Source organism: Oceanobacillus luteolus, from assembly GCF_023715655.1.
In the GTDB taxonomy this organism is placed as follows: Bacteria; Bacillota; Bacilli; order Bacillales; family Amphibacillaceae; genus Oceanobacillus; species Oceanobacillus luteolus.
The window spans coordinates 1-57,671 of sequence record NZ_JAMBON010000017.1 but is presented as its reverse complement, the minus strand read 5'-3'; the positions used below and the strand labels follow the sequence as shown (position 1 = coordinate 57,671).

Annotated in this window: 52 protein-coding genes and 1 pseudogene (1 of these 53 running past the window's edge); 14 read left to right on the top strand and 39 right to left on the bottom strand. The window is 37.6% G+C overall.

The window, feature by feature from the left end; translation table 11 throughout:
• From M3210_RS11465 to M3210_RS11440, 6 genes and pseudogenes are all read right to left on the bottom strand, one after another.
• Positions 1–290, bottom strand: partial view of an amidohydrolase gene (locus M3210_RS11465; RefSeq protein ID WP_251514469.1) — the 5' portion only. It extends 901 nt beyond the left edge of the window; 290 of the gene's 1,191 nt are visible here — the first part of the coding sequence; the start codon lies at positions 288–290; the stop codon falls past the left edge of the window.
• 22 nt (positions 291–312) lie between these two features.
• Positions 313–1,691 (bottom strand): annotated as a pseudogene (locus M3210_RS11460) (MFS transporter).
• 326 nt (positions 1,692–2,017) lie between these two features.
• Entirely contained in the window at positions 2,018–2,932 is a 915-nt protein-coding gene (locus M3210_RS11455; RefSeq protein ID WP_285853730.1) for a chemotaxis protein, read from the bottom strand.
• 178 nt (positions 2,933–3,110) lie between these two features.
• Complete coding sequence (locus M3210_RS11450; protein WP_251514467.1) at positions 3,111–4,049, bottom strand: ring-cleaving dioxygenase; 939 nt, start codon at positions 4,047–4,049, stop codon at positions 3,111–3,113.
• A 207-nt stretch (positions 4,050–4,256) separates the two neighbouring features.
• On the bottom strand, positions 4,257–4,538 hold the full coding sequence (locus tag M3210_RS11445) for a GNAT family N-acetyltransferase (protein WP_251514466.1): 282 nt from the start codon (positions 4,536–4,538) through the stop codon (positions 4,257–4,259).
• A gap of 261 nt (positions 4,539–4,799) precedes the next feature.
• On the bottom strand, positions 4,800–5,768 hold the full coding sequence (locus M3210_RS11440) for a DMT family transporter (protein ID WP_251514465.1): 969 nt from the start codon (positions 5,766–5,768) through the stop codon (positions 4,800–4,802).
• 135 nt (positions 5,769–5,903) lie between these two features.
• Here M3210_RS11440 and M3210_RS11435 point away from each other — a divergent pair, with 135 nt between their 5' ends.
• Positions 5,904–6,782, top strand: coding sequence for a LysR family transcriptional regulator (locus tag M3210_RS11435; RefSeq protein ID WP_251514464.1), 879 nt, complete (start codon positions 5,904–5,906; stop codon positions 6,780–6,782).
• 30 nt (positions 6,783–6,812) lie between these two features.
• Here M3210_RS11435 and M3210_RS11430 read toward each other — a convergent pair whose 3' ends face one another.
• Positions 6,813–7,862 (bottom strand): C45 family autoproteolytic acyltransferase/hydrolase, encoded by a 1,050-nt coding sequence (locus M3210_RS11430; protein WP_251514463.1) that lies wholly within the window; start codon positions 7,860–7,862, stop codon positions 6,813–6,815.
• A gap of 386 nt (positions 7,863–8,248) precedes the next feature.
• Between M3210_RS11430 and ggt the strand changes: the two genes are divergently transcribed.
• Positions 8,249–9,964, top strand: a complete 1,716-nt coding sequence (ggt, locus tag M3210_RS11425; RefSeq protein WP_432806984.1) for a gamma-glutamyltransferase — start codon at positions 8,249–8,251, stop codon at positions 9,962–9,964.
• A gap of 64 nt (positions 9,965–10,028) precedes the next feature.
• Here the strand turns inward: ggt and pdxS are convergent, their stop codons facing one another.
• Positions 10,029–10,913 (bottom strand): pyridoxal 5'-phosphate synthase lyase subunit PdxS, encoded by an 885-nt coding sequence (pdxS, locus tag M3210_RS11420; RefSeq protein WP_285853729.1) that lies wholly within the window; start codon positions 10,911–10,913, stop codon positions 10,029–10,031.
• A gap of 112 nt (positions 10,914–11,025) precedes the next feature.
• On the opposite strand from pdxS, the gene pdxR reads away from it, so the two are divergent.
• Together pdxR and M3210_RS11410 are read left to right on the top strand one after the other, a co-directional pair.
• Complete coding sequence (pdxR, locus tag M3210_RS11415) at positions 11,026–12,420, top strand: MocR-like pyridoxine biosynthesis transcription factor PdxR (RefSeq protein WP_251514462.1); 1,395 nt, start codon at positions 11,026–11,028, stop codon at positions 12,418–12,420.
• A 136-nt stretch (positions 12,421–12,556) separates the two neighbouring features.
• Complete coding sequence (locus M3210_RS11410; protein ID WP_251514461.1) at positions 12,557–12,871, top strand: BREX-1 system adenine-specific DNA-methyltransferase PglX; 315 nt, start codon at positions 12,557–12,559, stop codon at positions 12,869–12,871.
• A gap of 110 nt (positions 12,872–12,981) precedes the next feature.
• Here M3210_RS11410 and M3210_RS11405 read toward each other — a convergent pair whose 3' ends face one another.
• The 9 genes from M3210_RS11405 to M3210_RS11365 form a co-directional block, all read right to left on the bottom strand.
• A complete protein-coding gene (locus tag M3210_RS11405; RefSeq protein ID WP_251514460.1) occupies positions 12,982–14,025 on the bottom strand; it encodes a GntG family PLP-dependent aldolase in 1,044 nt (347 codons plus the stop codon).
• Positions 14,018–14,929 carry a methylisocitrate lyase gene (gene prpB, locus M3210_RS11400; RefSeq protein WP_251514459.1) on the bottom strand — a complete coding sequence of 304 codons (912 nt, stop codon included), beginning with the start codon at positions 14,927–14,929 and terminating at the stop codon, positions 14,018–14,020. Before prpB ends, M3210_RS11405 begins: the two co-directional genes overlap by 8 nt.
• Positions 14,930–14,941: 12 nt before the next feature.
• Complete coding sequence (locus M3210_RS11395) at positions 14,942–16,363, bottom strand: bifunctional 2-methylcitrate dehydratase/aconitate hydratase (protein ID WP_251514458.1); 1,422 nt, start codon at positions 16,361–16,363, stop codon at positions 14,942–14,944.
• A 12-nt stretch (positions 16,364–16,375) separates the two neighbouring features.
• Positions 16,376–17,785 carry an SLC13 family permease gene (locus M3210_RS11390; RefSeq protein WP_251514457.1) on the bottom strand — a complete coding sequence of 470 codons (1,410 nt, stop codon included), beginning with the start codon at positions 17,783–17,785 and terminating at the stop codon, positions 16,376–16,378.
• 2 nt (positions 17,786–17,787) lie between these two features.
• A complete protein-coding gene (locus tag M3210_RS11385) occupies positions 17,788–19,278 on the bottom strand; it encodes a tripartite tricarboxylate transporter permease (protein WP_251514456.1) in 1,491 nt (496 codons plus the stop codon).
• 12 nt (positions 19,279–19,290) lie between these two features.
• Entirely contained in the window at positions 19,291–19,749 is a 459-nt protein-coding gene (locus M3210_RS11380) for a tripartite tricarboxylate transporter TctB family protein (protein WP_251514455.1), read from the bottom strand.
• Between the two features lie 66 nt (positions 19,750–19,815).
• Entirely contained in the window at positions 19,816–20,865 is a 1,050-nt protein-coding gene (locus tag M3210_RS11375) for a tripartite tricarboxylate transporter substrate binding protein (protein WP_251514454.1), read from the bottom strand.
• A 201-nt stretch (positions 20,866–21,066) separates the two neighbouring features.
• Positions 21,067–21,750 (bottom strand): response regulator, encoded by a 684-nt coding sequence (locus M3210_RS11370; RefSeq protein ID WP_251514453.1) that lies wholly within the window; start codon positions 21,748–21,750, stop codon positions 21,067–21,069.
• A complete protein-coding gene (locus M3210_RS11365) occupies positions 21,743–23,347 on the bottom strand; it encodes an ATP-binding protein (protein ID WP_251514452.1) in 1,605 nt (534 codons plus the stop codon). Before M3210_RS11365 ends, M3210_RS11370 begins: the two co-directional genes overlap by 8 nt.
• Before the next feature lie 205 nt (positions 23,348–23,552).
• Here M3210_RS11365 and M3210_RS11360 point away from each other — a divergent pair, with 205 nt between their 5' ends.
• The 6 genes from M3210_RS11360 (at position 23,553) to M3210_RS11335 (ending at position 29,191) form a co-directional block, all read left to right on the top strand.
• On the top strand, positions 23,553–24,785 hold the full coding sequence (locus M3210_RS11360) for an ABC transporter permease subunit (RefSeq protein WP_251514451.1): 1,233 nt from the start codon (positions 23,553–23,555) through the stop codon (positions 24,783–24,785).
• An 18-nt stretch (positions 24,786–24,803) separates the two neighbouring features.
• A complete protein-coding gene (locus tag M3210_RS11355) occupies positions 24,804–25,964 on the top strand; it encodes a hypothetical protein (RefSeq protein WP_251514450.1) in 1,161 nt (386 codons plus the stop codon).
• A 31-nt stretch (positions 25,965–25,995) separates the two neighbouring features.
• A complete protein-coding gene (locus M3210_RS11350) occupies positions 25,996–26,916 on the top strand; it encodes an ATP-binding cassette domain-containing protein (RefSeq protein ID WP_251514449.1) in 921 nt (306 codons plus the stop codon).
• A gap of 1 nt (position 26,917) precedes the next feature.
• Positions 26,918–27,595 carry a hypothetical protein gene (locus tag M3210_RS11345; RefSeq protein ID WP_251514448.1) on the top strand — a complete coding sequence of 226 codons (678 nt, stop codon included), beginning with the start codon at positions 26,918–26,920 and terminating at the stop codon, positions 27,593–27,595.
• Positions 27,596–27,656: 61 nt separating this feature from the next.
• Positions 27,657–27,824, top strand: coding sequence for a hypothetical protein (locus M3210_RS11340; protein ID WP_251514447.1), 168 nt, complete (start codon positions 27,657–27,659; stop codon positions 27,822–27,824).
• Positions 27,825–27,925: 101 nt separating this feature from the next.
• Positions 27,926–29,191 carry a glycosyltransferase family 2 protein gene (locus tag M3210_RS11335; RefSeq protein ID WP_251514446.1) on the top strand — a complete coding sequence of 422 codons (1,266 nt, stop codon included), beginning with the start codon at positions 27,926–27,928 and terminating at the stop codon, positions 29,189–29,191.
• 84 nt (positions 29,192–29,275) lie between these two features.
• On the opposite strand, the gene cysQ is transcribed toward M3210_RS11335, so the two are convergent.
• From cysQ to M3210_RS11310, 5 genes are all read right to left on the bottom strand, one after another.
• Positions 29,276–30,073 carry a 3'(2'),5'-bisphosphate nucleotidase CysQ gene (gene cysQ / locus M3210_RS11330; protein ID WP_251514445.1) on the bottom strand — a complete coding sequence of 266 codons (798 nt, stop codon included), beginning with the start codon at positions 30,071–30,073 and terminating at the stop codon, positions 29,276–29,278.
• Positions 30,074–30,093: 20 nt separating this feature from the next.
• Positions 30,094–31,872, bottom strand: a complete 1,779-nt coding sequence (locus tag M3210_RS11325; RefSeq protein ID WP_251514444.1) for an SLC13 family permease — start codon at positions 31,870–31,872, stop codon at positions 30,094–30,096.
• Between the two features lie 58 nt (positions 31,873–31,930).
• Positions 31,931–33,757, bottom strand: a complete 1,827-nt coding sequence (gene cysC / locus M3210_RS11320) for an adenylyl-sulfate kinase (RefSeq protein WP_251514443.1) — start codon at positions 33,755–33,757, stop codon at positions 31,931–31,933.
• Position 33,758: 1 nt separating this feature from the next.
• The gene (cysD, locus tag M3210_RS11315; RefSeq protein WP_251514441.1) at positions 33,759–34,658 is read right to left on the bottom strand and encodes a sulfate adenylyltransferase subunit CysD; all 900 of its coding nucleotides are present in this window, start codon (positions 34,656–34,658) and stop codon (positions 33,759–33,761) included.
• A gap of 402 nt (positions 34,659–35,060) precedes the next feature.
• The gene (locus M3210_RS11310; RefSeq protein WP_251514439.1) at positions 35,061–36,161 is read right to left on the bottom strand and encodes a glycosyltransferase family 61 protein; all 1,101 of its coding nucleotides are present in this window, start codon (positions 36,159–36,161) and stop codon (positions 35,061–35,063) included.
• Positions 36,162–36,297: 136 nt separating this feature from the next.
• Here M3210_RS11310 and M3210_RS11305 point away from each other — a divergent pair, with 136 nt between their 5' ends.
• From M3210_RS11305 to M3210_RS11295, 3 genes are all read left to right on the top strand, one after another.
• Positions 36,298–37,428, top strand: a complete 1,131-nt coding sequence (locus M3210_RS11305; RefSeq protein WP_251514437.1) for a polysaccharide biosynthesis C-terminal domain-containing protein — start codon at positions 36,298–36,300, stop codon at positions 37,426–37,428.
• A gap of 17 nt (positions 37,429–37,445) precedes the next feature.
• Complete coding sequence (locus M3210_RS11300) at positions 37,446–38,186, top strand: sulfotransferase domain-containing protein (RefSeq protein WP_251514435.1); 741 nt, start codon at positions 37,446–37,448, stop codon at positions 38,184–38,186.
• 68 nt (positions 38,187–38,254) lie between these two features.
• Positions 38,255–39,181, top strand: a complete 927-nt coding sequence (locus M3210_RS11295) for a glycosyltransferase (protein WP_251514433.1) — start codon at positions 38,255–38,257, stop codon at positions 39,179–39,181.
• Positions 39,182–39,276: 95 nt separating this feature from the next.
• Here M3210_RS11295 and M3210_RS11290 read toward each other — a convergent pair whose 3' ends face one another.
• From M3210_RS11290 to M3210_RS11235, 12 genes are all read right to left on the bottom strand, one after another.
• A complete protein-coding gene (locus M3210_RS11290) occupies positions 39,277–40,305 on the bottom strand; it encodes a polysaccharide biosynthesis protein (protein WP_251514430.1) in 1,029 nt (342 codons plus the stop codon).
• A gap of 1,344 nt (positions 40,306–41,649) precedes the next feature.
• Positions 41,650–41,862: a hypothetical protein gene (locus M3210_RS11285; protein ID WP_251514428.1), complete on the bottom strand. Its 213-nt coding sequence runs from the start codon at positions 41,860–41,862 to the stop codon at positions 41,650–41,652.
• A gap of 16 nt (positions 41,863–41,878) precedes the next feature.
• Complete coding sequence (locus M3210_RS11280; RefSeq protein WP_251514426.1) at positions 41,879–42,268, bottom strand: DUF2642 domain-containing protein; 390 nt, start codon at positions 42,266–42,268, stop codon at positions 41,879–41,881.
• Between the two features lie 99 nt (positions 42,269–42,367).
• Positions 42,368–42,802, bottom strand: a complete 435-nt coding sequence (locus M3210_RS11275) for a spore coat protein (RefSeq protein WP_251514423.1) — start codon at positions 42,800–42,802, stop codon at positions 42,368–42,370.
• Between the two features lie 18 nt (positions 42,803–42,820).
• The gene (locus tag M3210_RS11270) at positions 42,821–43,381 is read right to left on the bottom strand and encodes a spore coat protein (protein WP_251514420.1); all 561 of its coding nucleotides are present in this window, start codon (positions 43,379–43,381) and stop codon (positions 42,821–42,823) included.
• 121 nt (positions 43,382–43,502) lie between these two features.
• Positions 43,503–43,703, bottom strand: coding sequence for a spore coat protein (locus M3210_RS11265; RefSeq protein WP_251514418.1), 201 nt, complete (start codon positions 43,701–43,703; stop codon positions 43,503–43,505).
• 780 nt (positions 43,704–44,483) lie between these two features.
• Entirely contained in the window at positions 44,484–44,762 is a 279-nt protein-coding gene (locus M3210_RS11260) for a CD3324 family protein (protein WP_251514417.1), read from the bottom strand.
• Between the two features lie 355 nt (positions 44,763–45,117).
• Complete coding sequence (locus M3210_RS11255; RefSeq protein WP_251514416.1) at positions 45,118–46,578, bottom strand: CoA-acylating methylmalonate-semialdehyde dehydrogenase; 1,461 nt, start codon at positions 46,576–46,578, stop codon at positions 45,118–45,120.
• Between the two features lie 201 nt (positions 46,579–46,779).
• Positions 46,780–46,995, bottom strand: a complete 216-nt coding sequence (locus tag M3210_RS11250; protein WP_251514415.1) for a WYL domain-containing protein — start codon at positions 46,993–46,995, stop codon at positions 46,780–46,782.
• A gap of 199 nt (positions 46,996–47,194) precedes the next feature.
• Positions 47,195–47,392: a twin-arginine translocase TatA/TatE family subunit gene (gene tatA, locus M3210_RS11245; protein ID WP_251514414.1), complete on the bottom strand. Its 198-nt coding sequence runs from the start codon at positions 47,390–47,392 to the stop codon at positions 47,195–47,197.
• A 199-nt stretch (positions 47,393–47,591) separates the two neighbouring features.
• Positions 47,592–49,304: a GMC family oxidoreductase gene (locus M3210_RS11240; protein ID WP_251514413.1), complete on the bottom strand. Its 1,713-nt coding sequence runs from the start codon at positions 49,302–49,304 to the stop codon at positions 47,592–47,594.
• Positions 49,305–49,398: 94 nt separating this feature from the next.
• Positions 49,399–50,172, bottom strand: coding sequence for a gluconate 2-dehydrogenase subunit 3 family protein (locus M3210_RS11235; RefSeq protein WP_251514412.1), 774 nt, complete (start codon positions 50,170–50,172; stop codon positions 49,399–49,401).
• A gap of 731 nt (positions 50,173–50,903) precedes the next feature.
• On the opposite strand from M3210_RS11235, the gene M3210_RS11230 reads away from it, so the two are divergent.
• Positions 50,904–52,463, top strand: coding sequence for an FAD-dependent oxidoreductase (locus tag M3210_RS11230; protein WP_251514411.1), 1,560 nt, complete (start codon positions 50,904–50,906; stop codon positions 52,461–52,463).
• A gap of 64 nt (positions 52,464–52,527) precedes the next feature.
• Here M3210_RS11230 and M3210_RS11225 read toward each other — a convergent pair whose 3' ends face one another.
• From M3210_RS11225 to M3210_RS11205, 5 genes are all read right to left on the bottom strand, one after another.
• A complete protein-coding gene (locus tag M3210_RS11225; protein WP_251514410.1) occupies positions 52,528–54,144 on the bottom strand; it encodes a M20/M25/M40 family metallo-hydrolase in 1,617 nt (538 codons plus the stop codon).
• Positions 54,145–54,198: 54 nt separating this feature from the next.
• Positions 54,199–54,921, bottom strand: coding sequence for an amino acid ABC transporter ATP-binding protein (locus tag M3210_RS11220; RefSeq protein ID WP_251514409.1), 723 nt, complete (start codon positions 54,919–54,921; stop codon positions 54,199–54,201).
• Positions 54,908–55,576 carry an amino acid ABC transporter permease gene (locus M3210_RS11215; RefSeq protein ID WP_251514407.1) on the bottom strand — a complete coding sequence of 223 codons (669 nt, stop codon included), beginning with the start codon at positions 55,574–55,576 and terminating at the stop codon, positions 54,908–54,910. Before M3210_RS11215 ends, M3210_RS11220 begins: the two co-directional genes overlap by 14 nt.
• A 102-nt stretch (positions 55,577–55,678) precedes the next feature.
• A complete protein-coding gene (locus M3210_RS11210) occupies positions 55,679–56,509 on the bottom strand; it encodes a basic amino acid ABC transporter substrate-binding protein (RefSeq protein ID WP_251514406.1) in 831 nt (276 codons plus the stop codon).
• A gap of 355 nt (positions 56,510–56,864) precedes the next feature.
• Positions 56,865–57,281 (bottom strand): YugN family protein, encoded by a 417-nt coding sequence (locus M3210_RS11205; RefSeq protein WP_251514405.1) that lies wholly within the window; start codon positions 57,279–57,281, stop codon positions 56,865–56,867.
• Positions 57,282–57,671: the final 390 nt, after the last annotated feature.

Here is a 57,671-nt window from a genome sequence, read left to right as displayed (position 1 = left end):
TTTTTCGACTTGAATGGTACATCTGCCTCTTCTTGTATCGGCAGCGCATCAAAGTCTGCCCGCAGTCCGATCTTTTTGCCTGATTTTCCACCGGTAATGGTCACGATAATACCGTAACCATTACCGACATTTGTTTCTATTTCAACATCTTTACCTTTATAAAAATCTGCTATATACTGCGCTGTTTTTTCTTCCTCAAAGGATATTTCTGGATATTCATGAAGATGGCGTCTGATTTCAATCATTTCTTCTTTACGCGCTTCTAACATTTCCATTAATTGGCTTCTCATTTGAACCGACTCCCTTTTAAAATTAGCCTTGTTTTGCAGGCTTGATTTTGACAGCTGGCTGAGAAAGATTTTCTGCCCCTGTATCATTTGGTACAAATACCACAATGGAGACGAGGGCTAGAAGAGCAAAAATGACGTTTGTAATAATCCCAGCTGTTGCGGCCACATCTACACTAGCAAAAGCCGTTACTGCACCGTACACAGTGGCTGAAATAGCTACTCCAAATGCATTACCTAAAGAACTTGCCATTTTGTACACTCCTGATGCTTCCCCAACTTTATTTTCAGGTGCATATGATACTGCTGTATCAGTTGAAGGAGTTGCGTAAAAACCAAGTCCTAATCCAAAGAGGATGAATCCCACAAATACGACGATTGTATAAATTAAATCTGGCAGGAAGGTAAGTCCCATAACACCAACACCGATTAACGTAAGGGTCGTACCCCAAACCATTGGTTTTTTCGCTCCTGTACGTTGCATAATTTTCTCACCATCCCTGATTGGAATGAACTGAACCCACGTCCCACTTGCACATACGTATTTGCAACAATTAACGTACCAGCTACTGCATTCAATAAGAAGTTAGAAATGGTAGCCCCAGTATACGGTTTGATTGAGAACATTTTAAAGTCAATCAATGCATTTTCACGTTTACCTTCGTATTTGATGAATGCATAGATACCAACCACAGTAACTACCGCAAGTCCAATCGTTAATGGGTTTGTCCAACCTAATTCAGCACCTTGAGTAATGAATACGTTTAGAGCTAACATTGTTATAATGAATATCCCTAGTCCACCAAAGTCAAACTTGAATTTACCTTGAGATACTGCTTTACTTTCAGGAACTTCTTTAATCAACCACATAGCCAATAAAGAGAAGATGATGGAGAAGATAAAGATCCATTTCCATCCCATAGATGTTGCAACTACACCACCGAAGAAGGAACAGAGACCAGAACCACCCCAAGAACCTATGGACCAATAACTAAGTGCACGTTGGCGTTCAGGACCTTCGAAGTATTCCTTCACTAAAGCAATTGTCGCTGGCATAATCGCAGCTGCAGATAAACCTTGAAGGATACGGCCTATAACCAAAAGGAATGCTCCGTTCGCTAATACAAGACACAGTGAACCAATAACACTTAGAATTAGACCGACATAGGTAACTTTCTTACGTCCCAACCTGTCAGCTAAACCACCTGCAACTACAATGAACATACCTGAGAATAAGGCTGAAAGGCTGATCGCTACGTTTAACGTACCTAACGAAACACCTAAATCAGATTGAACCGCCGGAACTATATTTACCATTGATTGAGCAAATAACCAGAATGAAATTACACCAAAGACGATACCTGTAATCAATTTATTCGTACCTTTGTACGTTGTTTCCATCAAAAACGCCTCCTTTTGATTTGGTGGGCTTGTGTTTTTTATTATTGCCCGATGAGTGAATAAAACAATTGGTTAATAATACTGTTAATAGAGCTTCTCCCGTGGAATGAATATCCACTTTGTTAGGAATAATATTTAATATTTCTGAGCTCAACTTTATTATAAGAGACCACCGTTCATCCAATAAGTCTTTATTCATCCTGGATCAATTGATATTATGTGCATTTTTTCACATAAACTTAAACAAGTAAAAAAATGACCGTCTTAAATTGACTCAATTAAAAAACCGACTCGATTTTGACAAATTACCTAATCGAGTCGATTTTTATTTATAAGATGTACGTATCAATTTCTTGTACTAAGTTGACTAGTTGCGGCTTACTCACTTGAGCACTTGCACCAACTTTTTCACCTTTATGGTAAAGGTCATCTGTGATAAGAGAAGAAAAGATGATAACTGGTATTCCGCTCAAACGATGATGATGTTTAATTCGATGAGTCAAATGATGACCATCCATTTGAGGCATTTCGATATCCGTGAGAATGAGTTGGACAGATTCCTCGGGATGCACGGACAAATCCTCAGCCAACTTCTCCAAATAATCCCAAGCTTCTTTCCCATTATGGAAGAACGTAACGTTACTATAGCCTGATTTCTTTAGCGTATCCTTTAATAACTCCCGCAAAACTGCAGAGTCTTCCGCAATTACAATTTTCTTATCCGAACGCTTTCGTTCACCTAACGTTTGGATGCTATCTACGTTTCCTGCAAGCTCCGGATTAATTTCGGAGATAATCTTCTCTATATCTAAAAATACCGCAAGGGTTTCATCCGTTAATTTGATTATTCCTGTAGCATATGGTTGATTACCTGTTGCCAGGTCACTTGGTTTTTCAATTTGTTCCCAAGAAATTCGATTGATCCGATTCACTTTATGAACCCGGAATGCAATCTTAACTTGGTTCATTTCTGCAATGATAAACCGATCAGAATCTGGATTTACAGACGGTTGCTTACTTACAATTTCCGCCAAGTTAATGACTGGAATAATTTCTCCTCTTAGATGAATAACACCTTCAACAAAATTAGGAGCCATGGGTATACTTGTTATCGCTACCGGGGTGATAATTTCTCTCGTTTTGAGTACATTAATAGCATAATATTCATTTCCAAGCTCAAAGAGGATAATTTCTAATTCATTTGTTCCGCTCTCTAATAAAATTCCGTTATTATGATTTTCCATTCCCATTCTCCTACAAACACTATTATTGTTCCTTCCCCAGTTTACATTTCTCCGTTCTTTTTTTCAATTACTTCTGTAGCATGTCATAAATAATTCGGTTATATATTTTTTTCAAACCTCCTGGAATTGGATGGAGTCCATAATGACATTTGTAGGTTTATCCCAAGGAATACGATTCTTACTTGTCGAGATTTCTGACTTCAAGTGGAATCAACGATTGGTTTAACGATTCACGATACATCTCGTAACGTTCTGGAAGCTTTAGTTCCTGCCCCATCGTTTCATAGGATTCATCGTGTGCAAATCCTGGTGGATCAGTCGCAATTTCAAATAGAGTCTCCCCATGCTCTCTAAAATATATTGCATTGAAATAGTTTCTGTCCTGAACAGGAGTCACAAGGAAGCCATTTGTACCAACATGTTGTTTCCAATCAAGCTGGTCATCATCATCTTTTGCTCTCCACGCGATATGATGCACCGTTCCTACACCCATTTGCCCCCGTTCAACTGAAGTCTTTTTCACATCAATAATATTTCCAATTTCACCATTGGATTTAAAACGTAATAAATCATTCTCTTCACCTATAAACTCCAAGCCCATAACTTTCTCTAGCGTATCCCTTGTGCTCTGTGGATTTGTCGATAATAATATTGCTCCTCCAAACCCTTTTATCGCCACTTCTGGCGTGACATCTCCATGCGTCCAATTGTTCCGATCTCCTTCTTCTCTTTCCACCAATTCCAAATGTAAGCCATGGACGTCTTCAAATTCCAAGTACACTTCGCCAAATCTTTCTGTTTTTCTAAATTGGATGTTGAATTTTTCTAGCCGTTTTTCCCAGAATGGCAGAGCCCCAACAGGAACAACATAGGTTGTCACGCCGACTTGACCGCCACCAATTTTCCCTTGATATGCATTCACCCACGGAAAAAATGTAATGATTGTACCAGGATTTCCTCCATCGTCTCCAAAATAAAGATGATATGTCCCCGGATCGTCAAAGTTTACTGTCTTCTTGACTAATCGTAAACCTAAAATCCCGGCATAAAAATCAGTATTTTCCTGTGGATGACCAACAATAGCTGTAATATGATGAATTCCTTCAGTTTTTTTCATATAGTAATGACTCCTTATGATTTCAATTATTCTTAATTACATATTTATTAATTAAGTTTATTTTATCTAACTACATTCCAAATGTCAACTAGCTCCTTTAGGAGGAATGTAATATAAAAACAGCATCCCACTACAGCCAATGAATAAAAGATTCCTCGACAAAATTCAGAACTTGTCAAAGAATCTTTACATCACATCATTGTTCATTTACTTATATTGCACAGCCTGATAGTCCTCGTTTTTTTCAAATTGTTTTTTAGCATAAGGACAAGTCGGTGAAATTTTAAGATCTTCACTTTTCGCTTTATCCACTACTTGACGGACGAGCTGACCAGCCAAACCTTGACCACGATGGTTTTCTTCTACTCCTGTATGGTCAAGAACCAATACATTGTCACCCTGTCTTGTAAATGTCACTTCCCCTGCTTGGTTTCCTTGTTCATCCATTGCAACAAAACGACCTGCTTCTTCTTTAAATTCGTAGCTCATCTATTTTCCTCCTTATTTTTCAATGGATATCTCACCAATACCCACGTCAAGCTTTTTTATTACACTTTTGTTATTAGATTTCCACCTCGAATGGTGATTAAAACATAAGCATCCTCTGATCTAAGTAATTAAAATAGGTTTATCTCATTGTTCTGGTGATAATATAACCAAAAAATCCATTTAAATACTTGATGAATATAAGGAAATAAAAAAGAGGCCCCCATTCCACTATGGAAACGGGTAAGCCTCTCAGGTAAAGTCTTAGGAAGATGGCCTTTCAACAAGCCGGGCGTTTTCCTGTTTGGAATCCTTCCGTTCAGACATTCTTAAATAAATATTATTACCAACTAAGGATACGATAATAAAGATCGTACCGAGGTAATCAAAGATAGTGATTGAACTGCCTTGGATAATGGAAATCGTTAAAGTTGTAATCGGAACAAAGTTAATGAATAACAAGGCGTTCAGTGGGGATAAAATGTTAACTCCTACATTCCAGCCTAGGAGTGCAATTACCCCTGGGAATATAATCATAAATAATGAATGCGGTGCTGTAACAATAACGGTTTCAATGGAAGGAACAGATATAAATCCTATAATCGTTAAGGCTGCAACAATAATTACTGCAGTCAATGTACCAAGTAAACAAGTTAATGTGGAATAACGTAGGGCTGACCAGCCTGCAAACTGTGGTCCTCCCATTGTATAAACAACCCAACCGATTACCGCGATTAGAATCAATAATGAAGGAATCATATCCGTTGTTGCTCCGAGAAAGGACTGGATATTTCCTTTTGTGATCACCAATATAGCACCTACGAAGGCTATAATGACAAAAATCAACGTTATAGGCTGAGGAAATCGTTTATATAAGATAGATGCAATGACGATGGAAATCATCGGCATCAGCGCTTCCATAACGGAAGCTACCATTATCCCAGGCTCACCTAATAAATCTTCTCCCCAAAAGATCAATAGATTGTAAACGGTAAACGCCATCGTACCGTAGAACCAGAGCTGCTTACCTTTGCCTTCGAAACGAAAAGCCTGCTTTCCTTCTTTCCAAAATAAAATCGCTACTAAAATAACCGTTACCGATACGTAGCGAATGATGGTGAAATAAAATGGATCAATATGCTTAAATGCTGAATGAGCTACTGGGAACATTGCTCCCCAAGAAGCTGCAGCAATGAAGCAAAGAATTGCCCCAAACCACACACTATTCTTCATTTCTGTTTTTTCTCCCCTTTTGTATTTATACCATCATTATCAAGCCCTTTAGATATCTTGTAAAATGAATCAATTTGATGACAATCATCATTATTATTGATATCATAAACAAGAGTGAGTAAGGGGGGACAGCATATGGAGTTTAAAGACTTGGAGATCTTTCAGATGGTGGCTGAGAAAGGGACAATTACCGATGCTGCAAAAGCATTGAATTATGTACAATCCAATATCACTTCCAGGATTCAGAAGTTGGAAAGAGAAATGAATACTCCGTTATTCAATCGTCACCGCCGAGGTATGACATTGACACCTGAGGGGAAGAAGTTAATGACATATAGTGAGAAAATCATGTCACTCACAGATGAAATGAAGAAAGTTGTCCAGAGTAAAGAAGAACCATCCGGCAAACTTGAAATCGGAACAATTGAAACGGTTTTTCAACTCCCAAATATATTAGCCTCATTTGATAAAAAGTACAAAAATGTAGAGCTCTCTTTATTTTCAGGAGTAACCGAACAGCTGGAGAAAAAAGTAATGGATCATCAATTAGACGGTGCCTTTGTTACCGATGGGCCATTTTCTTCTGAAATAATTACAGAGGAAGTATTTGAGGAGGAACTTGTCCTCATTTCCAGTAGTCAAGTGAATGCTTTTGAAGCAACAGAGAAAGAGCCGGTCCTTTGTTTCACTAAAGGATGTGGATATAGGGCACGCCTGGAAAATTGGTATGCAGACCAAGGAATCCGACCTACTAAAGTAATGGAATTCGGAACACTAGAAACGATTTTACGAAGTGTAGTCGTAGGTCTCGGTATCGCCTTTGTACCAAAATCATCTGTCATACATTTAGAAGATAGCGGACTCATCCGGACCTATTCTTTACCTGATCAATACAGTAAAGTGAAGACAATGTTCATTCGTAGAGAAGATACTTATCTTACGACAACCCTCCAAAAATTTATTGAAACGATTAAAACAAACCAAAACGTAGAAATCCATTCGCTGAAATATTAAAGGCCAATCAGAACAATCTGATTGGCTTTTTTAACGAAGTCCATCATCCATATGGGCAAAACCGATTTCTGTGTCTACTTCACCTTTGATTGAGTCTATGTTAGCGTCCTCTCCTTCTACCCAGCCTTTAAAATCAAATTTCACCGGTTCACCACTTTCACCGAGTGCAATCCATGCCTGTTTTTCTTTCGGCAAATAAGCTGATGTATGGATTGTTCCCGCCCAACTTTTATACTCCTTAGCGAAAACATTTTGATGAGGATCATTCATAAAACGAAAAGCATCTTCTACATATTTTGTCGTTCTATTTTCGATTATTGTCTTCAAACGATTTTGAGAATCAACTAAGTAACGACGGTTTTCTTCATGTAATGTCTCAAAGTGATTCGTACAAGCATTACCTTTTCGAACCGCAACTTTCCTTGGACTCGTTTCAATGATATAAGTCTCTTCATTCGGGTCTAGGACGACATAGCTGAAACTATGGCGATGGGGAATTTCCTTTAAAAACTGAACCGCTTCTTCCACACTGGCGCAAGTTTCCAAGAGCATCCGGCCAATCATCCAACAAACAAATCCATTTCCTGGTTTTTTACGATTGATTGCATTATACCCCATCACAAGCCCCTGTTCATTCATTCCATCCATACGTCCAGTAACTCGCTGCGCTGGTCCAATCGTCGCATAGCCCGTATCCGTCGGCTGATAGATATGGTATCTTCCTTCATAAGTTTTTGGATGAAAATCATAATTTCTCACCATGAAGTCTGTCCCAGTCACAATGGAACAGCCACTCCGCTCAATAGGAATCCGATATCCAGAAAAGTCTCGTAAAATGATTTGCATTGGAGCTTTTAATGCATCTTGTAACCCTTCAATTTCTTCCCATATTCCTGGTGCATACATTTTAATCATCTTCTTTGTTTCCTGTTGATCCACTGTAAACCGCGGCTGTCGAATCTTCCAGATTCTTTCCCTATTCTTCATAACAAGAGAATCTTTTATTTGGTTCCCCAGCATAATCCCATATTCATAATGAGTACCACGAAACTGAACGACATCGCTGTAAAGTTGCTTCATATGACACTCCATCCTATTTGATTTGTTAGCCACTATTGTAACTGAAAATTAACAAAAGAGAAAATTCCTAGTTTGTGCATTCTTAAGCTGAAGTACGACATACCCTTGCATCTCATTCATGCTTTACGCCTCAGTATAAAACTCCCGAAGAAAGTAACCAAGCAGGCCAATAGCATCGTTTTGGAAAATTTGGCAGGAAAAATAAGAAATGACACGAATCTTACACTATAAGTCTATTTTTTGTCGGAAGGAGTTGTTTATGTAGATTGCTTTTATAAGAGTACATCCAGTTCACAAGCATTTCTAAAGAGTTAATTACGAGGAGGAGAACAATGGGGAGATTTTTTTACCGCACTTTAATCATTTCATTAATTGTTCTAATGACAATGGCAGGTTTTCCACAGCTACATTCAGCGAAAAATTACGATACAGATTATGATAATTACGAACGAGTCGCTGTAGCAAATGGAGGAATGGTCTCCACTTCACATCCCTTAGCCTCTGCTATTGGTGCAGAAGTATTGAGAACGAATGGAAATGCAGTAGATGCTGCGATTGCTATCCAATTTGCATTAAATGTTACAGAGCCTATGATGTCTGGGATTGGTGGCGGAGGATTTATGATGGTTTATGACGGGGAAACGGAAGAAACTACCATCATTAACAGTCGTGAAAGAGCTCCAGCTGGCGCTACACCAGATATGTTTTTAGATGAAAATGGCGATCCAATTCCTTTCGATGAACGGGTTCAGCACGGAAACGCAGTAGGTGTACCCGGAACATTGAAAGGACTGGAAGAAGCTCATAACCGCTGGGGCTCTCGGCCATTCCAACAATTGATTGCACCAGCCATTAAGCTTGCCAAAAAAGGATTTCCGGTGAATAGAGTCCTTGCGAAGGATATTAAAGATAATCAAGATAAACTTCTTAGGAGTGCAGCCGCAGAGGTGTTTTTACCGAATGGGGAACCTCTCCAAGAGGGTGAGCTTCTCATCCAAGAAGACCTGGCGAATACACTACAATTAATCCGTTCTCGCGGTGTAGATGCATTCTATCACGGGGAAATTGCTGATGCATTGTCCGAAACAGTGCGCGAATTCGGCGGTTCTATGACTTCAGACGACCTAGCAGTCTATGACATTACAATAGATGAACCAATTTGGGGCGAGTTCCAAGGTTATGAGATTGCGAGCATGCCGCCACCAAGCTCGGGAGGAGTCTTTCTGCTTCAAATGCTTGGAATTCTAGATGGATTTGATTTATCACAATATGATATGAAATCCTGGGAAAAATACCATTTGCTTGCTGAAGCAATGCATCTATCCTACGCAGACCGTGCCGCTTATGCAGGCGACCCTGAATTTGTAGAAGTCCCAGTGGACGGCCTGCTTCACCCAGAATACATCAGTGAACGTCGATCTCTAATCGATTTAAACAAAGTGAATCAAAATCCAACTGCAGGTGATCCATGGAAATATGAACAAACAACACCAAATTATGAGCAAGTTGAACAACCAGCAAATGATAAAATAGGTGAAACAACCCATTTCACCGTCGCTGACCGTTATGGCAATGTCGTCTCTTACACCTCTACCATTGAACAAGTATTTGGTTCAGGGATTATGGTACCTGGATACGGCATCTTACTGAACAACGAACTAACTGACTTTGATGCGATACCTGGTGGAGCTAATGAAGTCCAACCGAATAAGCGCCCACTAAGCAGTATGACCCCAACTATCGTGTTCGAGAATGGAGAACCAATGTTGACAGTGGGATCTCCAGGCGGTCCTACAATCATTACTTCAGTTCTGCAAACCATTATCAACACACTGGAGTACGGTCAGGAACTTGAGGATGCTATAGAAGAACCTAGAATCTATACTAATAATTTAAATTCATACCGTTATGAAGAAGGTATCCCGGAAGATGTGTTGCAGGAACTTCGTAGAATGGGGCATCGTTTTGGAACCAGTTCAACAACAATTGGAAATGTACAAAGCATCCAAATTGATCATCATAATGGATTATTCAAAGGTGTTGCCGATTTTAGAAGAGAAGGTGCAGCAATCGGCGTGGACCTGAAAGGGAAAAGAAAATAATCAGAAAAGGAGTGCGGACTAGATATATCCGTACTCCTTTCTTATTTCTAACGAAGAGAAGCTTCTACCAACCACGCTCCTGCATTCTTTCCTCTAAACTTAATTTTGAAATGTCGATTCCTTTCATTGCACTACCCAATTCTTTGGATAGTTGTCCAATCAACTCATAATCTTGATAATTTGCCGTCGCCTTAACTATTGCTTTAGCGAACTTCTCCGGATTTTCAGATTTAAAAATGCCGGAACCAACAAATACTCCATCCGCACCTAGTTCCATCATTAATGCAGCATCTGCAGGAGTTGCTACCCCGCCTGCAGCATAGTTCGATACCGGTAGTCTTCCTTCAGATTTAATTTGCTTCAGCAATTCATATGGAGCACCAAGTTTTTTTGCTTCCGTCATCAACTCATCATCACTCATTATCGTCACTTTACGGACTTCTGCTTGAACTTTACGCATATGACGGACCGCTTCAACGATATTCCCTGTTCCAGGTTCACCCTTCGTGCGAATCATCAGCGCACCTTCCGCAATGCGTCTTGCTGCTTCTCCTAAATCTCTTGCACCACAAACAAACGGGACATCATAATCACTTTTTAATAAATGGAACTCTTCATCTGCAGGAGTCAGTACTTCGCTTTCATCAATGAAATCGACGCCCATGCTCTCCAATACTCGAGCTTCAGAAATATGGCCAATCCGAACTTTTGCCATGACAGGAATACTAACTGCTTGCATCACTTCTTCAACAATACGTGGGTCAGCCATCCGAGCTACTCCACCAGCCGCGCGAATATCTGAAGGTACCCGTTCTAGAGCCATTACAGCAATCGCACCGCTTTCTTCTGCAACTTTAGCTTGTTCAGCATTGACCACATCCATGATCACACCGCCAGATTTAATTTTCTCCAATGTTTCTGCGTGCTTTGTAATAGTTTGAATTGTCAAATAGAACACTCCTTTGATTTTTTCGAATTTTAATTAATTGTAAAGAATTTGTGGTACTATTAAAAGTATCAGTTTCACAAGAATTAACAGGGTCAGTTTGGAGGAGAGAAATATGAACATGCTCACTTGCCATTTAGAACGTGGAAACGGAATACCACTTTATGAGCAACTGTATGAATACATTAAAAAAGAAATTATGGAAGGAAAAATTTCTCATCATACAAAATTACCATCTAAACGGAAACTTTCGGATTTCCTTAACATCAGCCAAAATACAGTGGAACAAGCTTACGACCAATTAGTAGCAGAAGGATTTATCGAATCCAGACCAAGAAGAGGATATTTTGTTCTAGCTTATGAAGATTTGGAATATGTACAGCTTGAAAAGACAACTCAATCAAAACCTGAGGTGAATGAACATATCCGCTACGATTTCCACCCAAGCCGAATCGATACAGAACATTTTCCTTTTACGAAATGGAGAAAGTATGCAAAGAGAACCATTGATAATGAAAATCAACATTTGCTCCTTATGGGGGATCCACAAGGAGAACTTATATTGCGTGAAGAAATCGCCACTTACCTTTATCAAGCGAGGGGGGTGCAATGCTCACCAGACGATATCATTCTAGGGGCAGGTATTGAAACACTTCTGCAACAATTCATCTTGCTGATGGGCAGTGAAACAACATATGGAGTGGAAAATCCGGGTTACTATGTCATGTCGCGGATGTTAAAGCATTACCCTAATAAAGCTTATCCTTTAGAAGTTGATGACAGAGGAGTAAAAGTGGATGAGTTGGCTCATACGCCGATTGATATTATGTACGTCACTCCTTCACGTCAATTTCCGTTCGGCTCTGTACTCTCAGCCAACCGACGTATCAAATTACTGAACTGGGCTGCAGATAAGGATAATCGTTATATCATTGAAGATGATTATGACAGTGAATTTCGCTATACAGGTAAATCGATTCCTTCATTGCAGAGCATGGATCAAAATGAAAAAGTCGTCTATTTAGGAACCTTTTCCAAATCATTAATTCCATCAATCCGAATCAGCTATATGGTACTGCCAAAACAGTTAACAACACTTTACAAGGAAAAATTATCTTATTTCCAATGCTCAGTTTCTCGGATAGATCAACATATTTTGGCACAATTCATGCAGGAAGGTGATTTTGAAAGGCATCTGAACCGCATGCGTAATGTGTATCGGCGCAAAATGGAAATTACGTTGGAGACATTAAAAGATTATAATAATGTAGTTGAAGTAACTGGTGATTTCTCAGGATTTCATGTGGTACTTAGGGTTAGAAATGGCCTATCGGAAGAAGAATTGGTCAGCAAAGCAGCAAAAGCTCAACTTAAAATTTACCCTCTCTCCTCCTATGTGATGGAAAAACAAACCGGAGACTATCCAATCATTCTTTTGGGCTTTGCAGGTATCAGGGAGGAAGAGTTACAAGAGGCAATACATCTATTAATGAAATGCTGGGCTGAATGAGTAATTGACAGTTTTGATGATACTGCTGGGTACTCCCTCAAATTTATAGAACACCTTTCGCTTACAATGAATATTATAAAATGGATTAAGATAATTAATAAGCCTAGCTTATGACAAAACTTTGGGGGGGAAGCATATGAGTGAAGATCAACGAATAACCGCAGTCACCCCAGTAAGCACTTCAGAAACTGCAGCTATTCAAACTCCTAGAGATACCTTTCAACCTGTTGATACTACTGGGATAGTACTGGGAATATTAGGTGGAATCATCTCAACTTTTGGTGGTGCTTTATCTACCCTCGGGGCAATCATACAGTTAAATGCTGATTTAGAAGCTGAGATTCAATCCCAGCAAGAATATCAAGCAGATAAGGATAAAATGCAAAAAGAAATTGTGGAACTGGAAGATAGAGTAAAGCAATTAGAGAAATTAATAAAAGAATTAACATAGCCGGACATTCAGAGCAGTAAAGCTGAATGTTCGGCTTCTTAGATTAATATGACGACAATCAAAGGTTTGAATGACAAAAAACGATTCTAAAACAAGATTTCCATTTCCATTCAACTAATTTCAAATATATATTTATTTAGTATCTCTGCCGCTTCCGAAATTTGTCTTTTATTAATATCAGCATACATTGTTAATCGAATACAACTCTCATCCATTCTCTTAACAGCCAATCCTCGCCTGAATAAATCTTTTTCTATCTGATTTGATTTTATACCGCTTTGAGAGAAGTCGACTGTAATGATATTCGTTTGTACCTTATTAAGATCAATGGTTACCAAACTATTAAGCCTTAACTTTTCTGTAAGCATACGTGTCTTTCTATGATCTTCCATTAATCTTACTCTATAGTTTTGTAGTGCCTCAATACCTGCAGCCGCAATAATACCGGATTGTCTCATATTCCCACCGAGAAGTTTACGTACACTTCTGGCTTTATTGATAAAAGTGGACTTACCACAAACCAACGAACCTACTGGCGCCCCCAGTCCTTTCGATAAGCAAAAAGTAAGAGAATCAACTGGCATGCATAATTCTTTCAAAGAGTTATTTAATGCAACCGATGCATTAAATATTCTTGCACCATCCATAAACAATGGTATTGCCTTCTTTATTGCCAGTAAGCTTATCTCTTGTAAAGTATCCAGCGGAATACATGTACCACCATAGTAATTATGAGTATTTTCTAAGCAAATGACTTTAATGTCTTCAGAATCAATTATCTGTTCAATACTATTAAGGTCAGGTATACCATAATTATTTTCTTCGTAGAAAACAGGTATAAGCCCAAATAAACCTTTCATGAACGGAGCTTTTTCGCTACGAAAAATATGACTTTTACGACTTAATAGTACTTTATCTCCTCGTTTGCAGTAAGAAAGTAAACTGATATAATTTGCCATTGTGCCACTATTACAAAACAAAGCCGCTTCCTTACCAGTAAGATTACTGGCAAATGTCTCAAGTGCATAAACGGTTGGATCTTCTCCAACCCCGTTTGGATTTGTCCTGCCATCATCCCCAACCTCAGCTTTATACATTGCTTCTCGCATCGCTTCAGTAGGTTGAGTTAATGTATCACTTCTTAAATCAATCATAATACTCTTGAACAGTAGTTTTTGCTATTCTATTATCTAAGTCTTCGTAATCAAAATACCTTATCGTTTCATAAAGCTCTTTCCGTGTTTGCATATCATTCAGCATTTCTTTCTGGGTACCTTTAACCATAATCTCATTATACACTCGCTCATATGCTTTAGCTGCCACCCTTAAAGAAGTTACAGGGTAAATAACGACATTATAGCCGAATTCTTCAAAGTCCTGCGCTGAATAATACGGAGTTTTCCCAAATTCAGTCATATTTGCAAGTAGCGGAGCACCAATTTTCTCCTTGAAAAGCTTAAAATCATCTTCTGTTGTCAAGGCTTCTGTAAAAATCACATCTGCTCCGGCATCGAAATATGCCTGCGCACGTTGAACTGCAGATTCTACACCTTCTACACTTACCGCATCCGTCCTTGCCACGACGACTAATGTAGGTGTAATTTCTTTAATCGCTTTAATTTTTTGTACTAATTCTTCGATGGGCACTAATTGTTTCCCATCCAAGTGACCACATTTTTTTGGTAACTGCTGGTCCTCTATTTGGACAGCAGCCACTCTCTTTTCATACATTTCCAATGCTGTACGAATCGTGTTCAATACCCCTCCAAAACCTGTATCAATATCAACTAACACCGGAAGATTTGAAGCCCGAATGAGTTCCTCCGCCCTTTCCGCTAACTCATTAGAATTCATTACAGCTAGGTCAGGAAGCCCCTTGCTTGCCGTAAACGCAGCTCCTGATAGATATAAAGATTGGAAACCAGCTTCTTTTGCTATTAGAGCGGCCATTCCATCATGGGCTCCTGGTATCTTAAAAATTTCATCTTCAAGTACCAATTCCATGAATTGATCGGCAAGTTCTTCTTGAGTCGAATGCTTCTCGATAAACCAGGTCATCAGATCATCTCCTTATATAACCATCTTTTGCATAAACTCATGTACAGGTATGGTTTTCAAGGTTTCAAGATTGGTAGAAACCTCATAAATTTCTTTAACTTGTTTTTCTGGATAACGAGTTTCTAAGTTTGCAACAAACTTTTCTTCCAACTTTGGAATCGCCTCTTCTCTTCTGAAGCGATGTCCGAGCGGATATTGTCTCTCTACTTTTTCAGTTTTTGAACCATCTCGGAAAAATACTTGAACAGCATTTGCTATCGAACGTTTCGCCGGGTCTAAGTAATCCTCTGAATATTGTTTATCCTCAACAACCACCATTTTTTCTCTAAGCTGATCAATTAACGGGTTTGTAGCTACTTCGTCTTCATAGTGGTCAGCAACGATATCACCAAAGATTAAGCCAATGGCAGTGATGTATTGTAAACAATGGTCTCTATCAGCAGGATTATGTAGAGGACCTTGCTTATCAATAATCCGAATAGCAGACTCGTGAGTTGTTATTTCAATCTTTTCTATTTCTTCTAATCGCTCTTTAATTTCTTCATGCAGAATAACAGCACATTCTGCTGCTGTTTGTCCGTGAAATTCGGCAGGATAAGATACTTTGAATAAAATATTTTCCATGACGTAAGAGCCAAATGGCTGTGCTAACGTTAACTTATTCCCGTTAAACAGCACATCTTCGAATCCGTAGGTCGGAGCGGATAATGCAGTGGAATAGCCCATCTCCCCCTTCACAGCCATTAGCGCTAGTCTTACACCTCTGCTCGTTGCATCACCTGCTGCCCAGGATTTTCTTGAGCCTGCATTAGGGAATTGCCGATATGTTCGAAGACTCGAATTATCAATCCATGCATTGGATACTGCGTTAATTACTTCTTGCTTCGTACCACCGAGCATGCCTGTTACAATAGCTGTAGTAGCAACCTTTACAAACAACACATGATCTAAACCGACTCGATTTAGACTATTTTCCAGCGCTAATACACCTTGTATTTCGTGTGCCTTCACCATTGCAATTAACACATCTTCCATAGTCAGTGGCTCTTTGCCTTCTGAGACATTTTTTCGACTGATATAATCAGCAACTGCCAAAATGCCTCCCAGATTATCAGAAGGATGTCCCCATTCTTTAGCTAACCAAGTATCATTAAAATCCAACCAACGGATAATCGTTCCTATATTGAATGCAGCCTGCACCGGATCCAACTCAATTTGAGTGCCGGGAACTCTACTTCCATTTGGTACATGTGTTCCCGGAACTATTGGACCTAAATGTTTTGTACAATCAGGATAGCGTAAAGCTAATAAACCACATCCTAAAGTATCAATTAATACGTTCTTTGCAGTCTCCATTGCTTCAGCACTTTCAATTTTCCCATCAACCACGTAATCTGCTATTTCTACTAATAGAGAGTCAGTCTTTTGCTTCATCTTTGTTCTCCTTTACCAAAAATATAATGCAGACAAAATAGAGATAATCATAAACACCAAACTAAAAACAAAACCAATGGTATATTGCTCTTTTTTAGTCAGTACCTGTGTTTCAAATGCAAGATAAGTTGTCGTTGTATGAATCGGAAGTACCATCATACTCCCAACTATTAAGATGACTAAGAAAGCTAGTTGAAACTCTGGTATTCCCAGCAAATCAGAGTATGACATTACAATCGGAAAGATAACTACTAAAGCTGCGGAAGGCACGATAAATAAAAAGCGCAAAAGGAAGATAATCGCAGCTACAATGATTATTTTTAACGTCATCCCTGTGTCGACTGGCATAAAACTGATTAATAAATGGGCTATTGTATCGGCTGTTCCGTTTTTCATCAATACTCCACCTAAAGAAAAAGAAGCTCCTAGCATTAAGAAGTTTTCCCAATCATAGGCCTGGACCATTTTATTTGTAACAAGACCCATCTTCGGTATAGCATAAAATGCAATAAGGAGCATAGGTGGCAAAATGAGCGGAACTCTGTCTTCATCGGTAACAATCCAAACAAAAATCATTATTAAAAAACTTAATAATGTAACCCAAAACTTTGGAGGCAGTTTATCATTTTTCAGACCCAATATTTCTGTAGTTGCTACTCTTTTAAAATTACTCTTTGGATACAGTAACTTCAGGTAGTTAAAAATAATGAACACCATGATTATTGAACCTATCCATAATGGAGGTCCCATCATTAAAACCCATTCTATCCAACTAAGATTGGCAATCTGATAATCTTTCAACAATTGATGAGCAAGAATGGGAAAACCTCCACCAGTAAATATTACAATTGTGGCATTCTGGTTCACCATACCGATTAAATAAACACTGTATTTATTAAAAACACTTTGCCTGTCGTACCCATAATAATTATTTAAACTGTATATAAGAGGCAGCATCATTTTAAATCTCGCAACCGCTGAAGGAAGTACAATCGGCATAAATAAAACAATGACCGGTAAACTAATTACTAGATGGAGAGGACCACCTTTGCTGAATTTAACTAGCAATCTAGCAAAAACCCGGTCAACATCAATTTTTACGAGAGCATTACTTATAAGTGATAGAACTAAAATAAAGTATAAAGCAGGCGTCAAGAAGCCTATTAAGGCTTCTTCTACTGTATCTACTAAGTTCAATAATATTAATAATGAAATAATAAGCAGACTACTTGCTGCTGTAGGAATCGGGCTTGCGACCCATAAAAAGATTGCAAATAATAAAACCAAGATTGTCCATTGTTGTTCTCTCGTAAAATAATCAGGGACCGGTATTAAAGAAATTAAACCTACTATAATTAGTATAGTTATGAACGTTAAGGTTAAGTTTCGGTTCAGTAATATGGTCCGCATTACTTTATTCAACTTTAATTACCTTTCTTTTTCCTTACTACCCCGATCAGCGGAAATACAAATGATAGCAGCGAAATAATTAATAGCGCACATGAGATTGGGTTAGTAATAAAAATCATTAAATCTCCGTTCGAGATTGTTAATGATTGTCTAAACGACTGTTCCATCATGCCACCAAGAATGAATGCTAAAATAAATGGAGGTGCCGGGAAAGAAAACAGTCTCATAATAAATCCAATTGCTCCAAATAAGAGAAGCATATATAAATCAAATGTGTTAAAACTTACTGCATAAACACCAATCATACTAAATACGATGACCAGCGAAATAAGCATTGGACGAGGAATTTTTAAAACCTTTGCAAAATACGGGATCAACGGCAAGTTTAGTATGAGTAGAAAAATATTACCGATATACATACTCGCAATTACTCCCCAAAATATTTCCGGACGCTCCGTCATTAACATTGGTCCCGGCTGTACACCCATTACAAGAAATGCTCCAAGCATTACTGCAGTTGTCCCGGATCCCGGAATACCTAAACTTAACAAAGGAACAAAAGCCCCGCTCGTCGCTGCATTATTTGCAGTCTCCGGAGCAGTCAGACCCTTAACAGAACCCTTTCCGAATTCTTCAGGCTTCTTCGCAATTCTTTTCTCAGAAATGTACGCAATAAATGAAGCGATTGTCGCTCCAGCACCAGGCAAAACACCTATAAGAAAGCCTAGAAGAGATTGTCTTGACATGGGGCCTGACATTTCCTTGAAGTCTTTTTTAGAAAGTCTTAAACTTCCTATATTGTGGAATTTTTTTAGTGATGTATCCTTACGATTTAAAACTAATGTACAGACCTCTGCTATAGCAAAGAGCCCTAACGCAATAACTAAGAAATCTATACCATCAAGCAGATTAATGCTTCCAAATGTAAACCTTTGCGTTCCGGTTTGGGCATCAATTCCAATCGTTACAACCATAAAGCCAGCGACCGCAGATATTAATGCTTTAGTTGTAGATCCTTCAGATAAGCTGGCGATGGCCGTTAAACCTAAAACCATTAGGGCAAAATATGCAGGCGGACCAAAAGATATGGCGACACTGGAAAGTGCTGGAGCTAATAACATCAATAAAATGACACTGACTGTTCCACCGACGAAGGAGGCTATAGCTGCAATTGCAAGAGCCTTACCTGCTTTTCCTTGCTGCGCCATTGGATAACCATCAAAAGCAGTAGCAACGGTGCCAGAAACACCAGGTGCATTTAAGAGAATAGATGAGGTAGAACCCCCAAAAATAGCTCCATAATATACTCCAGCTATCATTATCAATGCAATACTTGGTTCCATTCCAAATGTCATTGGAATCATGACAGCAATTGCACTTATAGGCCCTAAACCTGGTAACATGCCGATAATAGTACCTACAAATACTCCTATTAATACGAAGAAAATTGCCTCTACACTAAGTGCAGTCTGAAACCCTGTAATAATACCCTCTAATGAACCCATATATTTCCCTCCTTAAAAAGGCAAGATGCCACTTGGTAAACTAATTCTCAGAAGCTGTGTAAACATCAAATATAAACTAACCGGAAGTATGATCGATACGAGTACATTAGCTAAATAATTTTTATATCCAAGAAATCTAGAGCAAAGAAATATAAATAAAGCAGTTACAAAAACAAACCCTAATATTTCCAAAAATATAATGTAAAGAATAATTAGACCGCCTACTCCCAATAACATACCTACTTCTTTTTTTGGTATATTGCGTCTTGCTTTCTGCTCCTCAGATTCTTCATCCTTTATGAAAAACAAGAAAACGGAGAGTATCAATAATAAATAACCTAGAACTTTAGGTATAACATCCGCATCAACTACCGTATAGGGAAATGAAGGAATCTGATATGCGTATATGAGATACAATAGTGCAATAGCAAACAATACAAGACTGACTTTTTGATTAAGCGTTTTTAACATATACTCACTCCCTTGATATGTAGAAAATGAAGTCGACGACTTAGGTCATCGACTTCATACTAAGGTTTAATTACCCAGTCCTAACTCATCCATCAATGCGCCAAGACTTTCCTTTTGCTCATCCAGGAATTGACTATATTCCTCACTATTCATATACAATTCATCCCAGCCAAATTGACTTCGGATTTCTGCAAAAGCATCTGAGTCACTTAATTCTTTGAATTTGGCTTCATAATACGCTAAAGCATCTGGAGACATGTTTGGTGGACCAAAGAAGCCTCTCCAATTCACAAATGTTTCGTCAATACCTTGTTCTTTCACAGTTGGGAAATCTTCTAAAACATCCCCTTCTAATCTTTCTTCAGAAGTAACTCCTAGTACTTTAATATTACCTGCTCTTACTTGTTCCACTGTTTCAGCTACTCCCGTTGAGTATACATCGACGCTTCCATTCAGCAATTGCGTCAATCCTCCACCGTCTTGGGCAGATACATAGCGGATTTTTGTAATATCAACACCTGCAGCTTTTGCAATTTGAACGAACTGCATGTGATCCATACTTCCTGGAGATGATGTACCAACTACCGTAATGCTTTCAGGATCTTCTTTCATATCCTCAAATAATTCATTGATACTATCCCATTCTGCGTCTTCTCGAACTGCGAATGCAGCATAATCAGCAATGATATTGGCTATAGGTGTGAATTCTTCATGTCCATATTCTGACTGACCATTTAATGGAATAAAGATTATTGGCGGTGAAGAGACAAAGAGCTTGTATGGGTTCTCCTCAAAACCTGCTACATGTGCCCAAGCTACTGCCCCACCTCCTCCTTCCATATTTACAACACCAATATTTCCATCAATAATTCCTTCTTCAGAGAATACTTGTGCAGCCATCCTTGCTGTTGTATCCCATCCTCCACCAGCTCCAGCCGGTGCAATAATTTCAATAGATTCTTCAGGTTTCCATTTTGCACCTTCACTTCCTGATGCTGAAGTTTCTTCTGCGGAAGTTTCAGTCGCATCATCCTCACCGTTACCTTCTTCATTTTCCCCGCAAGCACTAATCAGCATTGCGACTAGAATAAATAATAAAATTAAGTATTTCCTCACTCTTATCCCCCTCTTCCGAATATTAAATAATTGATAATTACTTCTATTCAAGATAATACAACAACAAGTTTATGTAAACGTTTCCAAAATAAAAACCTTTCTATTTATAAAAAACGTTTTGTTCATATTGTTCATGAAAATTGCAAAAAAAAATCAAGTGTACACTTGATTTTAAAAGTAGATTGATTATCAATAAGAGGTTTACTGACTTATAAAATAAATTCTCTCCGGTCTACCAATTGTCCCATATCGTAAATCAGCGACCACCTCTTCTTCTGAGATTAAAAATTCTAAATACCTTCTTGCTGTTGTGCGGGAAGCTCCTATTTTCTCTCCTAATTTATCTGCGGTAATTCCCTGTTCAGAATTGAATAGTATTTCCCTAACTTTTTCTAATGTCAAAGGATCAATACCTTTTGGAGTCGGTTTGACTCGATGCTCATTTTTTTCATCAACAGAGACACCGAAGAAGTCATCAAGGAAATTTTGTTCAATGGACTTTTTTTCTAATAAACTTTTTTTAAATTCTCTATACCTCGCAACCGTCTCTAGTAGTCTCTCCTTAATTACAGGCTTTATTATATAATCAAAGATTCCACTGCGAAGAAGCTTACCGACTATTTCTTTCTCTGAAGCTGCAGTAACAACAACAAAGTCCATTTCTTGCTCTGTCTTTCTTAATTCATCAATAATTTCTTCCCCCATAAGATCAGGTAAATATAAATCCAATAAAACAAGATCAACTTTATTTTTACCGGCTATTTCTATCGCCTCTTTTCCAGTCAATGCTTTGCCGACAACAGTAACGTAATCTAGTTCCTCGAGAAATCGTTTGTGGATTTCTGCTATGCGATAATCATCTTCAATAATTAGTATTTTAATCATAATATTTTACCCCCTTCCCATTACTCTTTTTTGGGATAAATACTGAGAAAGTTACACCATTTGTTGGATGATTTTCCACGATAATATCGCCAGCTAAATCATTCATTGTTTCCTGTACAATTGCCAATCCATAACCTCGACCTTCTTTATTTTTTGTTGAAAATCCTTTTTTAAAGATTTTCTCCATTACCACTTCCGGAATAGGTTCCCCATTATTTGAAACCTCAAAAATTAGATCATTACCTAAATCTGTAGCAGAGAAAATTACTTTTCCCTGTTTTGTACCTCGCACTGCTTCAATCGCATTATCAATTAAATTACCAATCACTGTTATTAATTGTGTAGGCTGTATATGTTTCGGCACATTATCTAAGTAGCAGTTTTCGTCCAATACCAGCTCAATTTTATTTTCAGATGCAAGGCCAATTTTCCCTAATAAAATAGCTTGGATTGTAGAATCTTTAATTTGCTCGAATAATATTTTATTTTGATTTTCAGTTACTTTTGATTCTGCTTGAATTAATTCTATAGCCTCTCTATAATTGCCCAATTGAAGTAAACCAGAAATAACGTATAATTTATTCGTGTATTCATGGGTTTGTGCCCGTAAGTCCTCTGAATACTTTCTAACCTCAGATAGAGTATTTACAAGTTCTTTCATTTCTGTCTTATCTCGAAAACTAATTACAAAACCAACATTCTGCTCATCTTTTTTTATAGGGGTATTATTAACTATTACAACCCTATTATTAACAACAATTTCCGAGTTTGTAATCTGCTTATTGCTATCAAAAATACTTTTGCGGTCTAGATCTGGAAATACTTCACCAATAGTTAAATCATTATCACTGTTTATCCCTGTTAGCTTCTTGGCGGAATTATTCATTAAGGTGATCCTACCGGCTTTATCCACTGCAATAATCCCTTCATTTATAGAAGACAAGATTGCATCTCTTACCCTAAACATATCAGATACTTCATACGGCTCAAATCCCATCGTATCTTTCCTAATATTCTTGGTTAGAAAAATACCGCCGATAATACCAACTAGCAGTACTCCTAAAGAAGCTATACTGATTTTTAGTAATCTATTATAAATAATCGATTTGATATCTTCCATCATAAAACCTACAGAAACAAGACCTATAATCTCTCCATCCACTCCAATAATGGGAGCTTTCCCCCGCAATGAGGGACCAAGACTCCCTGTGGCTTCCGATATATAAGATTCGCCGTTAATTAATGCCCGATCATTATCTCCTCCAACCATCTGCTTACCTATTTTACTAGGGTCAGAATGAGAATAACGTATGCTCTCCGAATTCCCCACAACTATAAATTCTGCACCTATTTGTCTTCTAATCTCTTCGGCTTTCGGCTGGATAATCACTTCCGGATTTTCGGTATAAAATGCGTTAATTACCGTGGGTAACCTTGCGACTATGTTTGCTGTTTCCAATGCTCTTTTTCCCATTTCATCTTTGGTGTCCATAAACTCAAAATAAGAAAAAATACTCCCTAACATTATAGTTGTAGATACAATTAGAACAATAATTAGCAGAAGAATTTTTGATTGTAACGAAAACCGACTTTGCATTTTATCCCTCACTGTAGTTGATAATGTATACCTTATTCTCACCTTATCACTTTCTAAATAAAAAGAATATAACTGAATTATAGAAAAATCAACAAACTTCCCGTTAAATCAACATTGACCATCACTCTAGGATAGTGATATAATTTTCCATAAATTCACAATCATATTACATTAAATAGAGAAAGAAATCTAAAGGGGATTTACGATGAAACTTGCGATGATTCGCCATGAATTAAAGATGATGATGAGAAGCAGGAAAAATATATTCTTCATTATTGCAATATTAAGTTTACTATTAAGCTATTGTTTGCTTATCCTGCCAACAATGGAGACTCCTGATTCTTTTGATGTCGAAAAAACAGAGGAAGAAATTAAGAACATTGATGCCCTTAGACAGGGAATGATTGATCGTGGTGCAACTGGATTTGTCGAATTTACAGGTCAAACACAATATGCAACAGACACTTACAAAAGGAATATCTTAAGCAGAATGATCTACGCCTTTGAAGACGAAGATTTCAACAGATTCCTGGACTTGAGGATGAAAATCAATGATCATTATGCAGCAAGTCAAACTTCTGATTGGATGATCATTGGTGACGCACCTTACCCTTCCATCGATACAATGCGGGATTCAGAGCTTTCCAACCTGCGTTACAACGATTATTTAGAAGGAGATTATCCAATTACATATGAAATAATTGAACAAAAAACAGCCCTACAGACTATTGTAAAATTCCTTTTAGGAACTACCGCTGCCCTTATTATCTTCTGTGCAATCTACTTCAGCAGCGATATGCTTTCTAGAGACAGGACACACCGTTCAATCTTGCAAGGGATGCCGATTGGCTGGTACCAATTGATTAATATCAAATCTTTTGTCGCTTTCCTTTATACATTCATCGTTCTTGCAGGGCTTGCATTGCTTGCTGTTGTTATGATTTCCATCCAGAATGGATTTGGATTCTTTCAGCTGGCGGTACCTATCACAATTCCAAGCACAGAACCAGAGGATTACTTCGGTTATCGTTTTAGTGAGTTTGACACCATCACGATTGCAAAATTTTTATTACTAACCGTAGGAATTGTACCTATTCTTATCTATTTATTCATCCGAATCAATGCCCTTTTGAGCTTAATATTCAGAAACTCATGGGTTGTACTAATGATAGCGACTGCCCTCTTCTTCTCTGAAAGAATCTATTACTCTAGAACAACAACCGAACTGTTTGGTATTGACCTAAGCAATTTTCCACAAACGTATTTTGATTTCGGTAGGATTATATCTGGAGAAAAATATTACTTACTTCATCTGGAATCCATTACATACGAAAAAGGCATTATCGTCTTATTAATCTCCATCTTAATAGTGGAGATTGCATTATTGATTGCCTCACGAGTTTTTAATAAGCGCCGCTTTTATGCGAAATCAGCTTAATTAGAAAGGAATAATATTATGTTTTGGAAATTTACTAGATTTGAATGGAAAATGGTGTATATCAATCGGAAAAGCTGGTTGCTCGCTATATTTCTGCTTCTCTTTTTTCTATTATATTTCATCTATTATAGTCAAGAGGAACAGATGAGCCTTCAGGATCAGAAACGAAATGAATATCAAACGTCATACGCTGTATTCTATCATTTGGATAGTGGACGCCATGCTATACCAGAAGTAGCAGAAGTTTATGAGCGTCATACAGAAATCCAATCCCTGCTAGGCATGCAAGTTTGGAATATTGGAGGAGGCAGTGACCCGGAACAGTATGTAGAAGATGGTTTGGAAATTAATCAGCTTAGGCTGGAAGTCCATGATCTGGGAAATAGCGGAATACCTGATCATCTCATTGTCCCGAGAGAGGATATCTTAAAGGAAGATGCCTTGTTGCACTATATCAGAGACAATGATTTGCCTATTGAATCTGATTCCTTCATGACGAATCATTATATTACAAATGGACTAGCTATGATGTCAGGTCTCTTATTCCTCATTATTTTGCTGATTAGCGGCAATGAAATACTCGTCTACGAAAGGAAGCATCATTCCGTCTTGAAAGGTGTACCCATAACTTTCATAAAAAAGATTACAAGTAAGGTTTTCGTACACAGCTTATTTATTTTTACTTTTCTAATTCTCGGAATAGCTATCGGGTATTCATACTTATCACGAAATGTAGAAGGTGGAGGCTTTCAATTCCCTGTTTTAATGTACCAGAATGATACATATGTCGCTATTTCAACGATCCAATACTTAGCTTATCTATTTATTGGATTTGGGGTCGTAACGATTCTTATTCTGCTTCTTTCCGTCTTAATGAATATGATGTTCCGGCATGCTTTTGCCAATGTTTTAATCGGACTAGGAATTTTTATCCTTCCAGATATCGTAAGAGCTGCTGGATTTGAAGCTCGTTTTCTGCATCCCATCAAATATATTGATATAAACAAAGTACTTTCGGGAGAGCTTGCTGCCGAATTAAATAATCCTGCCATTGATTTTTGGAATGCGATGATAACTTTAGGTATAGTGAGTCTCGTTTTAATTGTAATTATTTATGCTTGGAATAAATATACGTATCTTCAAGTACCAAAAAACAATCCGCTAACTAAAGCGTTTTAACGGTGAAGAATGAGCAATAGGAGGGAAATTCATGCTTAAGCTGGAAAGTATCACGGTCAGATATAAGGATAAAACTGTATTAGAAAATCTCTCCCTCACTGCTACGGCTGGGGAGATCATTGGACTAGTTGCTCCAAATGGTACTGGAAAGACGACACTTTTTAATGTTATTGCCAACTTTTTAAAACCGAATAAAGGAAACGTGACGTTCCGTGAAAAACTGCAGTATAAAACGGAGAAGCAAGAAATCGCTATCCATAATCAGCTTGCAACTCTTCCAGACCAAGCTGATCTATTTGAGGAACTATCTGGTGTGGAGCATATGAAACTATATGCAGACATGTGGAATTCAGATAAAAAGGTGGAGGATATTTATAAGTATCTCCAAATGGAAGGGTATGTGAAAAAGAAAGTAAAAACCTATTCCCTTGGAATGCGTCAACGTCTCTGTTTTGCCATGCTCGCCTGTGCCGACACACCTGTCATGCTGATGGATGAAGTAATGAACGGCCTTGATGTGGCAAATGTCGCTCTCATTTCCAGAAGGCTTGCTGAAATGAAGGAAGAAGGTAAATTGTTATTCATCGCATCACACCTTCTCTCGAATCTTGATTTATATGCGGACAGGGTCCTTTATTTAAAAGACGGGGACTTTATTCACGAACAAAATGCACAAAATAAAAATGAAAAATATATCAAACTGGACATATCTCCTGAGGAATATGAAAAGTTGTCTCTTGTTTATAGCTTACCGGAGGACCATCTCTATATTGCGGACCACCTACTATGTATTCCAACTGTCAACATGTCTAAGGAGGAACAACTCCATTGGATGCTTAACGTAGCGAATGACGAGAATAAAGAGGTCACCATTGGCCCTCTTGGCACTTTAGAATTTTATGAGCATTATTATCATGGCGATGCAAAGGCTAAAATCCTAGGAGGAGAATGATATGAAGCAGATTCTTTTCCTTAATATACTGACTTGCTTTATCCTATTAATAGGATGCACATCAGAAGCCTCTGAAAAAGTTGTACAATACCAGAAGAACAATGAAATTATCGGTGAAGAACGAGAAGAACTCATCGGAGAAGTGAGCCCTACTATTTATGAAACAATTCAGCGGACTAATGAGGAAGCCGAAGAAATCCTCGTTTCACCTATTGAAAGACCAGGTGTTGGCATTACTCCCCCTGCTGGTAGGTATATGATTCATACCGGTGAACCGGGAAGGGTTCCGCAATCTGGAAGGGTTGTAGTTTCAGATGAAAATGGAGTAATATTATTGGAAGAGGTTTTAGGTCTAGGGGGAGTGGAAAGAGTAACACTAAATCTGAACGGTTCCCATGAAGTATATTTTGACGGTCTAGATTGGGCATATCTCACCCCAGTTCCAACAGAACAATTAAACGAGTTGACAGCTGGGATATGGGAAGTTGGTGCAGATATTGCAGCTGGAAGTTATACTGTCGTTGCAGCTTCTGAATTAGAATTTGGTTATTTACAGATTTTTGAGGAGGGTAATGATCCCCGGATCTTTGAAATTATAAATAGCCCTTCCATCCAAGTGGAAATAAAAGAAGGTCAAATCTTAAAGATTAATGGAGTATCTTATTTGAAGTTTGAATAGCACCTAATAGGGGACATTCGGAGATTATGTCAGGAATGTCCCGAAGGAAAGGAGTTTATCTATGCGCTGTGGTGTAAAATGTTTTTACGTAACTATTGAAAAAGAAGATGGCACTACGCTTCTCCCTGTATACGCCCGATCGACTGTAGAGGCAAGAAAAGCTGTTCGTCGCGAATATGGAAAAGAGACATCGATCCATTCTGTGCGGACGAAAGAAATAAATATATGATAGATTTATTGCCTCAATAATTGATGTTATACAAAGCCAACCTAGTCATATATATTAATATAGCTAACATTTGTATCTATACTCAAGACTGGGGGGTTTTGATGAAGGAAATCACTGTCTTTCTCGTTAATTACACTGAACAATCAACAATACAGAAAACGCTCCACTCTTTAAACATCATCTCTTCCAAAATACATTCTGTTATCGTATTACATGAAGATAAATCTCATCTCTATATCCAACACCAACTTTTTAACGTTGAATTCCATAAATTTAAAACTGGGGAATTGAGCAAAGCAGTAGATGATTTAATCTCCAAGATACAAAGCGAGTATGTTCTCATCCTACAGAATGCAGAATATCTTTCTCCAATGGCAATTACCGAAGAGTTCGAGTTGAAGGCATCCGAAATGGTCCTAGCTCATACCTATCACCAAAAACAAACCTCTGTTCATTACCCATTATTAATTCGGACAGAATTCATGAAAGAAAATCCTTTTCCGCCAGAACAGCAGCTTCCTTTTTCGGAGGCAATTTTCCCTGCCTGGCTTTCAACAGTAGACGATTCTCGTATCAAAATTAAAGAAAAACTAGTCATGCGTGGTAGAGAACAGCTGAACAGAAACTGGCTGGAAAAACAACGTTTCATGGAAAAATATCAAACGAACAAAACTCAAACGACTCATCCAAGTCTGGCCATCTTTATAGCCAATTATAATATGGAGAAATATGTGGAGAACGCAATAAATTCCTGTCTGCTGCAAAATCAAAAACCAGATAGGATCTATATTATAGATGATGGTTCATCTGACAAATCCTTAAATAAGATCAATAAATGGAAGTCGATATCAACAATTGAAATATTCCACAAGCAAAACGAAGGAAAGGCAAGGGCCTTAAATTATTTACTTCCACATGTTCATACCAATTTTATTTTAGAACTCGATGCCGATGACTGGTTGGACCCTGATGCCGTTTCCGTCATAAAAAAACAGATAGCAGACTTACAGGATAACACTGCAGTGTTGTATGGAAATCTACGAAGGTGGAAACAAACAAACAATAGTATACTCTTCAAAAAAGTCTCTATGGGGCGTAGTGTCAAAAACAGACAAGATTTACTATCATACCATTTCCCTCTTGGGCCTAGGATATACCGCACATCTTCATTAAAAAAAATTGGCGGCTTTCCTATCATAACTTATCAAGACGGCCGTCTGTATGAAGATGTCAGTGTATTAAACGAATTAATCAAGTCCTATAAGTTTCAATACAAAAACTTTACCGTTTACAACATAAGAGAACATAAAGAAAGCACTACTCGAAAGAACTTGGAACATTGGGATGGTTTTTTAAAGTATCTATAGCAAAATATAAACAGTCAGGGCGTTCTCCCGACTGTTTATTTTCTCTTTATATATTTAATTTATTTAGCACAAAATTCTATTAACTTATGGTAGTTCTGCCAACATCCAACCATTCCGTAAGTCTTCCCGGTTGTAATACAGTCGTTTTCCTTCCTCATAATTAATCACCTTCCCACCAGCCGCTTCAACAATCGCTTGCCCCGCTGCGGTATCCCATTCCATACTTGGAGTAAGCCTCGGATAATAATCAGCATTTCCTTCTGCTACTAAACAAAATTTAAGCGAGCTTCCTAATGAGATGACTTCAATCTCATCATGTTTTTCCTTAAGGTCATTAATAAATGTCTCAGTTTCTTTTGACATGTGGGAACGACTTGCTATTACCCTTAAAACACTATTTTCTTTATCCGGCAAACGAACACTCATTTTCAATAAATCATAATCATTTTCAAAATCAACACCTGATACCTTTTCCAATTTATACGCTTCCTTGTTATATCCTAAATAGAGCACATCGAGAGCTGGGGCGTAAATAATCCCTAATGATGGATAACTCCCTTCTATACACGCAATATTCACGGTAAATTCTCCGTTCTTCTTAATGAATTCCTTCGTGCCATCTAGTGGGTCAATCAACCAAAACTTATCCCAACTTTTCCTTTCCATATAAGGAATTGATCTTCCCTCTTCACTTAATATTGGTATAGTTTCATCTAAATTTTGTAAGCCTTGCACAATAACACGATGTGCTCGTTGATCTGCCAGGGTAAGCGGGGAATCATCCTCTTTATATTCGAAATCAAAATCTTCACCATACACATCTAATATTTCTTTTCCAGCTTCCAGTACAATTTTCGTTAAATCACTTAGAAAATGATCCATTCCTATACCACCTTTTGTTATTAAAACCAAATTAATGAAACAATAGTAACTGTTATAAGCATAATTAATAGACTAAGTGGTATTCCTATTTTAATAAAGTCTTTAAATTTATAAGCCCCTGGTCCATATACAATCAAATTAGTTTGATATCCAATTGGGGTAACAAAGCTTGCCGACGCAGCTATGAGGATTATCACTGCAAATCCTACATAAGATACACCTAAAGAATTTGCAATTTCAATCCCAAGCGGGAGCATCAACACGGCTACGGCACTATTTGTAATCACCTCTGTTAGAATGTTCGTTAATATATAAATGGAGAATAAAATAGCAATGAGTCCAAGAGGCTCGCCTAAAGAAAGTATTATATCCGCTATGACTCCAACCAATCCCGTCTTTGTCATAACAGTACCAATTCCAAATGCACTGGCAATTAACAATAAGATATTAAACTGAATATATTTTTTCGCCTCTTCAATATTAATTACTCTAAATAGCATCAATAATAGTGTTGCTAGGGCCATCGCTTTAAACATAGTTAAAAATCCAGTGGTTACCAATACAATCATCAAAATAAGCACACTAACCGCAAACCAACCCTTATTTCTATTTTCCTCTAACCTAGATGGGGTATCAAGAGAGGAAATAACATAAAATTCGTTACACCTTTCATATTTTTCCGTAAATTCAGAACCAGATAATAGTAATAACCTATCTCCTGCTTTCAAGATAATATCTCCAATTTTGCTCTTTATACGTTCATTATCCCTATGAACCGCTAAGATACCTGCATCAAATTTTGTTCTGAACTTTGATTGTTTAATAGATTTTGTTAAAAGAGAGGATTCATGGGATATAACTACTTCAAATAAATGAATATCACTTTTTCTTAAATCATCTAATTGAAATTCAGAACCTGTTTCTAGCTTTAGTCCACTGACTTTCTCTAAATCAGCAATTGTAGAAATAAGTCCTGTAAAAATTAAACGATCGCCTTCTCGAATAATGGTTGTAGATTTGACCGGGGAAATTGTTTCATCCCCACGGTTGATTTGTATTAGATACAGACCTTTTAATTCTCTTAACCCTGCTTCCCTCACGGAACAATCAATATACTTAAAATTTGATTCAACCGTCATTTCTGCTAGATATTCTCTTGATTCAACCTGTACTTGGTTGTCGGAACTCTTATGGTTTGGCAACAATTTGATTCCAATGGTAAACAAGAAGATAAATCCAACAATTGTAATAGGGAGCCCAACGACAGCCAATTGAAACAGTGAAAATCCTTCCAAACCAAGGTCAAGCAGCAATCCATGAACAACCATATTAGTTGAGGAGCCCAACAAAGTGATCGTTCCACTTAATATAGTTATATAAGATAATGGGATTAAGAATTTAGAGGGGGCTAGATTATTATCTTCCGCCCATTTCTTTAATAAAGGAGTAAACGTAACTACAATTGGCGTGTTGTTTAGAAAAGCTGAAGATGTTGCAATTGATATATAAAACTTCAACAAGGAACCTTTTATATTTTTTCCTGAAGCCAACCATTTATACACAAACCGGTCAATTACTCCATGTTTCTGAACAGCACCTGCTACAATGAACAACAGCGCCACCGTAAGCATTCCTTCATTGGAAAATCCTTTCAACGCCTCTTCGGTTGTTAGTAAACCTGTGAGGAGAAATACAATAACGACAGAAAACATAATAATATCCGGCCTTAAAACTTCAAATAACAGCGCGCAAAACATTACGATAATCATAACAGCAACAAATATCATTTCCCATGTCATCTACATACTGCTCCTCCCAACCACAGCATCCACTTTCGTTTTAATAGTTAACATACCATTAACTTAAATATTCCAATACTTGTTTCATTACAAGATCAGTAGCTTCTTCTAAAGTATATTTACTTGTATCAATTTGGATATGTGGTTTTTCCGGTGGCTCATATACGCTCGATATCCCTGTGAATTTTGAAATTTCACCCGAACGTGCTTTTTTATACAGACCTTTCGGATCACGTTTTTCACACTCTTTGAGTGGCGTATTTACATAGATTTCAATATATGAATCTCCTAGTATTTCACGAGCATCATCACGGTCTTTTTTAAAAGGTGAAATAAGGGATACCATTGATATTAATCCAGCTTCATTAATTAACTTGGAGACCTCCGCCATACGTCGTACATTTTCTGTACGATCCGTTTCTTTAAATCCAAGATCTTTATTTAAACCATGACGTAAATTATCTCCGTCCAATAACATCGTATGAAATCCTCTAGCCACAAGACGTTTCTCTACTTCATTTGCAAGTGTAGACTTACCAGACCCAGATAAACCAGTAAACCATAATGTTAATGGAATTTGGCCCTTTTGGGTTGCGCGTATTTCTCTCGTAACATCTGTTTCTTGCCAAATGACATTATTGGAACGATTTACCGACTGTTCAATAATTCCACATGCAGATGTCATATTCGATACACGGTCAATAAGAATTAGACCACCCATTGCTTCATTATTTTCAAAACGGTCGAACACTATGCTTTCGGATAGAGCTATCTCACATTCAATCATTTCATTCTTAATCCCTTTGTCAACAGGTGTTTTTAGACCATTATTAATATTGATTTGATTTTTTATGGTCACTACCATACACGGCAGTGTTTTTGTTCCAACTTTAATAAGGTAATTTTGACCTTCAACTAGTTCCTTATCATCCATCCAAAGAACAGTTGCTGTCAGCATATCAGCCACTTTTAATTCTTTACTTATTGTAAGTACATCACCGCGGGAAACATCAACTTCATGATCTAATTGGATAGTAACTGGTTGACCGTATACAGCAGAGTTCTCTTCTTTCCCAGATACTAGGATGCTTTTCACTTTTGCTTTTTCATGGCTTGGAAGAACGAAGATTTCATCTCCAACGTGGATCGTACCAGCTTCCACTTGACCTTGGAAACCACGAAATGTATGATTTGGACGGCTTACACGCTGGACTGGCATTAAAAATTTATCCCGTTTCACTTTTTGTTTTACTTCAATAGATTCTAAATACGGTAAAAGGGCTTTTTCTTTATACCAAAGCGTGTTCTGCGACTTTTTGATAATATTATCTCCTTCAGTAGCCGATACAGGGATAACACGGACACTTTCAAGATCAAGATTAGATACCAACTCTTCAAAATCTTGTTTGATATGCTCATAACGCTCTTGGTCATAATCTACTAAGTCCATTTTATTGACAGCCAATACAATATGCTTTATTCCCATTAGTGCACAAATTCGGGCATGGCGTTTTGTCTGAGTAATAACTCCTTTTGACGCATCGACTAATAAAACCGCTAAATCTGCAAAAGACGCACCCACTGCCATATTACGGGTGTATTCCTCATGTCCAGGGGTATCTGCAACGATAAAAGACCGTTTCTCTGTAGTAAAATAACGGTACGCTACATCAATCGTAATACCCTGTTCCCGTTCAGCTATCAGCCCATCAAGAAGAAAAGAATAATCAATCCGCCCTTCACGACTACCGGCTTTGCTGTCAAGCTCCAAGCTTTTTGCCTGGTCTGCAAATATCAGTTTTGCCTCAAAAAGCATATGTCCAATTAATGTTGTTTTACCATCATCTACACTGCCGCAAGTAATAAATTTCAATAGACTTTTCATGTTAGAAATACCCCTCTCGTTTCCGACGTTCCATACTGCCCTTAGCTTCGTGATCAATCACCCGACTTGTGCGTTCAGATGAAATCGCACTTAGTGTTTCCTCAATAATTTCATCAAGCGTATCGGCCTCAGACTCTACACCACCAGTGAGAGGATAACAGCCAAGTGTACGGAATCGTATTTTTTTCATCTCCACCTTTTCACCTGAGGCCAATTTCATACGATCATCATCTACCATTATGATGTTACCTTCGCGTTCCACTACCGGACGTTCTTTTGCGAAATAGAGTGGGACAATCTCAATATTTTCCCGCTTTATATACTGCCAGATATCTTTCTCCGTCCAATTAGAAAGCGGAAATACACGAATACTCTCCCCTTTATTTATAGATGTGTTATAAAGCTTCCACATTTCGGGTCTTTGATTTTTAGGATCCCACGCATGATTCTTATTACGGAAAGAAAAGATTCGCTCTTTTGCTCGTGACTTCTCTTCATCACGACGAGCCCCTCCAAATGCAGCCGTAAACCCATATTTATCTAGACCTTGTTTTAACGCTTGCGTTTTCATAATATCAGTATAAGAGGCACCATAATCAAATGGATTAATACCTTGTTTTATACCTTCCTCATTAATCTGCTCAATCATGGTTATTCCGTGTTTCTTTGCAACCTGATCTCTAAACTCAATCATTTCTTTAAATTTCCATGTTGTATTAACATGCATAAAAGGAAATGGCGGTTTCTCAGGATAAAATGCTTTAATTGCCAGATGGAGCATCACAGAGCTGTCTTTACCAATCGAATAAAGCATAACTGGATTTTCACATTCTGCTGCTACTTCACGGATGATATAAATGGCTTCCGCTTCTAGTTGATCAAGGTGGGTCAATTTGGACATTTCATTTCCTCCTTGCGTAAATTTATCAAAAGTATAATCAATGGATTCTTTAAAACTATGGTTAATATGCTGCTTCGTTTAATCCCTGTTTGATTTCTTCCCTAAACAAAAAACAAATTCCCCATGTTGTACTACAGATCAGTTCCAATAGCATAGAAAAACAATTGATTCAAGATAAAGTATGATACCACTATTGACTTTGTCTCGGCTTTTGTACTTGCGCATTGACACAGGTTAGGAATTAGAAGATATTTCTTTAGATAGAATCTTGCTTCCAAAATAATAAACATAATGTGGTGATATTCCCTGCAGAGCATTCGTTATTAATAAACAAAAACAATCAAGCCGGGGTCTTTATCAATAGGAGGGTTTCCAAAAGAGGATTGTAAAAAGACAATTTGACTAGCTAATCCCCTCATTATTTAACATCGTCCTTAATTTGTTAACATCAACAACAAGGTTTTTGAGGACTTCATGGGATTTAGAACCGGGATTAGCAGTCCTGCATTTTAGTAGGTGGTAATCTAAACCTAAGTATTGTCCAATTTTTACGAACTCATCAGAAGTAGAAGTAAAAAGCTGAATAATTTTCGTTCCAGGCTGACAAAACATTATATTTGCTAGGCCTGCACCATTTGGACTAATGATCACTTTGGCTGAGGAAAAAATATCAATTTGTTCCTGTACAGTCAGAGAACTTAAGACGATTTTTTTAAAGCCTTTAATCGTTAATAGTTTCATAAGCTTCGATTCATTAGCAACCTTCCGCCATGAAGCATCTTCCCTGCTGACATAAATTCTTTCAAAGTTACTTAATTCATTTTTTGGGGGTGTCTTAAGAAAAGATTTCCGAAGAAATTCAATTGTCCATTTTACACATGTTCCTGCATTAAAGGGAACCGAGGGTAGAATTAAACTTTCAGCTTTCAAGTGCTGTCCAGCTTTAAGCTGTAGAATCATTTCGTCAGGAATTCCAAGCATTCTTACAGTTTCTCGTTGAAATGGCTTAGTCATAGCCGGTAGAACATATTTGTCAATGTGAAATCCACTTAGCTGCAATAAATGATAGCGTCCTAGTATATCATGTAACCAATGCCAGTAATTCGTGTGCCCGGCCCAGGATAAAACACCCAAGTTGCCATTGTAAAGTGTTGGTACAGGTATATGCTTGTGAGCCACCCTTTCAAAATATGGATGATATAAATGAAAAACCATATCTTGCAAACACTTTTGGTCAGGAGTCATTGTATATACCATTCCTTCACCTTTATCACACATCCAAATACTTCCGTTCTTTATCATGGAAACATAAGATTCAGGAAACCTATGTTCAACTCCGAACTTTGGAGGTATTACCCAATCCACCCATTCTGGTGTATCTCCTTTTGGAACTCTAAATGTCACTACCTCGTCTTTAAAAAACTCTTTATAAACATCATCTAAATCCTTATTCTTAGTAGTTTCTTTCATCCAATCTTTTGTATGAACAAATAAATCCGTCATAAATTGCCTTACCTCCTTTTAAATTGGTTGCCCCAATTCCGCCCTATTATTACACATCCTCTGATATAAAACATAATATGTAGAAGAATAACTAATAGTGCAAAAATTGAGCTTTAGTCAGATAGGAGAGTATAACATGATTAACGTATTAGTAACCGGGGCAGGAGGATTTATTGGTAAAAATTTAATAGATGTACTGCAACAAGACAAAAAGATCATTGTCAATCAGTATCATCGAAATGATGACGTATCGCAGTTATATCAGTATTTAAATAATGCTGATATAGTCTATCACCTTGCAGGAGTTAACAGACCTAAGGAAAATGAAGAGTTTACTAAAGTTAATAAAGGACTTACAGAGACCATTGTTAAATATTTGAAGGATCAGAATAAAACACCACTGATAGTTTTTTCATCTTCAAGGCAAGCAGAGATGAATAACCCTTATGGTCAAAGTAAAAAAGAAGCTGAAGAAGTTCTAAAAAAATTCAGCATAGAGACTGGGGCAGACGTAAGAATTTATCAATTGCCAGGTGTCTTCGGTAAGTGGTGTAAACCGCATTACAATTCAGTTGTTGCTACGTTCTGCCATGAAATTGCACATCATAGGGAAATAGATATCCATGATGCAGATAAAATGTTGGAGCTTGTATATATTGATGATGTCGTGAATAGTTTCATAGATTGCCTTTATGAGAAAAAGATGGGAAAGACTTTTTATCAACATATCAAACAAACTTTTCATATAACCGTAGGAGAGTTAGCTAATAGGCTTTATAAAATTAGAGACATACGGAAATCGTTGATTATACCGGATTTGTCTGATTTGCTGACTAAATATTTATATACAACCTATTTATCTTATATAGAACCTAACGACTTTTCCTATAGATTGCCTACACATAAAGATAGTAGGGGTAGTCTGATTGAATTAATCAAATCGCACCAGGCTGGACAAATATTTATGTCAACCACAAAAAAAGGTGTCATAAGGGGAAATCACTATCACCATACAAAGGTAGAGAAGTTTTGCGTTATTAAAGGCACAGCAAATATTAAACTAAGGAAAATTGGTAATGATAAAACGATCACTTACACTGTGTCAGACCAAAATATTGAGATTGTAGATATTCCTCCAGGTTATACGCATTCGATTGAAAATATAACGGATGAAGAGATAATTGTATTGTTTTGGGCTAATGAACTTTTTGACCCGAATAATCCGGATACTTTTTATTTACAAGTTGATAGGGATAAAACTGATTAAAAGAGAGGATGATATTTGTGTCGAAAGATAGAAAATATAAATTTCAAGAAGATGATATTTGTATAGTTGCCTACCCTAAGTCAGGAAACAATTTTCTACTATTTCTTGTTGCTACGTTACTGTACAAGAAAAAATTAGATTGGGCAACTAAAGGGATGATGATTCAAAACATAGATAGCGAGCCAATTGTCGGACTTCCCTCCCCACATCTTGTTTGGAGCCATCATGGTTATGATCCAACCTATCCGAAAGTTATTTACCTTGTAAGAGATCCAAGAGATATCGTCATTTCTTATTATCATCATTTTCAGAAATACTTTGGTGATACACGGAGCTTTAATGATTTCTTTGATGCTTTTATGGAAGGAAGCATCGGTCCTGGATTCTGGGATAAGAATATAGAAAGCTGGCTTGACAATCAGAAAAACGTTAACAATGGATTTCTGCTGATTAAATATGAAGATCTCCTAGAAAACACTTTTAAAGAAGCACAAAGGATTATAAAATTCTTAAATTTGAACAGAACGAACAAAGAAATAAACGAAGCGGTAAAATGGGCATCCTTTGATAATATGAAAGAATTAGAGAAGAAACAACATGAGCATCTTAACGGCAGGTCACCACTTGTTAATCCGAACATCCCTTTTGTAAGGGAGGGTCGGTCAAATTCATGGAAATCTGTCTTAAGTCAAACGCAACAAATACAAATCAATGAAAAGTTTTATAAAACTTTAAAACGATTAGGATATGATATTTAAACGTAACAGGCAAGCGCCTTTTGATATCAAAAGGCGCTTATTACTTTTGAGAAAGGAGAATATTACCGATGCTGAATATATTACTTATAGCAACGGATACTTCTCATTTTACAAATAATAATTACCACGTTCTAGAGAAAGAATTAGCAAATATAACAAATCTGATGGTCTATCGAAAATCTGGACATATCAATAAAATACTACACAATATTCCTTACAAACCAGATTTCATCTTAATTCTAAATGATGTAGGGAAAAATTTTGCCCCAGTGGTTAACGGTTTGTCCACTATCAACATTCCAACAGCACTGGTAGTGAATGATGCCCACCGATTTGTGAATCAACGGAAAAGGTATATAATAGCTAATCATATCAAAATATTCTTTGTCATATGTAAGCATAATTTCTTCAATTATTACCCAGACCAACAACATGACAAAGTTTTCTTTTTACCCCAATTTGCTAATATCTCCATATTCAAAAAATACAACATTGAAAAGTCAATTGACATGATGATGTTAGGGGAAACCTCTCTGCCGAAAATATACCCTTTAAGAGAACAGATATTAAAATATTTTAAATCTGACCCTAGATTTGTAACTTCCCCTCATCCAGGTTGGAAAAATTTTTCGGAAAAACAAGCGAAAGAGGCCTTAATTAAAGAGAATTATGCACGGGAAATTAACAAGGCAAAACTCTTTTTTGCATGTGGATCTATCCGGCAAGTGGTGACTTTTAAATATTTTGAAGTTCCAGCTTGCGGTACGTTACTATTGGCCCCTGACTTGCCGGAACTAAAAGAGATCGGCTTATTACCAGGTAAACATTTTGTAGATATAAATGAGGAGAATTTTGCGGAGAAAGCAGAATACTACCTAATAAACGAGCAGAAAAGAAAACGAATAATAGAGCAGGGTTTCCATTTCATTCACCATAACCATTCAGCTGCTCACCGTGCAAAGCAACTGGTCGATCAAATAAAAACAATACTGTAAAAAAACTTATTCTTAATGCCTCCCACCTAAATAAAATGGCTGACACCGAGTATCACATAATCGTGATTCTGAGTCAGACCATTTTTTTATATCGTTTACTCTTTCCTTTCAACATCCTTATCAAAAATTGCTTTTGTTGAAATAAAATCAGCGTCCATAAGAATTTGCTCAATTTCGTATAACTGCATCAATTTATCATTTGATTGATATCGAGCAAAACTAACCTTTGGTAGCTTCCCGTATCTTTCTCTTAATTCTTCAGAGGCATTATCAGGTAAGATGACGTAATAATTCTCATCAAATTTATAAGCGTTACGTGATTCAGCTTCGGATACTAATACTTCATGCAGTTTCTCACCTGGCCGAATGCCAATTTCTTTTATAGTAATTTCCTTAGTAGCGTAATGCTCCTTCAAAACCTCAATTAAGTCAATAATCCGACATGCTTTCATCTTCATAACAAATATTTCTCCGCCAATTGCTTTTTCGGATGCGTATAATAATAAATCAATCGCTTGAGAGACGGTCAAAAAGAAGCGGGTCATTTCTTTTGATGTTAGAGGTACAGAATGATGGTGTATGATTTGATCTTTGAAAAATGGGATGGCACTACCATTTGTTCCAATAACATTACCTCCACGAATACAAACAAAACGAGTATGGTTACTTAACTGGTTGGCTTGGATGGCAAGCTTTTCACCAATCGCTTTTGTCATACCATAGAAATTAATCGGTTCCACTGCCTTATCTGTCGATACATCAATAACTTTTTTTACATTTTGAATTAAACTCGCTTTAATCACATTCTCCGTTCCGTGAACATTAGTCTTCAAAGCCTCCAATGGTTGATCTTCACAGATTGGAACATGTTTTAGCGCCGAAAGATGAAAAATATAATCAACATTTCTTGCTGCTTCGTTCACGGCTTCAAAGTCTCTAACATCACCTATCACAAATTTTAAAATGGGATTATCCGAATACTTTCTCTTCATATTAACCTGTGCAAATTCATTACGCGAGAATATTCGAATCTCTTTCGGTTCGAATGGTAGAAGCTTCTTCACAAGCTCATGCCCCCATGAGCCTGTTCCTCCAGTAACCAATATTATTGCATCTTTAAACAACTTAAAAAAACTCCCCTCCAACTATTATTCTTATTAATTGTCACCAAGAGTTTACTTATTGATAGCTGATCGTCTATAGACCAGTTCCCAGATAACCCATTTTCTTGCTCTCATGTTTTTATCTAATAAATGAAGCAGATAATAAAAGGCAAAATCTACAGCGTGACGTTAAATTATTAACTTCAAAGGACTTCTCATTGTACTTCGAGATATACTCAGCGTAGAAATAAGTTGATCTCATCTCTTAACCTTGTATCTTTTCTTGGATTGTTAGTGAATTCAAATACTTTTCCCTTTATAAAGCAACACATTAATTTATATGAAAGATGCAAGCTACTTTCGTTTTTTGAGATGTATCTTTCTTTCATAATCTTTACGGATGTTAAATTATAATCTGCTAAAAATGCATCCTTATCTTCCCTCATTCTTAGAAAATGGAATAGAGGGAATTTACCTTCACTATCCTTAAGAGAGATATTTCTTCTGTATTCCTTCATCATATTAGTAGTATTATCGACGCTGACTTCCCTAGATACATACTAGAACTTCCTTCTTCACTTAATATCAATCTATGGATTCATAAGTTATAAGATTGGACATATCAACCAAAACATTACATTTTCACGAAATTGAAAAAACCACCTATTTCCAATAGTTTTTGATCAAAGTTACCATCAGTCGAGAAAACAAGAATGTGTAGGCATAAACAAGATTAAATTAAAATACTCATCATATTTGATCGAAAATTAGGATAATATACAGACTAGATTTTAATATACATGTATCAGCATTCTGCATCTTGAAGAAAGATTTTGTTTCAGAATATAACCGGACATTTTTTTAACTGTCTATCTTCCTTAATAGACGGGATAGAATACTGAACAGCGTGATAGGACATGTGAGGATATAAGAACAGCGATTTCATGTGACAGATTTAGACAAATTATAATTTGTCTGTATTTGATAATAAAAAAGGTCTGAAGAGGTAAGTAGGACATTAGCACTTATGGATTAATCAGCATATAATGAAGTAACTAACAGTAATTGGTTTTATTCGTCATACAACTCCTAAAGAAAGCAGACACGAAGGATACAATATAGAATAAAGATGCTGATATACTATGATATGCAAGTAAAATACACTACATTTTTTACCTCCATTAAGAAACAGCCTTCCCCCATACCAGGCAAGGCTATTTCTTAAAACGGTGTCCGATTTTATATTTGTTCCCCGTAAGAAAAGTAATGACTAGTAACTATTCCACAGAATAGTGGAAAAACATCCGAGGAACAAGTTCTACTTGTTGCACAATCATTGTTATTTTAATATTCATAATCAAGTTATTAGACTGCTACAGGGAATCGGACATAGTTGATGGCACTTGCTGCGACATACTGTTTGGTTGTGGTCCCGTATCCACTAGTTACCTCGATAACTAGAACTAAATCACCTGTAACTGTCGAGAGTATCCCTTCAATTACATTACTATCCGTGGTGACCTCTACTGTTGCTCCTAAACGTCTAGCCAATTCAGCAGTGAAAGTTGCTTCAAACATTTATTACACTCCTCCTTTATAATTCACTCACTAATTCAATTTTGTCTATTCGAATTAGCACTTGCGATCCGTCAGCCTCGACAAGTACGATATAGTCGTTTCTGACGGCAAGTAGCACTCCAGTTAACGGTCCAAACGGAACGGTAACTTCTACTTGCTCGTTTACTAAGGATAATAGTAGCTCCCTTATTGATGCTGGACTGGTTGGAGGTGTTGGTGGATTTGGTGTTGGCGGTGTTGGTCGACGATCTATCGAAATCCCTCCGAAGTCGACATTAAAGTCTACGGACGGAAAGTCTACTTCGACACCAGTTGTAGTTGCTCTATCGATGAGAGAAGTGTTATTTTGTGACAGCTGATTGAGTAAACCCAATAAAGCTCTCTGCCTATTTGTTAATTCTGGCAAGTTGATTCATCCTTTCTTATTTTGTCTTATTCTTATCGTGGTGATAGGCAGGAAAATTACCCACCAATGATTGCTGGTAATTTTCCGCCTTCACCCATATTACAGAATGTCTAACGTAGCAATGACACCAAGAAGAAGTTGAATGAGTATTTGTAGATGTACTGCAATATCTGTATCAACTGTGACAATGTCAACATACTTCGACTTTTCTACAATTGTTTTTTGGCGATTGCTCTGATTTGTCTTAGAAATCTGTTTGAAGTCTTGTAAGATATCTTCAACTTGATTATCATCTGCTATAGCCAAGCGAAGCACAATGGCAAGCGCTGCTTCGATACCGATTTGTAAAGATAGTGCTACCTGTGTATCAGTTGTTTCAACATTAACACATTCTGAATCCTTAATAATGATCCATTCTTCTGAGAGCTGTTTTGTAATGTTCGTCTGTTCGGCATCCTGTTCTACAATCGCTTGTGAACCCCCTCTATTGTCCTCGCAGTAATCCAATGCTCGCCACTCTTTTGTTTTTGACATATGTTACACCCCTTTCCTTTATAAGATATCTACCAATAGCACTAATGCAATCAGGACTTGAAGCATTAATTGAATGTTAATTGCCAAATCTGTATCTTTCGTAGTTACATTTGCGTCTTTTGTGTTATAAATTAAGATTTTTTGCTTATTCTTTTGCGCCATATTGAATTGTTGTGTAAGCTCTTGAGATACAGCATCCCTTTGTTGCCCATCAGCAATTGAGATATTTAAAACGAGGGCAATGGCTAGTTGCAAAGCAGCTTGAAGAGAGACACCTATTTGAGTATCAGTTGTGTTCACTTTAATGTGGCAAGATTCCTTTACCCAAATTACTTCAGCTGATTCTTGATCCATCCATGATAGTTGGGCTCCATCCTGTAGTTCAAAAGCATCGTTATTGCTTTGGAAGTTCGATTCAACTGATTGGTGATTACTAAATTCATGGGAACTCTTACATCCACAGTGGTCACCACAACCGCAATTTCTCCTAGTTCCTTCAAATGCTGTATCATCAAAGTACGAATATCTATCTCTTCCATGGTCAATATCATAGTAATCTACATTTCTAAAAACAGACATTTAGACACTCCTTTCTTGTGGTTATATGATATTTTTATGGTTTTTTTTTCTATAAGACTGTACAAATTCACTAGCTTCCTTAAAAATAGCAAAAGCACCTAGTTCTAGGTGCTTTCATGAATCATTCACTGTTTTCTTCCTTTTGACTTTGCTGAAATTCTTCAACTTGCCTCTTTAAGTCTTCCACCATTTCCCTCAACATCTTTTTCTGTTCTTCCGGTATACTTCTTTTGACCTCATCCGCTTTGACTCCATTTTTACTTAGTACACTCTTGACTAATACCTCGACCACTTTATTGTTAATAGGTGGTTGACCACTCATAATACTCTCCCCTTCCTTTCATGTATCTATATTAGACTATGTAATTTACCTTATCCTGATTATGCAGCAGTCTAGATTAGAATTTCATTTGACTTGTACAGCATGGTAAAACACACATTTTAAAGCCCTGTAAACTGTTGTCTCTTTCAAACATGTCTGTTTCTGCATGTTATATAGTAAGTGCAAGGTGCCTGGCACTCCTCATCTTTTGTTTTACATGGCACCTTCACCTGAACCTTCCACAACCTCTTTCTACACAATTGGAGCCACTATCCAGAGGGATAGTGGCTCACTTTTTCTATTATTGTATTTGCTGTTTATACAAATACATTCAAAATTGTCAGCAGCAATTTTAGATTTTTATCAGTTTTATAATAGCAACTATTTCCATATGTTTCTTCCTTCACTTTCTCCAAACGATCTTTAACAATACATCTATATACATCAATATCTGTAAGCATGATTTCCTCCCCTTATTCTTACTATTAATAATGAGGAAGGCTTGTAGTTTAACAGCATGAACCAAAAGTTTGGTAACGATTTTACTCAAATTCAATCTCTAGCCGATTGAATGGAGTATCATGTTTAAAATCGAGCCACCCCAAGAAATATTTTTAACATCATCTGTTACCTCCTTTCCAAAAGTCACTTGCTACAACCTTATTTATACAATGGAGCGCATACGCAAACAAGCGAAAGAATAATTATAACTGTTCTTGCCGACCTAGGTACAATAAAAAAGCATGGAGTCCTTCGTAAGGACTCCATGCTTTTTTATTGTTAATTATGGTTATTACGCATCTTATAAATGATTTTTCTAATAGTATCAATCGATAAATGAAATTTCTGTTCCAATTCTTCAAATGTGATCCCATCACGATACAATTGGAACATTTCCTCATTTCGTTTAGCGATCAATGCTCTAGATCCACTCACTTCTCCCCAAGCTGCCCGTTCCTTTTTTGCTTTAGGAATATAAATCAAGTCTCCTTGGATATATTTCTGCATTTCTTTCAGCAAACTAGGGGGAAGAACCTCTTTTGCATTTTTGTACTGCACGATTCATTTCCTCCTTAAAACGTTGAAAATCTAAATAACCGTTTCCTGGAAAAATTCCCATAGTCCGTGCACCCCTTTCTATATATATTTTTCACTTTCTACATAATGCAAATTATAAACGACTTTTTCCAAATTGGAAAGATGTTAATTTTGCAAATATTTTTCGCAAATAAGTGGGACCGTATAAAATACGGTCCCACAAAGGTTATCCGCTAAGCGGAAATCACCTCAACACACGTAATCAATATGATCACCCTCCTTCCCGAAAGAGTCTATCGGTCCGACATCTATATTAACTCATATTCACGGGGTCTTATACAAGGGGAAGAATGGTTATAATTGTTTTATCCTATTATTAAACCCATTTCGTCGTAATGACTTTTTTACGTGTATAGAAGTTAAGCCCATCTTTTCCATTGGCATGTAGATCACCATAGAACGAATCTTTCCAACCGGAAAAAGGGAAGAATGCCATTGGAGCCGGTACCCCGATATTCACACCAAGCATTCCTGCATCAATTGTCTCTCTGAACCTGCGTACGCTTCCGCCGTCTCTTGTGAAAATACATGCTCCATTTGCGAAACGGGATTGATTGGACAGAGCGATTGCTTCATCTAAATCTCTCACACGTGATATGGATAGGACTGGTGCAAATATCTCATCTTGCCAGATTTTCATATCTGGTGTGACATGGTCGAAAATCGTTGGACCGACAAAGTAGCCTGCCTCTTCGACAGCTTCGTCTTTTCTTCCGTCACGTACAAGCGATGCTCCTTCTTTCTCACCGGTTTCAATATAATTTAGTGTACGTTCTTTATGCTGGTCACGGATGACAGGGCCTAAGAAAATCCCTTCATCTAAGCCGTTTCCAATTTTTATCTCATCAGCTTTTTGCTTCAGGCGTACTAAGAATTCATCAGCGATTGAATCTTCCACCGCTACAACAGATGCTGCCATGCAGCGCTCTCCAGCAGAACCAAATGCTGCGTTCAGAATTTGCGTAGCAGCATTTTCCAAGTTTGCATCACTTAAAACAATCGAATGGTTTTTAGCACCTGCTAATGCTTGAACGCGTTTTAGATTAGCTGTTCCACGTTTATAAACGTACTCTGCCACCGGCTGAGAACCTACAAAGGAAATTGCCGCTACATCTTTATGATCCAGCAATCCATTTACGACATCATGCGCCCCATGGACGATATTAAATACACCATTCGGTAATCCCGCTTCTTCCAATAGCTCGGCTAATCGGTTAGCCAAGAGTGGTGTTCGTTCAGAAGGCTTTAATACGAATGTATTACCAGTTGCAATCGCCATCGGGAACATCCAGCAAGGTACCATCATTGGAAAATTGAATGGGGTAATCCCACCGATAACACCAATAGGATAACGGTACACTCCAGACTCAAGATCTGTTGCAATCGATGGAAGTTGTTCACCCATCATGAGGGAAGGTGCACCTGCAGCAAATTCGACGTTCTCAATACCACGTTGAACTTCACCGTAGGCTTCCGTGTAATTTTTCCCATTTTCAATTGTAATGAGACGAGCCAGCTCTTCCCAGTTCTCTACTAATAATTGCTGATATTTAAATAGAATACGTGCACGTCTTGGCACTGCAACTTCTTTCCACGATTGAAATGCTTCATTCGCAGCTTCTACTGCGAGGTCCACATCTTCCTGAGAAGAAATAGGAACATGTGCTATCACTTCACCTGTTGCTGGGTTGTAGACAGGTTCTGATTTATCCGTGTTTGCTTCTATCCATTTACCGCCGATGTAATTCTTCAAAACTTTCATTGATGTTTGTGCCAATTAAGGTCCTCCTTACCATTTCATTAAACTTAAGGGAAGTTTTAGGCTCTATTTATAATACTTTTACCATTACAGGAGATATTAAACTCATACCCTATAAAACTAGTTCTACATGTATCAGTGCTTATCCTTCTTTTAATGAATATCATCAATTTACGCAGATAATGATTCATCTATGTTTTTTGTATTTAAACTGATGAATTATGCTCCCATACGAATCGGTCTAGGCTCAGCAGAAAGGATATGATCCCACTTCATTGTGCGAACAGCTTTACGGAAATAACAATATACAAGTAAGTATTCATCATTCATCTTTAATACCTTTACTTCACGTTGGGTTATTTCGTTATTTCCATTCATGTACATAATGGTAAGTTTTTGTTTGGACTCCATTGCACGCAAAAATACACCTTTCATACTCTTCCCTCCACGACTAACGAACGAATGTTCTTTTTAGTTATTATAAAGGAACGTGTGTTCTTTTGCAACACTTCACTATAATAACGGAAATGCATATTAAGATTACACGTTCGACCCTAAGTAGGATAAAGGCATTTTCACCTTAAATAAAAAAAGCACTGAAATCGAATTCGATTTCAGTGCTATATATGAAAGTTTATTTTTTTTCTGCAGTTGCTTCCTGCTTCTCTTTTTCGTCTTTATCATCCATCAGATCGCTTGCTGCACCTTTAAACTCTTTTAATGTCTGTCCAGCAGCTTTCCCGATTTGAGGTAATTTACTTGGCCCAAAAATAATCAGCGCTAAAATGACGATTAGAATTAGACCAGGAATTCCGATATTTGCTATACCCATTGTATCTCGCCTCCCACTTGGGACAAGTTTATCATAAAACTAGCTTTCTCGTATACCACGCATGAACGGGCTGTTAAGAATCCCCCTCCAATCATGAGGGTACCTCAATATATGAAGGTAGGAATAAACAGCCCATAAATCCCTGATTCTGGTCAACTAGCATTCAGGAGGTAGGCCCCCAACTGAATGAAGTTTCACATTATGCGAGACTGCCACCTTTTTTACTATAATCGATAATACCTTCAGATGCACGGTATGCTAATGCACCAAGAGTTGCAGTTGCGTTATATCCACTTTGGTGAGCATATGCAGATCCACCAACAACAAATACGTTATCATGCTCCCACATTTGTAGGTAGTTATTTACTGCAGATGTTTCAGGATCTGCTCCCATGATAACTCCACCAGTGTTGTGAGTTGCTTGATATCTTGTCATGTCAAAGTGATCCATGTTTGTATCATCACTGATATGAGTTGCTCCCATTGCTTCTAAGATTTTACGAGTTTGCTGGTTTAAGAACTTACCGCGTTTACGGTCACTCTCTGTAAAGTCAAACGTCATACGAAGAAGTGGGTAACCGTTAATATCTTTATACGTTGGATCTAAATCCAGGTAGTTGTGAACTGTTGGCAACTGTGCTCCATACGTGTAAAGGTTCAAATGACGATTGTAATATTTAAGGGATTGTGCTTTGAACTCTTTACCCCATCTAGGTGTACCTGAAGGAACTTGGTTTTCATCAATTGGACGTTTACCTTTTTGTCCCATTAATACTGATCCACCATGTAGGAAATCATAATCACTATGGTCAAAGTTATCTGCGTTAAAGTTATCTAACACTGCAGCAAGACCACCTGAACCAATTGCAGAGTTGAACTTCTCATCATCGAAGAAACCATCATTACCAACAATTACTTGGTAGCAATAGTTTTTACCGATTGTACCTCGGCCTGTTTTAGGATCATATGGAGTTCCCAATCCAGAGTTCAGAAGCAAACGGTTGTTATTGAATGTATAGCTCGTCACTGCAACAACTTCTGCCGGTTGTTCGAATCTTTCTCCTGTACGAGTATCCATGTAAAGCACTCCAGTAGCTTTTCCACCTTCATGCAGAATTTCAAGAACTTCTGAGTTGGCACGAAGTTCGAAGTTTCCAGTTTTTAGTGCTGTCGGAATTACTGTTGTATTAGGGCTTCCTTTCGCACCGAATTCACAACCGAAACGTTCACAGAAACCGTTATATTGACATGCCGCCAAATGTTGTCCATCTGGGTTATCATAAGCTTGTGAGTTATTCGCTGCCGGAATAACAAATGGGTCAAGTCCCATTTCCTTCGTCGCATCGAAGAAAATATCCATAGCTGGTGTCTTTTTCAATGCCGGGTTAGGGAACGGTTCGGAACGATGTCCACGTAATGGCGTTTCGTCACCAGAGATTCCAGCCATCAATTCAAATTTTGTATAATATGGTTCCATTTCGTCATATGTAATTCCCCAGTCTTGAATCGTCAATTCTGGATCAATTTTGCTTTCACCATATTTTTCAATTGTTTTCGAACGGATTTCAAAATCATATGGGTTATAACGGTCCGTCATTCCGTTCCAGTGCGTACCTGCTCCACCAACACCATTACCTAATAAGAAAGCTCCGTATTGGCGCATTGGTAAAGCTCTTTGTTTACTATTATGTCTAAATGTTAAAGTTTCACGAGATAAATCTTGCATCAGTTCGTAACGTAATGCATAGCGAAGTTCATCATGCTTCATTGCGAAGTTTTCTGTACTACGATCGCCACCACGCTCAAGACCAACGACTTTCAGGCCTGCTTTACTTAACTCAGCAGCAATAATGCCTCCTGTCCAACCTACACCTACCGTCACGACGTCTGTTTTTGGCAGTTTTGTAACCATACTTCCTATACTCCCTTTCTCGATGTACTACCCTGCTGTTAAAACCCCATACAGCCTGTCTCGTACAAATCCCTTATTTTATCTAAGAACGCTCTTAGTTATGTGTATCATGAAGACTCTTCGGTTCAATTTTAAGAAACTCTGTTTCCTCAACTTTATCTGCGTAACTCATTTGAACTCCTGGATATTCTTTCATCTTCCATCCAGCCATACCTTTGTTTCCACCATAAAGTGGGTCAGCGTAGACTCCCTCGATGGTAGTTTTACGTAAAAGTTCAAAGAATAAGCTTGAACGAAGGCCAGGAATCTTCACTTCATCATTTTCAAATGCAGTTAGAACTTCATCCTGTTGTTCTCCGTCTAACGCTACAAATAATGCATCAAATTTTTCTTGACTATATTTATCTAGAGCTTCTAATCCTAAATCGAAAACTTGATGGTGTTTTAACTGAGATTGATAACCTTGTTCAGGTACACCTTCAAAGAAAGGTCCTTGGCGGTATTCCTTCGCATTGATTCCCCATTTACCTGCTAATTGGTGGTCGATATAATATGGAACCCCCAACGCAATTGCTCCAGGTCCATTTTCATCTTCAGGGAAAATTCGCTCTGTTGCTTGTCCAAGTTTTTCAAAATCTGCCCGATTTGTAAAATATTGCAGTGCGTGGTCATGTTGCTGTGCTGGTTGAGATTCTGCAGGAGTAGCAGCAGGCGCTTCTTCTTCCTTACCATACATGCCTAGAATTCCACCTAATGCACTACCAACGGCAATTCCTCCGACAGCAATACCCGAGCTCTTCAAAAACTGGCGTCTGGAATTATTAGTTGTTTCAGTTGTTTCCAGCTTTTGATCCTCTTTTTTTTCCATTAATATATCCCCCATTCAAATACTTTTCATAAAGAACTGGAACGGCTTCTTGTTTCTGGTTTCTTTTATATGTAAATGTTGCAAATTGAAACAAAGTAATCGTTTACCAAATTCTTTACTTATACATAAATACGGTGTAAGAATTTTCAACAAAAAAATTCCCATCAATTTCTAGGGAATGATTAACACTTGCTATTTTCATAGACTATAGATACATCCATTTAAAAATATAGTGTGCTAATATAACCTAATTCATGATGTCAATTCTTGAAGTATGCTCACTTTGTTACAAATTCTTGAACTATTTATGCTGAATTAAGTATATGCCTCTCATTTTGTTTTGTCAATCAACTAAACTAATTATCCAGTAACTAGAAATTAATAGAAAATCATGGAGGAAAATTGCATAGATTGGTAAATTTATTAAGCATAGTTGCTAAATTCAATGTCCATTAATCGGATCACAACATCCGATTCATTTGCGTCGTTTGGTCCTGCAATTCTTCCTTAGTTTTTATTTAATTAAATATATCAATAATCGGTAAAGAAAAAAGAAACCTTTATTAAGTTTGGGTGATAAACAAATAACATCTATATAAAATCTACTACTCTCCTCTGTAATCCCTCAAGAATTATTCAGTATACACTGGTGAATTATTCCAGCTTTAGTATACTTCAGCCCTTATATGGAGATTCTGTTGATAATATTCATTATTTAACGGAGGGTTAGTATGGCTGAAAAACTACCAGATATCACAAAATCGTATTGGCGGGATTCTGTTAAGATCCCTGAATTTCCTAGATTAGAAAAGGACATACAAGTCGATGTTTGTATCGTTGGTGGAGGCATTACTGGAATTACTTCTGCCTATCTTTTGGCAATGGAAGGATTACGTGTCGCCATTCTAGATGCAAATGAATTATTAGGCGGGACGACGGGGCACACGACTGCTAAAATTACTGCTCAGCATGACTTGATTTACGATGAACTAATTAAAAACATGGGAAAGAGTAAGGCGAGATTATATTATGAAGCAAGCATGGAAGCATTGGCATTCATAAAAAGCACAGTGGAGAAGTCAGGTATAGATTGTGAATTTACCGAACAGGATGCATACATCTATTCCACGACCGAAGAATATGAAGAAAAAATCAACAAAGAAGTACAGGCATATGAGAAACTTGGTATCGATGGCGGATTGGTAGATACAATCCCATTTAATCTAAAAATCAGGAATGCTGCTGTCATGCGTAACCAAGCGCAATTTCATCCGTTAAAGTATTTAGTTCATTTAGTCGATGAGATTACTAAAAAAGATGGTCAAATCTTTAATCATACGACCGCAGTTAATGTGGAAACAGGAGAAAATCCAACCGTTTTAACAAGTAATGATCATCGTGTAACCGCTAAATTTGTCCTTGCATGCTCCCATTTTCCGTTTTATGAAGGGATGGGTTTATATTCAACGCGAATGTATGCAGATCGTTCCTATGTACTTGCTGTAAAACCAAATAAGCCATTTCCAGGCGGTATGTACATTAGCGCAGATCAACCGACACGTTCTGTGCGCTCGGTAACGATCAATGGAGAAGAAATGCTCCTCCTTGTTGGGGAAAGTCATAAAACCGGCCAAGGCATCGATACTAAAAAACATTTTGATGCATTGGAGCAATGGGGACAAGAGGTTTTTGGCATTGAAGAAATTCCTTATCGTTGGTCGGCACAAGACCTTACGACATTAGATAAAGTGCCATATATTGGAGAAATCACTTCCGGACAGCCGAACATCCTAATTGCCACAGGCTATAGAAAATGGGGAATGACCAATGGTACCGCAGCAGCTCTATTACTGAAAGATATTGTATTAGGAAGGGAAAATATTTTTAAGAACTTATTCACCCCTTCCAGGTTCTATGCGACACCAAGTATTAAGAACTTCCTCGTTCAAAATGCTGATGTTGTCGGCCATTTAATCAAAGGTAAGTTACAAATGAGTAATATGAATCCGAAAACATTAGATAATGATGAAGGTGCAGTCATCAGCATCAATGGAGAAAGAAAAGGGGCTTATCGGGATGAAAAAGGAGAGCTCCATATTGTTGATACAACCTGTACCCATGTCGGTTGCGAGGTGGAATGGAATAGTGGTGAGCGCAGCTGGGACTGCCCGTGTCATGGCTCCAGATTCACATATACTGGAGAAGTAATTGAAGGCCCGGCAGAAAAACCTTTACAGAAATATGATTACAAGATGATAGATAATCTAACATCGGAGGATTCCGGTTATTAATGCTTGAACCCTTATCCTGGGTAACCAGGATAAGGGTTCAATTCATTCATTTTAAAATGAAAGTCTAGTTAACCTTATTTTTTAAACTCAATTGTTGAATCATCTCTTTTAAAATAACCGGCATTTCTTCAAAAGCATTTTTAATATGTAACCGTTCAGTCAGTTTATGGGCATCCTTCCCAAATGGTCCGATATTTAGAACTGGAGCATCCAGTCTCAACATATCTTCGAATGGGATGGAATAGCTCGTCTCCCAGACCGGTGTGTTCGCTTCAAAAGTGACCGAATCCTTTGAATCTCCCTCATAAGATACATAACTCAAATCACAGATACCATTAAAATAGTGGACTCTCTCCACTTTCAAGTTGAATTTCTCTTTGGCAATTCTTTTCACAAAAGCCACACAGTTTTCAATCGTTTCATTGTCACTAGAATTCACAGCTGGATAGTACGGAGGTGTAAGTAAAATAACAATGGCCGGTGCAAGTTCCTGACATTCAATCATTAATTTATCCGCTATACGTAACGACTTTTCCCGATCGTCCCATTCTTTCTGGTGATGGACTGTCGCTTTCACCCTGTCGATGAATTCTCTTCCAAGCTTATTCACAGCATATGTTTCTAGCTGCTCGTACCGGATGACGGATACTTTCCCTACTGGATCCACTTGATTGTTTCTGCAAATTTCTGCGTAATCCCGATTTAGTCTCACAGCAGCTTTATTCGCAACTTGTTCAAAGCGATCAAATACATCAGCCGCCGTTTGTTCCATAACAAGCACATTATAAAGAGCACTCGAACGGTATGGTGTCTGTGTTGAATAATCGGACTTCAAATCACGTTGCTGTAAGGTGACTGGCAATGGATTCGTTTCACCATAAGAAGTTTCTTGAAACGAAGAATTCCACTCCATTTCCTGTGTCAGATAGGATGCAATATATGGAGAAGTCATCCCGTTCAATGGTTGTCCCGCATGAGTTTCCTTGCCGTAGAACAACGCAGCAGGCATGACCTTTCCTATCGATCCGGAATAAATATAATGTGTATCATCTCCATGTTGAGTGAAAACAGGCTCACTGTTTAGAAAAAGGATATAATTAAGTTCATGCTTTTCCTCCAATTTCAACAATGCAGGAACAGCGGATCGCATTCCAGCAGAGTTGACTTCTTCATCAGGAACGGTGAGCAGCAATAAATTAATTGGCCAGTTTTCCAAGCTTGCTCTTTCCAACATTTGCATATGTAACGCAAGGCCCATTTTCATATCCATGGTTCCTCTTCCAAATAAGTACTCTCCAGACGCTAAATCATTTCTCACGTCAGCTGAAAATTCAGCAGCTCTTATCTTCAATATTTCTGTAAGTTTATCTGGTTCAGTCGCCATTTCCTTCAGCTTCCCATATTCCTCTATGTTTACCGTATCGAAATGACTGACCAGACAAATTGTTTTCTGTGCATCTGGATGTTTATAAAGGGCTGTTAAGAACTGCCGTTGATCATCTGTATCATGGAGCGTAAGGTACTCCGGATGCTTTTGAAAATAAGCTAATTCCCGCAACTTATTTTCTAATTTTATCGGGAATTGACGCTCGCCTTCTGATAAGGTGATACTATTCCAACTTACCAGTTCATTTAGTAAATCTCTTAGTTGTTTTGGTGTACCCCATCTTGCTTTCAACATATTCACCCCGTAAATTCATATCTTCTTCTGTACTGCCAATAATGGAAAAGCTTATTACAATACTTTTGCAAGAAAGCTTTGTGTCCGCTTTTCCTGAGGATTATTAAATATCTCTGCAGGAGGACCTTCTTCTATGAGATACCCCTCATCCATAAATATTACCCGATCACCAACTTTGCGGGCGAACCCCATTTCATGCGTCACAATCACCATCGTCATACCATCTTCTGCAAGATCGCCAATTACATTTAAAACTTCACCTACCATCTCTGGATCAAGCGCAGAGGTCGGTTCATCGAATAACATGACTTTCGGTTTCATCGCCAAGGCACGGGCAATTGCAACACGTTGCTGTTGCCCTCCAGAAAGTTCATCTGGATAGTTTTGTTCCTTATCTCCAAGACCGACTCTTTTCAGTAATTGACGTGCAAGTTGCTCACTTTCCTCCTTGCTCTTGTTCAACACCTTCATCGGTCCAATTGTGATGTTCTGTAAAATATTTAAATGTCTGAACAAGTTAAATTGCTGAAAGCACATTCCAACATGTTGCCTTAACTCATGTATATTTGTTTTCGGGTTAGTAAGCTCCACCCCGTCAATTTCAATTTTTCCACTTGTTGCTTCCTCCAGCCCATTGAGGCAGCGGAGAAATGTACTCTTCCCGCTCCCAGATGGTCCAATTACCACAACAACTTCTTGATGCCGGATTTCAGTACTAATTCCTTTTAAAACATCAAGTTTACCAAATGATTTACGGAGGTTCTCAACGTTTATCAAGCTGCATTCTCCTTTCCAGATACCCGGCAAACTGTGATATCGCAAATATAATAGTAAAATAGATGATTGCAATTACTAGCCAAATAGAAAATGGCTCGAATGTAGCAGAAATAATTATCTGTCCACGATAAACCAGATCAATGATACCGATTGGAGCCAGTAAGGAAGTATCTTTAATCGTTTGTGCTGATTGGTTGACGAGTGGAGGGATCATCCGTTTAAAAGCTTGAGGTAATACGATGTACCTCATCGTTTTATATTCCGTCATACCAATACTTGCTGCAGCTTCCTTCTGCCCACGATCTACCCCAAGTATCCCCGCACGAATGATTTCAGATATATAAGCCCCCTCGTGCAAAGCAAGGGTGATAGTCGCTGCAATGATCGGATATGCTCTTTGACCGAACCATTCATTTAAAGGTAATACGCCCGTCAAACCGAAAACAATGAAGAATAGCTGTACTAATAATGGAGTCGAACGGAAAACTTCAATATATACTGTTGCGAGTCCTTTTAATATTTTTGACTTGGAAAGCTTCATTAGGGCAGCGATTAAACCAAAAATTACAGCCAAGATTATTGCGGCAATCGAGTAATACAGTGTAAATTTAAGGCCTTCCAAAAGTTGAGGGAGATTATCTAAAACTGCTTGCATGCTGTTGGACCTCCTTATGTATCAACAAGGAGATTAAAGGAAATCTAGCATGTTCTTCCCTTTAATCTCCCAGATAGTTTCATAATGTATGTGTTTAAGATGTTATTCCACCGTAATTACTACATCTTCCGGATTTAAGACATCTTCCACAAAACCATTTCTTTCTCCACCCAGATATTCATCAAATAGTTTCTCATATTCGCCATTCTCTTGAATGGTCGCTAATCCATTGTTAACTTTTTCGAGGATATCCTTCTTATCCGGATTTACCGCGATTCCGTAATATTCACCGTTTAGAATATCACCAACAATTACTGCATCTGAATTCCGTTCTGTTATATAGTTAATATTTGATGGATGATCATATAAAATTGCATCGACACCATCATTTTCAAGTGCGCTATATGCAGTACTAATATCAGCATATTGTTTAATATTTTGATCTTCGATTCCATTAGCAATCATATAATTATAAGAAGACGTACCTTTTTGGATACCTATCAATTTACCGTCTAAATCTTCAAAGCTCTGAATATCTGAATCCGCTGGTACTAGGATGGAAAGACCGGATTCGTAATAAGCATTTGAGAAATCAACACTTTCCATTCTTTGGTCAGTGATCGTCACCGCTCCAACGACGACATCGATTTGTCCCGCCTTCAGTGCTGGAATAAGTCCATCAAATTGCATCGTTGTAAACTCCACTTCGAAGTCTTCCGCTTCAGCAATTTTCTCAATTAAGCCAATATCAAAACCGATAAGTTCACCATTCTCTTCTGATTCAAACGGTGGATATGTTGGGCTTGTTCCAACTGTGATGACCAATTTATCAGATTCTCCACCACCATTATCATCTCCATCAGCTTCCGAACCACAAGCTGCCAATATGCCTAAAAATCCTACAATAAGTATTGATAGTATGAACTTTTTCAAATGAATATCCCCCCCTATATTTTGAATAACTTTTCCTAAATTAAGAAACGCTCTTATTCTTGAACATTGCTCAAATGCTTACCCAAAACTTCCCATTTTTCGTCACTCCAATCCTATTCGCAGCTCATATCTTATTCAACATCTTACTTTATAGCAGTTCGATTGTAAAGTTCTAATATTAGAAATACTTGTAATAACGATACACTTTTAATTATACATTCTTCTCTCATTCTTTCTCCTAATAAGAAAATCGTTCGGTAAAATAAAAACAACGTGACACCAATCATCTTATCGATGAGATGTATCACGCTGCTCTTTTAGCTATTTTCTTTTTCTATCATTTGAGTGGGGAACCTTATTGTTTTTCCAACTTATTTAATATATCTCCAATCGCTTCTTCTCCAAATTCCTGCCACTTACTTTTATCACGAATATAACCATCTGTATCAAGTGGTTCTTGAAATTGGCTAAAACCTGTTGCAGTTAATAGTGAATTTGAATCCTTATCCAATCCCAAATTCACAACATGCTTGATGACATAAGGCTGCTGGAATTCTATCCAAGCATCTTTTCGATCCAGCTCACCTTTAAGCACATGAAAAGGCAACCGAATATAAATAGTTTCTCCGCCTTCCCGGTGCATAATACCGTCAAATATTCCTCTATCGTAGTCCCAGTTGCCACCCATACTCAAACCATACTGTTTCAAGTTACTTTGGGCTTCTCCAAAAGACATCTGCTTTCCTTCAATATCTGTTTCCAAGCGAATCATCCATACAACCTCCACTGTGTTTTTTAACTATTATTGGTAATCAGCGGAAATGTATACATGTTAGAAAAAGAGTCAGCGATTATCATAACCAAATAATGTATGTAGCTATGATAACCAAATCATGTTATACTAGCTTGGCGATGAGCTGATTCGTGTAAGTCGAGGAACAAGGTAATACATGTGAATGTGAACACATGGTTCGCTCGCCACGAATATTCGATAACGCCTATATTTTATATAGGCGTTTTTTATTGTACTTTCACCACTAGCGTTGCATTAATTAAGATTAAATATTAACAAGACCCCGAATTTTCGCTAATTTACTTTAATGCAAATAAAAAGTCCTTTATAATGGATTTAGTCAGGTGGTAACCCATCCAAATCCAAAAA

What these genes read in the sequence shown, in the direction of transcription:
- M3210_RS11215 (WP_251514407.1), bottom strand. Translation starts at nt 55,576, where the DNA reads ATGCAAGCAGTTTTAGATAATCTCCCTCAACTTTTGGAAGGCCTTAAA.
- M3210_RS11435 (WP_251514464.1), top strand. Translation starts at nt 5,904, where the DNA reads ATGGAGTTTAAAGACTTGGAGATCTTTCAGATGGTGGCTGAGAAAGGG.
- M3210_RS11270 (WP_251514420.1), bottom strand. Translation starts at nt 43,381, where the DNA reads ATGTCTGTTTTTAGAAATGTAGATTACTATGATATTGACCATGGAAGA.
- M3210_RS11445 (WP_251514466.1), bottom strand. Translation starts at nt 4,538, where the DNA reads ATGAGCTACGAATTTAAAGAAGAAGCAGGTCGTTTTGTTGCAATGGAT.
- M3210_RS11405 (WP_251514460.1), bottom strand. Translation starts at nt 14,025, where the DNA reads ATGATTGATTTAAGAAGTGATACATTAACTCAACCTACTGAAGCGATG.
- M3210_RS11365 (WP_251514452.1), bottom strand. Translation starts at nt 23,347, where the DNA reads ATGCAAAGTCGGTTTTCGTTACAATCAAAAATTCTTCTGCTAATTATT.
- M3210_RS11350 (WP_251514449.1), top strand. Translation starts at nt 25,996, where the DNA reads ATGCTTAAGCTGGAAAGTATCACGGTCAGATATAAGGATAAAACTGTA.
- ggt (WP_432806984.1), top strand. Translation starts at nt 8,249, where the DNA reads ATGGCAGGTTTTCCACAGCTACATTCAGCGAAAAATTACGATACAGAT.
- M3210_RS11450 (WP_251514467.1), bottom strand. Translation starts at nt 4,049, where the DNA reads ATGAAAAAAACTGAAGGAATTCATCATATTACAGCTATTGTTGGTCAT.
- M3210_RS11440 (WP_251514465.1), bottom strand. Translation starts at nt 5,768, where the DNA reads ATGAAGAATAGTGTGTGGTTTGGGGCAATTCTTTGCTTCATTGCTGCA.
- M3210_RS11225 (WP_251514410.1), bottom strand. Translation starts at nt 54,144, where the DNA reads ATGTTGAAAGCAAGATGGGGTACACCAAAACAACTAAGAGATTTACTA.
- cysD (WP_251514441.1), bottom strand. Translation starts at nt 34,658, where the DNA reads ATGTCCAAATTGACCCACCTTGATCAACTAGAAGCGGAAGCCATTTAT.
- M3210_RS11360 (WP_251514451.1), top strand. Translation starts at nt 23,553, where the DNA reads ATGAAACTTGCGATGATTCGCCATGAATTAAAGATGATGATGAGAAGC.
- pdxR (WP_251514462.1), top strand. Translation starts at nt 11,026, where the DNA reads ATGAACATGCTCACTTGCCATTTAGAACGTGGAAACGGAATACCACTT.
- cysQ (WP_251514445.1), bottom strand. Translation starts at nt 30,073, where the DNA reads ATGGATCATTTTCTAAGTGATTTAACGAAAATTGTACTGGAAGCTGGA.
- M3210_RS11385 (WP_251514456.1), bottom strand. Translation starts at nt 19,278, where the DNA reads ATGGGTTCATTAGAGGGTATTATTACAGGGTTTCAGACTGCACTTAGT.
- M3210_RS11335 (WP_251514446.1), top strand. Translation starts at nt 27,926, where the DNA reads ATGAAGGAAATCACTGTCTTTCTCGTTAATTACACTGAACAATCAACA.
- M3210_RS11250 (WP_251514415.1), bottom strand. Translation starts at nt 46,995, where the DNA reads ATGAAAGGTGTATTTTTGCGTGCAATGGAGTCCAAACAAAAACTTACC.
- M3210_RS11205 (WP_251514405.1), bottom strand. Translation starts at nt 57,281, where the DNA reads ATGATTCGCTTGGAAACAGATATTGAAGGAAAGCAGATGTCTTTTGGA.
- M3210_RS11430 (WP_251514463.1), bottom strand. Translation starts at nt 7,862, where the DNA reads ATGAAGCAACTTTACAGCGATGTCGTTCAGTTTCGTGGTACTCATTAT.
- M3210_RS11285 (WP_251514428.1), bottom strand. Translation starts at nt 41,862, where the DNA reads ATGTTTGAAGCAACTTTCACTGCTGAATTGGCTAGACGTTTAGGAGCA.
- M3210_RS11340 (WP_251514447.1), top strand. Translation starts at nt 27,657, where the DNA reads ATGCGCTGTGGTGTAAAATGTTTTTACGTAACTATTGAAAAAGAAGAT.
- M3210_RS11305 (WP_251514437.1), top strand. Translation starts at nt 36,298, where the DNA reads ATGATTAACGTATTAGTAACCGGGGCAGGAGGATTTATTGGTAAAAAT.
- cysC (WP_251514443.1), bottom strand. Translation starts at nt 33,757, where the DNA reads ATGAAAAGTCTATTGAAATTTATTACTTGCGGCAGTGTAGATGATGGT.
- M3210_RS11345 (WP_251514448.1), top strand. Translation starts at nt 26,918, where the DNA reads ATGAAGCAGATTCTTTTCCTTAATATACTGACTTGCTTTATCCTATTA.
- M3210_RS11265 (WP_251514418.1), bottom strand. Translation starts at nt 43,703, where the DNA reads ATGAGTGGTCAACCACCTATTAACAATAAAGTGGTCGAGGTATTAGTC.
- M3210_RS11380 (WP_251514455.1), bottom strand. Translation starts at nt 19,749, where the DNA reads ATGTTAAAAACGCTTAATCAAAAAGTCAGTCTTGTATTGTTTGCTATT.
- M3210_RS11310 (WP_251514439.1), bottom strand. Translation starts at nt 36,161, where the DNA reads ATGACGGATTTATTTGTTCATACAAAAGATTGGATGAAAGAAACTACT.
- M3210_RS11235 (WP_251514412.1), bottom strand. Translation starts at nt 50,172, where the DNA reads ATGGAAAAAAAAGAGGATCAAAAGCTGGAAACAACTGAAACAACTAAT.
- M3210_RS11355 (WP_251514450.1), top strand. Translation starts at nt 24,804, where the DNA reads ATGTTTTGGAAATTTACTAGATTTGAATGGAAAATGGTGTATATCAAT.
- prpB (WP_251514459.1), bottom strand. Translation starts at nt 14,929, where the DNA reads ATGACCTGGTTTATCGAGAAGCATTCGACTCAAGAAGAACTTGCCGAT.
- M3210_RS11410 (WP_251514461.1), top strand. Translation starts at nt 12,557, where the DNA reads ATGAGTGAAGATCAACGAATAACCGCAGTCACCCCAGTAAGCACTTCA.
- M3210_RS11230 (WP_251514411.1), top strand. Translation starts at nt 50,904, where the DNA reads ATGGCTGAAAAACTACCAGATATCACAAAATCGTATTGGCGGGATTCT.
- M3210_RS11240 (WP_251514413.1), bottom strand. Translation starts at nt 49,304, where the DNA reads ATGGTTACAAAACTGCCAAAAACAGACGTCGTGACGGTAGGTGTAGGT.
- M3210_RS11455 (WP_285853730.1), bottom strand. Translation starts at nt 2,932, where the DNA reads ATGGAAAATCATAATAACGGAATTTTATTAGAGAGCGGAACAAATGAA.
- M3210_RS11325 (WP_251514444.1), bottom strand. Translation starts at nt 31,872, where the DNA reads ATGACATGGGAAATGATATTTGTTGCTGTTATGATTATCGTAATGTTT.
- M3210_RS11395 (WP_251514458.1), bottom strand. Translation starts at nt 16,363, where the DNA reads ATGAAGCAAAAGACTGACTCTCTATTAGTAGAAATAGCAGATTACGTG.
- M3210_RS11295 (WP_251514433.1), top strand. Translation starts at nt 38,255, where the DNA reads ATGCTGAATATATTACTTATAGCAACGGATACTTCTCATTTTACAAAT.
- tatA (WP_251514414.1), bottom strand. Translation starts at nt 47,392, where the DNA reads ATGGGTATAGCAAATATCGGAATTCCTGGTCTAATTCTAATCGTCATT.
- M3210_RS11370 (WP_251514453.1), bottom strand. Translation starts at nt 21,750, where the DNA reads ATGATTAAAATACTAATTATTGAAGATGATTATCGCATAGCAGAAATC.
- M3210_RS11275 (WP_251514423.1), bottom strand. Translation starts at nt 42,802, where the DNA reads ATGTCAAAAACAAAAGAGTGGCGAGCATTGGATTACTGCGAGGACAAT.